64 protein-coding genes and 1 tRNA gene (2 of these 65 only partly in view) are annotated in these 54089 nt (G+C 58.5%); 8 read left to right on the top strand and 57 right to left on the bottom strand.

The features are described 5' to 3' along the window. Positions 1-660, top strand: the 3' portion of a protein-coding gene (locus DZG07_RS20915; RefSeq protein ID WP_119820448.1) for a hypothetical protein. Its footprint begins 45 nt before the window's first position; the window shows 660 of its 705 coding nt (coding positions 46-705); the start codon falls outside the window, past its left edge; the stop codon is at positions 658-660. A 36-nt stretch (positions 661-696) separates the two neighbouring features. Here the strand turns inward: DZG07_RS20915 and DZG07_RS20920 are convergent, their stop codons facing one another. The 10 genes from DZG07_RS20920 to DZG07_RS20965 are packed head-to-tail and all read right to left on the bottom strand — an operon-like array spanning position 697 to position 7345. Then, a complete protein-coding gene (locus tag DZG07_RS20920; protein ID WP_133304766.1) occupies positions 697-909 on the bottom strand; it encodes a hypothetical protein in 213 nt (70 codons plus the stop codon). Positions 910-914: 5 nt separating this feature from the next. Then, positions 915-1436, bottom strand: coding sequence for a host-nuclease inhibitor Gam family protein (locus tag DZG07_RS20925; protein ID WP_119820454.1), 522 nt, complete (start codon positions 1434-1436; stop codon positions 915-917). Further along, positions 1403-1744 (bottom strand): hypothetical protein, encoded by a 342-nt coding sequence (locus DZG07_RS20930; RefSeq protein WP_119820455.1) that lies wholly within the window; start codon positions 1742-1744, stop codon positions 1403-1405. The genes DZG07_RS20925 and DZG07_RS20930 overlap by 34 nt, the downstream gene beginning before the upstream one ends. After that, entirely contained in the window at positions 1741-2019 is a 279-nt protein-coding gene (locus tag DZG07_RS20935) for a hypothetical protein (protein ID WP_119820458.1), read from the bottom strand. The genes DZG07_RS20930 and DZG07_RS20935 overlap by 4 nt, the downstream gene beginning before the upstream one ends. Continuing rightward, on the bottom strand, positions 2016-2426 hold the full coding sequence (locus tag DZG07_RS20940; RefSeq protein WP_119820461.1) for a transcriptional regulator: 411 nt from the start codon (positions 2424-2426) through the stop codon (positions 2016-2018). The genes DZG07_RS20935 and DZG07_RS20940 overlap by 4 nt, the downstream gene beginning before the upstream one ends. Continuing rightward, positions 2423-3064, bottom strand: a complete 642-nt coding sequence (locus DZG07_RS20945; protein WP_119820463.1) for a hypothetical protein — start codon at positions 3062-3064, stop codon at positions 2423-2425. Before DZG07_RS20945 ends, DZG07_RS20940 begins: the two co-directional genes overlap by 4 nt. Next, the gene (locus DZG07_RS20950; RefSeq protein ID WP_119820466.1) at positions 3064-3822 is read right to left on the bottom strand and encodes an ATP-binding protein; all 759 of its coding nucleotides are present in this window, start codon (positions 3820-3822) and stop codon (positions 3064-3066) included. Before DZG07_RS20950 ends, DZG07_RS20945 begins: the two co-directional genes overlap by 1 nt. Positions 3823-3876: 54 nt before the next feature. Next, a complete protein-coding gene (locus DZG07_RS20955; RefSeq protein WP_119821950.1) occupies positions 3877-6045 on the bottom strand; it encodes a DDE-type integrase/transposase/recombinase in 2169 nt (722 codons plus the stop codon). Further along, complete coding sequence (locus DZG07_RS20960; protein WP_119820469.1) at positions 6042-6497, bottom strand: hypothetical protein; 456 nt, start codon at positions 6495-6497, stop codon at positions 6042-6044. The genes DZG07_RS20955 and DZG07_RS20960 overlap by 4 nt, the downstream gene beginning before the upstream one ends. Beyond that, positions 6497-7345: a ParB N-terminal domain-containing protein gene (locus DZG07_RS20965; RefSeq protein WP_119820472.1), complete on the bottom strand. Its 849-nt coding sequence runs from the start codon at positions 7343-7345 to the stop codon at positions 6497-6499. The genes DZG07_RS20960 and DZG07_RS20965 overlap by 1 nt, the downstream gene beginning before the upstream one ends. A 597-nt stretch (positions 7346-7942) precedes the next feature. Between DZG07_RS20965 and DZG07_RS20975 the strand changes: the two genes are divergently transcribed. Next, positions 7943-8644 carry a helix-turn-helix transcriptional regulator gene (locus DZG07_RS20975; protein ID WP_133304767.1) on the top strand — a complete coding sequence of 234 codons (702 nt, stop codon included), beginning with the start codon at positions 7943-7945 and terminating at the stop codon, positions 8642-8644. A 366-nt stretch (positions 8645-9010) separates the two neighbouring features. Continuing rightward, positions 9011-9481 carry a hypothetical protein gene (locus DZG07_RS23965; protein WP_133304768.1) on the top strand — a complete coding sequence of 157 codons (471 nt, stop codon included), beginning with the start codon at positions 9011-9013 and terminating at the stop codon, positions 9479-9481. Between the two features lies 1 nt (position 9482). On the opposite strand, the gene DZG07_RS20980 is transcribed toward DZG07_RS23965, so the two are convergent. Next, positions 9483-9740 carry a hypothetical protein gene (locus tag DZG07_RS20980; protein WP_119820481.1) on the bottom strand — a complete coding sequence of 86 codons (258 nt, stop codon included), beginning with the start codon at positions 9738-9740 and terminating at the stop codon, positions 9483-9485. A 683-nt stretch (positions 9741-10423) separates the two neighbouring features. Between DZG07_RS20980 and DZG07_RS20990 the strand changes: the two genes are divergently transcribed. Further along, positions 10424-10657, top strand: coding sequence for a hypothetical protein (locus DZG07_RS20990; RefSeq protein ID WP_119820487.1), 234 nt, complete (start codon positions 10424-10426; stop codon positions 10655-10657). 328 nt (positions 10658-10985) lie between these two features. Here DZG07_RS20990 and DZG07_RS21000 read toward each other — a convergent pair whose 3' ends face one another. The 10 genes from DZG07_RS21000 to DZG07_RS21050 form a co-directional block, all read right to left on the bottom strand. After that, complete coding sequence (locus DZG07_RS21000) at positions 10986-11606, bottom strand: deoxynucleotide monophosphate kinase (RefSeq protein ID WP_133304769.1); 621 nt, start codon at positions 11604-11606, stop codon at positions 10986-10988. A 177-nt stretch (positions 11607-11783) separates the two neighbouring features. Next, a complete protein-coding gene (locus DZG07_RS21005) occupies positions 11784-12164 on the bottom strand; it encodes a hypothetical protein (RefSeq protein WP_245429545.1) in 381 nt (126 codons plus the stop codon). Further along, positions 12161-12556, bottom strand: a complete 396-nt coding sequence (locus DZG07_RS21010) for a hypothetical protein (protein ID WP_119820496.1) — start codon at positions 12554-12556, stop codon at positions 12161-12163. The genes DZG07_RS21005 and DZG07_RS21010 overlap by 4 nt, the downstream gene beginning before the upstream one ends. Positions 12557-12874: 318 nt before the next feature. Next, the gene (locus DZG07_RS21015; RefSeq protein WP_245429546.1) at positions 12875-13600 is read right to left on the bottom strand and encodes a hypothetical protein; all 726 of its coding nucleotides are present in this window, start codon (positions 13598-13600) and stop codon (positions 12875-12877) included. Between the two features lie 699 nt (positions 13601-14299). Next, positions 14300-16192, bottom strand: a complete 1893-nt coding sequence (locus tag DZG07_RS21030) for a hypothetical protein (protein ID WP_133304770.1) — start codon at positions 16190-16192, stop codon at positions 14300-14302. Positions 16193-16228: 36 nt separating this feature from the next. Further along, a complete protein-coding gene (locus tag DZG07_RS21035; RefSeq protein ID WP_119920298.1) occupies positions 16229-16519 on the bottom strand; it encodes a hypothetical protein in 291 nt (96 codons plus the stop codon). Positions 16520-16687: 168 nt separating this feature from the next. After that, the gene (locus tag DZG07_RS21040; protein ID WP_119820509.1) at positions 16688-16975 is read right to left on the bottom strand and encodes a hypothetical protein; all 288 of its coding nucleotides are present in this window, start codon (positions 16973-16975) and stop codon (positions 16688-16690) included. Between the two features lie 76 nt (positions 16976-17051). After that, positions 17052-17189: a hypothetical protein gene (locus DZG07_RS23970; RefSeq protein ID WP_162931682.1), complete on the bottom strand. Its 138-nt coding sequence runs from the start codon at positions 17187-17189 to the stop codon at positions 17052-17054. Next, a complete protein-coding gene (locus tag DZG07_RS21045; protein ID WP_119820512.1) occupies positions 17173-17418 on the bottom strand; it encodes a hypothetical protein in 246 nt (81 codons plus the stop codon). The genes DZG07_RS23970 and DZG07_RS21045 overlap by 17 nt, the downstream gene beginning before the upstream one ends. Then, the gene (locus DZG07_RS21050) at positions 17418-18284 is read right to left on the bottom strand and encodes a chitinase (RefSeq protein ID WP_119820514.1); all 867 of its coding nucleotides are present in this window, start codon (positions 18282-18284) and stop codon (positions 17418-17420) included. The genes DZG07_RS21045 and DZG07_RS21050 overlap by 1 nt, the downstream gene beginning before the upstream one ends. A gap of 90 nt (positions 18285-18374) precedes the next feature. On the opposite strand from DZG07_RS21050, the gene DZG07_RS21055 reads away from it, so the two are divergent. Continuing rightward, positions 18375-19235, top strand: a complete 861-nt coding sequence (locus DZG07_RS21055; RefSeq protein WP_133304771.1) for an outer membrane beta-barrel protein — start codon at positions 18375-18377, stop codon at positions 19233-19235. 4 nt (positions 19236-19239) lie between these two features. On the opposite strand, the gene DZG07_RS23975 is transcribed toward DZG07_RS21055, so the two are convergent. From DZG07_RS23975 to DZG07_RS21095, 8 genes are all read right to left on the bottom strand, one after another. Further along, positions 19240-20664 (bottom strand): hypothetical protein, encoded by a 1425-nt coding sequence (locus tag DZG07_RS23975; RefSeq protein ID WP_119920299.1) that lies wholly within the window; start codon positions 20662-20664, stop codon positions 19240-19242. Then, a complete protein-coding gene (locus DZG07_RS21065; RefSeq protein WP_119820523.1) occupies positions 20665-20877 on the bottom strand; it encodes a hypothetical protein in 213 nt (70 codons plus the stop codon). A 60-nt stretch (positions 20878-20937) separates the two neighbouring features. After that, positions 20938-22470 carry a hypothetical protein gene (locus tag DZG07_RS23980; protein ID WP_133304772.1) on the bottom strand — a complete coding sequence of 511 codons (1533 nt, stop codon included), beginning with the start codon at positions 22468-22470 and terminating at the stop codon, positions 20938-20940. Continuing rightward, positions 22470-25109: a phage tail protein gene (locus DZG07_RS21075; protein ID WP_119820527.1), complete on the bottom strand. Its 2640-nt coding sequence runs from the start codon at positions 25107-25109 to the stop codon at positions 22470-22472. The genes DZG07_RS23980 and DZG07_RS21075 overlap by 1 nt, the downstream gene beginning before the upstream one ends. A gap of 24 nt (positions 25110-25133) precedes the next feature. Then, complete coding sequence (locus DZG07_RS21080) at positions 25134-25577, bottom strand: GNAT family N-acetyltransferase (protein ID WP_119820530.1); 444 nt, start codon at positions 25575-25577, stop codon at positions 25134-25136. Further along, positions 25574-26257, bottom strand: a complete 684-nt coding sequence (locus DZG07_RS21085; protein ID WP_119820533.1) for a hypothetical protein — start codon at positions 26255-26257, stop codon at positions 25574-25576. Before DZG07_RS21085 ends, DZG07_RS21080 begins: the two co-directional genes overlap by 4 nt. Positions 26258-26323: 66 nt before the next feature. Beyond that, a complete protein-coding gene (locus DZG07_RS21090; RefSeq protein WP_119820536.1) occupies positions 26324-26953 on the bottom strand; it encodes a hypothetical protein in 630 nt (209 codons plus the stop codon). Continuing rightward, the gene (locus DZG07_RS21095; protein ID WP_119820539.1) at positions 26953-29082 is read right to left on the bottom strand and encodes a tape measure protein; all 2130 of its coding nucleotides are present in this window, start codon (positions 29080-29082) and stop codon (positions 26953-26955) included. Before DZG07_RS21095 ends, DZG07_RS21090 begins: the two co-directional genes overlap by 1 nt. A gap of 31 nt (positions 29083-29113) precedes the next feature. Here DZG07_RS21095 and DZG07_RS21100 point away from each other — a divergent pair, with 31 nt between their 5' ends. Next, the gene (locus DZG07_RS21100; protein WP_133304773.1) at positions 29114-29386 is read left to right on the top strand and encodes a hypothetical protein; all 273 of its coding nucleotides are present in this window, start codon (positions 29114-29116) and stop codon (positions 29384-29386) included. A 14-nt stretch (positions 29387-29400) separates the two neighbouring features. On the opposite strand, the gene DZG07_RS23985 is transcribed toward DZG07_RS21100, so the two are convergent. From DZG07_RS23985 to DZG07_RS21200, 21 genes are all read right to left on the bottom strand, one after another. Next, positions 29401-29553, bottom strand: a complete 153-nt coding sequence (locus DZG07_RS23985) for a hypothetical protein (RefSeq protein WP_162931517.1) — start codon at positions 29551-29553, stop codon at positions 29401-29403. Positions 29554-29579: 26 nt separating this feature from the next. Further along, positions 29580-29963, bottom strand: coding sequence for a gene transfer agent family protein (locus DZG07_RS21105; RefSeq protein ID WP_119820545.1), 384 nt, complete (start codon positions 29961-29963; stop codon positions 29580-29582). Continuing rightward, positions 29963-30409, bottom strand: a complete 447-nt coding sequence (locus DZG07_RS21110) for a phage tail tube protein (protein ID WP_119820547.1) — start codon at positions 30407-30409, stop codon at positions 29963-29965. Before DZG07_RS21110 ends, DZG07_RS21105 begins: the two co-directional genes overlap by 1 nt. Before the next feature lie 73 nt (positions 30410-30482). Then, positions 30483-30899, bottom strand: a complete 417-nt coding sequence (locus DZG07_RS21115) for a DUF3168 domain-containing protein (protein WP_119820550.1) — start codon at positions 30897-30899, stop codon at positions 30483-30485. Then, a complete protein-coding gene (locus tag DZG07_RS21120) occupies positions 30900-31358 on the bottom strand; it encodes an HK97 gp10 family phage protein (RefSeq protein WP_119820553.1) in 459 nt (152 codons plus the stop codon). It abuts the gene before it with no gap. Continuing rightward, positions 31355-31708 carry a head-tail adaptor protein gene (locus DZG07_RS21125; RefSeq protein WP_245429547.1) on the bottom strand — a complete coding sequence of 118 codons (354 nt, stop codon included), beginning with the start codon at positions 31706-31708 and terminating at the stop codon, positions 31355-31357. Before DZG07_RS21125 ends, DZG07_RS21120 begins: the two co-directional genes overlap by 4 nt. Then, the gene (locus tag DZG07_RS21130) at positions 31695-31883 is read right to left on the bottom strand and encodes a hypothetical protein (RefSeq protein ID WP_119820558.1); all 189 of its coding nucleotides are present in this window, start codon (positions 31881-31883) and stop codon (positions 31695-31697) included. Before DZG07_RS21130 ends, DZG07_RS21125 begins: the two co-directional genes overlap by 14 nt. Next, positions 31883-32413, bottom strand: a complete 531-nt coding sequence (locus DZG07_RS21135) for a head-tail connector protein (RefSeq protein WP_119820560.1) — start codon at positions 32411-32413, stop codon at positions 31883-31885. The genes DZG07_RS21130 and DZG07_RS21135 overlap by 1 nt, the downstream gene beginning before the upstream one ends. Further along, positions 32337-32603 (bottom strand): hypothetical protein, encoded by a 267-nt coding sequence (locus DZG07_RS21140; protein WP_119820563.1) that lies wholly within the window; start codon positions 32601-32603, stop codon positions 32337-32339. The genes DZG07_RS21135 and DZG07_RS21140 overlap by 77 nt, the downstream gene beginning before the upstream one ends. A 44-nt stretch (positions 32604-32647) precedes the next feature. Next, positions 32648-33928, bottom strand: a complete 1281-nt coding sequence (locus tag DZG07_RS21145) for a phage major capsid protein (RefSeq protein WP_119820566.1) — start codon at positions 33926-33928, stop codon at positions 32648-32650. Positions 33929-34036: 108 nt separating this feature from the next. Further along, positions 34037-34669, bottom strand: a complete 633-nt coding sequence (locus tag DZG07_RS21150) for an HK97 family phage prohead protease (RefSeq protein ID WP_119820569.1) — start codon at positions 34667-34669, stop codon at positions 34037-34039. Continuing rightward, positions 34666-35928: a phage portal protein gene (locus tag DZG07_RS21155; protein ID WP_119820572.1), complete on the bottom strand. Its 1263-nt coding sequence runs from the start codon at positions 35926-35928 to the stop codon at positions 34666-34668. Before DZG07_RS21155 ends, DZG07_RS21150 begins: the two co-directional genes overlap by 4 nt. Beyond that, positions 35928-37829 carry a terminase large subunit gene (locus DZG07_RS21160; RefSeq protein ID WP_119820575.1) on the bottom strand — a complete coding sequence of 634 codons (1902 nt, stop codon included), beginning with the start codon at positions 37827-37829 and terminating at the stop codon, positions 35928-35930. Before DZG07_RS21160 ends, DZG07_RS21155 begins: the two co-directional genes overlap by 1 nt. Next, complete coding sequence (locus DZG07_RS21165) at positions 37795-38181, bottom strand: hypothetical protein (RefSeq protein WP_119820578.1); 387 nt, start codon at positions 38179-38181, stop codon at positions 37795-37797. The genes DZG07_RS21160 and DZG07_RS21165 overlap by 35 nt, the downstream gene beginning before the upstream one ends. A 723-nt stretch (positions 38182-38904) precedes the next feature. Continuing rightward, a complete protein-coding gene (locus tag DZG07_RS21175; RefSeq protein WP_119820583.1) occupies positions 38905-40251 on the bottom strand; it encodes an ISL3 family transposase in 1347 nt (448 codons plus the stop codon). 54 nt (positions 40252-40305) lie between these two features. After that, on the bottom strand, positions 40306-40572 hold the full coding sequence (locus tag DZG07_RS23990) for a hypothetical protein (protein ID WP_133304774.1): 267 nt from the start codon (positions 40570-40572) through the stop codon (positions 40306-40308). Between the two features lie 476 nt (positions 40573-41048). Beyond that, positions 41049-41123, bottom strand: a tRNA-OTHER gene (locus DZG07_RS23995). Positions 41124-42131: 1008 nt separating this feature from the next. Continuing rightward, on the bottom strand, positions 42132-43034 hold the full coding sequence (locus DZG07_RS21190) for a hypothetical protein (RefSeq protein ID WP_119820592.1): 903 nt from the start codon (positions 43032-43034) through the stop codon (positions 42132-42134). Next, positions 43031-43177, bottom strand: coding sequence for a hypothetical protein (locus DZG07_RS24000; RefSeq protein ID WP_162931683.1), 147 nt, complete (start codon positions 43175-43177; stop codon positions 43031-43033). The genes DZG07_RS21190 and DZG07_RS24000 overlap by 4 nt, the downstream gene beginning before the upstream one ends. A 57-nt stretch (positions 43178-43234) precedes the next feature. Then, complete coding sequence (locus tag DZG07_RS21195; RefSeq protein ID WP_119820595.1) at positions 43235-43807, bottom strand: VRR-NUC domain-containing protein; 573 nt, start codon at positions 43805-43807, stop codon at positions 43235-43237. A gap of 243 nt (positions 43808-44050) precedes the next feature. Further along, positions 44051-46402 carry a bifunctional DNA primase/polymerase gene (locus DZG07_RS21200; RefSeq protein WP_119820597.1) on the bottom strand — a complete coding sequence of 784 codons (2352 nt, stop codon included), beginning with the start codon at positions 46400-46402 and terminating at the stop codon, positions 44051-44053. Between the two features lie 98 nt (positions 46403-46500). Between DZG07_RS21200 and DZG07_RS21205 the strand changes: the two genes are divergently transcribed. Together DZG07_RS21205 and DZG07_RS21210 are read left to right on the top strand one after the other, a co-directional pair. Next, positions 46501-46689 carry a type II toxin-antitoxin system HicA family toxin gene (locus tag DZG07_RS21205; RefSeq protein ID WP_348626425.1) on the top strand — a complete coding sequence of 63 codons (189 nt, stop codon included), beginning with the start codon at positions 46501-46503 and terminating at the stop codon, positions 46687-46689. Between the two features lie 37 nt (positions 46690-46726). After that, entirely contained in the window at positions 46727-47254 is a 528-nt protein-coding gene (locus tag DZG07_RS21210) for a type II toxin-antitoxin system HicB family antitoxin (RefSeq protein WP_119820603.1), read from the top strand. A 329-nt stretch (positions 47255-47583) separates the two neighbouring features. Here the strand turns inward: DZG07_RS21210 and DZG07_RS21220 are convergent, their stop codons facing one another. The 7 genes from DZG07_RS21220 to DZG07_RS21250 form a co-directional block, all read right to left on the bottom strand. Continuing rightward, on the bottom strand, positions 47584-48789 hold the full coding sequence (locus tag DZG07_RS21220) for a site-specific DNA-methyltransferase (protein ID WP_119820610.1): 1206 nt from the start codon (positions 48787-48789) through the stop codon (positions 47584-47586). 84 nt (positions 48790-48873) lie between these two features. After that, positions 48874-49200: a hypothetical protein gene (locus tag DZG07_RS21225; protein ID WP_119820613.1), complete on the bottom strand. Its 327-nt coding sequence runs from the start codon at positions 49198-49200 to the stop codon at positions 48874-48876. 187 nt (positions 49201-49387) lie between these two features. Further along, on the bottom strand, positions 49388-49897 hold the full coding sequence (locus DZG07_RS21230; RefSeq protein WP_119820616.1) for a siphovirus Gp157 family protein: 510 nt from the start codon (positions 49895-49897) through the stop codon (positions 49388-49390). A 50-nt stretch (positions 49898-49947) separates the two neighbouring features. Next, positions 49948-51060 (bottom strand): RNA ligase, encoded by a 1113-nt coding sequence (locus DZG07_RS21235; RefSeq protein WP_119820619.1) that lies wholly within the window; start codon positions 51058-51060, stop codon positions 49948-49950. After that, positions 51057-51992 carry an AAA family ATPase gene (locus DZG07_RS21240; RefSeq protein WP_119820622.1) on the bottom strand — a complete coding sequence of 312 codons (936 nt, stop codon included), beginning with the start codon at positions 51990-51992 and terminating at the stop codon, positions 51057-51059. Before DZG07_RS21240 ends, DZG07_RS21235 begins: the two co-directional genes overlap by 4 nt. Positions 51993-52139: 147 nt before the next feature. After that, entirely contained in the window at positions 52140-53909 is a 1770-nt protein-coding gene (locus DZG07_RS21245; RefSeq protein WP_119820625.1) for a DEAD/DEAH box helicase family protein, read from the bottom strand. A gap of 22 nt (positions 53910-53931) precedes the next feature. Next, positions 53932-54089 carry the end of an oxidoreductase gene (locus DZG07_RS21250; protein WP_119820628.1) on the bottom strand. It continues 802 nt past the right edge of the window, so the window shows 158 of its 960 coding nt (coding positions 803-960); the start codon falls outside the window, past its right edge — the gene reads right to left on this strand; the stop codon is at positions 53932-53934.

Genomic DNA, 54089 nt, shown 5'->3' on the forward strand with positions numbered 1-54089 from the left:
ATTGCGATTGGAATTTTTCTCGGATTGGCCTTGGCAGACATCTCTGCGGGGGAGCGTGATTTGTGGGAGTGGCAAACGCTTATCGCCGGAATTCTGGCCGTGGCAGCTGCCGGCATAACAGTGTTCCAAATGCAGCGAATTGATGCGCGTCAGCACGAGCGGCATGGCGAGGTGATGGCGCTCAACCTTCGGGCTGATCGGCTCCGCATTCAACGTGCGACCGTTCCGGCTGCATCTGATTTTAGAAAATGGTCTCAGGAAATGACGGCGCGGCTCAAGCTGTACCAGGATGAGAAGAGCGATCCTGATGTTTTCAAGCCTTCCTTCGAGACGATGGGCAATCTTTCTGACAAGGCAGGTCAGATCAATACACTGCTGCTTGGGAAGGGATTGAAGGCTGCCGAGGACCTCTATGGCCCGGAGCTTACTCAGAGGCTTGCCGAAGCGCGCTCTGGATGGGTTAACCTGAATGAGCAACTCAACGCCGCGAAAAGCTACCTGAACGTTAGTGGGATTAGTTCGAGCGACGCCGAGCACGCCATGGACGGCTGCGTACTCTCCATTCGACCGTTGATCCCGCTGGCAGACATCATCGCTGGCGCGCTCGAAGCATTGGCAACCGAATATCGCCGAACGGTGGGCAACCCCTTTGCCGATTAGCTTCCGAAGATTCTCAATGTTGACCTTGGTCATGGCTCAACCCTCCCTCGGCTCGATCGGCACGGGACCGCTGCCGTGCGGATTGAAGCCGTGTTCCGCATCCGATAGCTCCCGCTCCAGCCGGTCGACTTCCGCCTGCCAAAGCCGCATCTGCGCTTCGCGCCGACCGAAATTGTCGATCATGTCGGCACAGACAAGCTGCTGGCGGGCATGCTGCAGGCGGCGTTCCAGGTCTTCGATCCGTTCCATCGCCATCACCCCACCGCCGTTTCGAGTTCGGCCGGTTCGATGACGAAATCCTCGCCTTCGGAAGAAATCGTAACGCCGGCGATCTGACGGGCCGTGTCGGCATCGGCAAGCATGGCGTCCCGATTGATTTCCTCCTTCACGCGAAGGAACCGGCTCAGGCCGAGCCGCTTGCAGCCCTCGATGACAGCTTCCATGCCACGAATGCCGACCTTCGGCGGGCGCAGGCGCCAACTGATGCGCCCGGTGCCGAAATCATGAAACTTGACCTTGCCTTCATTGGTCAGGGAAAGGCGATTGACCTCGCAATAGGCCTGCATGCCCTCTTCAAGCTGCGCGAGTTCCTGGGCGAGCGGAGCAAGTGCCGCCTCGACCATTTCGCCTACAGTTCTGATCTGCTCGTCAGCAGCGGCTTTCCTGGCAGCGATATCGCGCCGCAAGGTGCCGATGCGACCGACAGTCCAGACGGCATCTTCGCGCGACTGCGGTACGCGAATCAGTGCTTTTGCTTTAGCTTTGGCTTTCGCCATCGGGTCTTTTCCTCTTCGGTGGTTTCGCCGCGAACCGCGGCCAAGATTGTCCGGATGGCGATGCAATGGCCGACGCAAAGGTCGCGCAGCGCCGCGCGCTCCTCGCTGGTGGCATCGGCGAGCTGCTCGATCGCGTTGACCAGCGTTTCCGCCTCGATCGCGATCGACCAGAATGTCTCGACGGCAAAGGCGAGCGCCAGCTCCCCCGCCTGGCTGGCATTCGCGCGCCGCGGGCTGGCTATGATGCGGCCGGCAAGATCGAGCACATCGACCTGCGCTGCCTCCTGCAAAAGCTTCGGATCGCTCATCGCGCAAACCTCTTCAGAACCGTTTTCAGTGCCCGAGCCTGCTGTTCCAGTGATCGACGCGCGGCGATTTCGCCGCGCGTGTATTTGGCGTGGTCCAGCCGGCCGACCGCTTCCGCCACCCGCGTTGCCGCCGCGATCAAGTCGGGATCGGGCACATGGACAAGGCGAGGTCGCAATTCGCGGCGCGCCTCCTCCAGATGCTGTTCGATCAGCGGCGAGATGGTTTCGACCAGCCGTTTGACGTGTGTGGCGGCGTGATCGGCCGGCGCGCTCATGCCCGTTCCCTGTCCGGCTTGTGCGAGGAATGCGGGCAACCAGCCCGGCAAGCGCGATAGACGGCGGCGCGAACCGACGAGGTGGCGGCGAATGGCTTTTTCTGCCATGTCAGGCACTGGTCGCGCCCGACTTCCCCGAGCACCGGGCAAGACACGACATGCCCCATCAAGGCCCCGCGCACGGTCTCCTCGACGCGAGCCATGTCGCCGCGATAGCGGTTGTTGATGACGGTGGAGATGGCGCTCGCCGAGTAGCCGACGCGCTTTTCAACGCCCCTCAAGCCCTCGCGATCGGCGAGCGTGGCAAGTTCTGCCACCCAATCCGGCGGCATGCCCCAGGCATCGGCCGCTTTCTGCGCCATACTGCGCTCAACCCGAACCGTGCCGGGTGCCGGTCCGCGGTTCATGGCCGGTCCTCCTCGGCGATCGTCTCGCCCATCACCGCGTGGCGGTTCTGGTCGAAGACCAGCTTGGCGCGAAGGATCATGGGCGGTCGCGGCCCGGTATTGCGCGACGGTTTAAGCCGCCAGACCGCGAAACGAGCCGGACCGCCTTCAGCCACCTGGAGAAGGTAGCCGGCACGGGCGAGGTTCTGGATGTAGGTTTTTGCCGTGGCCAATGTGACCGCGATGTCGTCCGTGGAGCCGAAGGTCACGAGGTCTTGGGGCGTAAATCCGCGCCGCCCGGTCGGTCCCCGCATCACATTCCACATCTGTTGCTGTCCGGTGGTCGGACGGACGATCTGCCCGTCGCGAGATACGATCGGCGTCTCTTCGGGCCGTTTCAGCAGACGATAGACGCGTTCGTCTCGTCCGAGCAGGCTCGCTTGGCTCGATGTCACTTCCGCCACGCCAGACTGCACGAGGCGCTTTACGAAAGCGCGGATTGGCGCCGTTCCCGCATCGTCTGTGACCGAACGAATCTGGCTTACGGTGAATTCACGCCCATCGCCGGCGTCGAGCGCCCGCATGACGCGCCAATAATGGTCTTGTCCACGATAAAGCGGCTCGGTCTTCTTGAGTGTCAGCTTGAGGGTAACCGGCATCAGGCCACCCTCCGCGACTGGAAGCGTTTCGGGGTTTCGCCGGTGAAGATGCGACCCTGATAGGTGCCGACATCCAGTTCCGGCAGTCCCGCATTGGCGGCAAAGCTCGCTGCCGCGTTGAGCGTGGTCGCAATGCGCCGTGCCTTCCCGCCGGTCTGCTCCCGGATGGCGTCGAGCAGGCGGTCGGTTATGGTCAGCTTGGGATAGAGGAATGACGCCAATGCCCGCGCATCGTCGAGGTCGCAGGGCTGCGCAAGCACCCAATCCAGCACACGGTTATGGACCCGTTCGAACGGCTCCAGCTTTTGCGGCAACAACTCCTCGCCAACGAGCAGGACGGGAACCTGTGCCGCCTTGTTGATGTCGCGGACCAGTTCAATCATGCCCTTGTCGACCAGCTTGTCGGCCTCGTCGATGATGACAGGCCGGGCCGGATCGTCGCCCAGCCGCGCAATGATCTCGTCCATCATGTCGCCGATCGTGCCCCGCGGACGAGCCACCCCCAGCTCGGCGAGAAGCGCCTGACAGAATTTCTTGCGCGTCCAGAAGTCGAAGACCTCGACGAACAATGCGCCCGTCCGGTTCCAGCAATATTGCGCCGCCATCGTCTTGCCGTAGCCGGAAAAGCCGCTGAAAACCCCGATGTTGGGTAGATGCGCTGGGCGATGTATCAGCGCATCGACAAGCGCGAGACAGGAAGCCACGTTCTTGAGAGGAGCCACCGATCCGGGTTTAACAGTGTGGGTGTTGCCGTTCATGTTGCCGTCCTTATTTTCCGTGTTGCCTTACCCGGCCATCATTTTAGCAATCTCTTAAAGACGCATGGCCTCGGCGCCGAACTCGTCGAACATTGCGCGCATGGCGCGGTACTCGGACCCGGTCTGATACGCTCCGAGCCATAGAAGATCGTCGTCGCGAAGCCGCTCGCCACGGTTGCGGCGCTGCTCCAGATCGAGCGCGCGCCGAAACCGCTGCTCGCGTGTTTCCGGTAGGCGCGTCACCGCCGCGGTCGACATGTTCGACGATGAGGGGATCGGTTCCGCTGCCGTGGCCTCGTCGCGCATCTGCGCATGGATTTCGGCAGCACGGTCGGACAAGGCGTTCGGTTGCGCCGGGGCGGAAGCCGACGCCGCAGCGCCGAGGGCCGGCGTGGTGTGGATTTCGGCGCGCTGCGGGAAAGCCAGCAGATTGCCGGCGCGCTTTTCGGCCTGGTTGCGCATGGCATCCACGACCGCGCGTGGACCGATACGGCGCATTTCGCGCCGGATGTCCTTTATACGACCGTCGACATGCGCCTTTTGCGCAGCCTTGACCTTGGCGATGGTTTCCACCGGATCGAGGCCGCCAAGTTCGGGGCAAACCGCTTCGCCTAGATAGGTCTCGCCGTCCGCTTCGAACAAAAGCACGCGACCGAGGTCGGCGGGGTCCATGCGGCAGAACACGGTTTCGCCGGGCATGACCGAACCGGTCAGATAATGCGCGCCGTCGATGCGTATGCCGGTTTTCGTGACGGTGCGCAGCCCGTCCTTGCCGGGCACCGGCGCAAGCAGGATGTCGAGTGCGGCAACATTGTCGAGGCGACGGATCGAGCCAGCGAAGGATGCAGCGACTTCGAAGGGAGTCCGCCGGCCGAGTCCCTCATGCGGCGTCGAGGCGTAGATTTTGTCCGTCCAGTCGTCGCACCACGCCTGAAACGCTGCGAGGTCCATGTCGACGCCGAAGAGCTCGGAAGGATCGGCTCCGAGCCGCTGGGCGAATGCCTTGCGCCCCTCGATGATCTTGCGGTCCGCAACGCTGTGGCCGACGAAGCCCGGCAGTCCGGCAAGATCGCGCTGAAACGTCCCGATCGCGCGTTCCACCATGCCTTTCTGTTTCGGGCTGTAGGGCGCCGAGAACTCGACCTCGATGCCAAGGGCGGCAAACAGCCGTTGCGTCGCGGTGGCGGCGAAATCGCTGCCATTGTCGATCTTGATCTTTTCCGGCACGCCCCACGCGAGGATGGCTTTGCGGGTGAGCAGGCCGACGCCGGATGCACGCGGTGTTCGGGTTGCAAGCACCTTCGTCCGGCGCGTTAGCACGTCGATCGCCAGATAGATCGAGTGGCGTCCCTCTTTCAGCATCACGTCGGCGGGAGATGCGTCGATCTGCCAGCATTCGTTGATGCGCGAAGCCCTCGCCGCATTGACGAGCGCGAATTCGGTCTTGGAACGATAGCCGTCCGGGTCGGTGAGAAGCTGGAGTTCGTTGCAATACTCCTCTTTCCAGAGCGCAAGCTGGCGCTGGAATGTGCGGATTGGCGGTGCGCGGAATTCGTCGCCGAATTTGTCCGTGACAAGCTCCAGCGCCCGCTTTGTAGACAGGAAAGGCATCTTGGCGATCGCCGCCAGGGCGAAGGTGCGCACACGCCCGTCAAGCGCCCGGTCGAGCTGGCTCGTGCCCTTGCGTGCGGTTGCTGGATCGTGCCCGAGTGCGTTGGAGCCGGAGCCGTCCCTAGTCGACCGCCACCGGGCCAGCGACCGGGCGCTTGCCTGCCGTATCTGCTCCCGAACCCAAGCGGGAACGTCAATTGAACGGCTGTTGTAGACGCCGGCAAAGAGTGTATCGGCGGCAACGATCGAAAGATTCTGCTCACGGCGAAAGCGATCTGCAAGATTGAGCAGCACGAGTCGCGCGTCGCGCTCGGTGCGCGCCCTGGCCGTTAGCCTGTCATCCTCGCAGAGCGACGGGCGCAAATCGGCCGGCTCGACTCGGCAATGACGGCCGGCATAGGCAATGCGCGTCGAGAGCGGCAAGAGATCGATATGGAATTCGTCGCCGCCGCCGCCGGCCCGCCCGGCGCGCGGACGGCAAAGACCGGCATGGCTGGCCCAATTTTCGCGGGCGATAAGTGCGTTCATGCCGCGCTTCGTCGCCGGAAGTCCGGGCAATTCCCCGGTGGCTGCAAGATCGGCGAACTCGGCAGCGGTGAACCAAACCTTCATCGGCCCGCCTTCCATCGCGCTTCGACGGCTTGTTTCCGGCGCGAAACCTCGCGCTCATGCTCTTCGATGAGGTGCAACTCGATGAGCGAGCCATAGCGTTCCGGCACCACGACATGGCCGAACAAGGAGGCGACGAAACCGAGCAAGTCATGGCAGCCGGTCGCCGTCACCAAGGCGACGAACCGCTCCAGCGTAATCCGATGGCCTTCCTTGGCCTCGGAGGCGTAGGCGTCCAGCATGTCGGCACTGATCGAATAGCCGAGTTCCTCGCTCATTCTGGCGGCGACCTCGGCGCGGGGCTTGCCGCATTCGCGCAAGGCCAGAGCCACGGCCCGGCTGATCTTGGAGCCGAGCCGGTTGCCGGCAAGTTGGTCGGGTTCGAAACCGAGCGCGACCTTCGGTGGTTCCCAATCGAAAAGGTCCGGTGTGAGGCGATCCCGGCTCCTGCTCATCAGAACCAGCCCCGGCTCTTGGCATGATCGCGGATCGCCACTTCATGGGCATCGAGGAAGTCGGCGCGCTGCCTGCCGGACAGGCGGGACCAGTTGCCGACCGTGGAGGCGAAGAGCTTTTCTGCTGGCGACAGGAGCCGCCGGCCTTCGATCAGTGTGAGCGCGTCGGCAACGCTTCCGGCCGCCGGCGGGCTGGCAAACAGCATGTCGCAAATACGGGCCTGGACATCATGAGGCTGTTCGGACAGGAGCTTCAATCCGGCCTGATGGTCCTCCAGCCATGTGTTCCGCAGCCGGGCCTTGGTCCCATCGGCAAGGCCGCGCATGATCGCGACGGCCACTTCGATCGCGCGCCGCGAAAGGCCGGTCATTTCGGCGGCTTCGGAACTAAACGCAAAAATTTCGCTTTGATCAGCGCGAGCGGCCTTCGCCTTGGCGCTTCGCCTGTCGCCGCCCTTGCGGCTTGCAGGATAGAGCAGTTCATGAACCCGCTTCAGCTCGACGAGGTTCTCCGCGCGTTCGAGCTTCGTCAGTTCCTCGCGGTTGAGATTTTCGGTGATCTCCAGCAGACGGCGGCTTTCCGGCGTCAGCAGAGAGGCCGGTATGGCGCGCACGTCAATTTCTGCCGCGCCGCCCAGATCGAGAGCGGCAAGACGAGTCGCTCCAGAAATGAGCGTGAAGCGGCCGGTCTCCTCTGCCGCAACGTTGATTGGATGCTGCGGCTGCCCGCCGTCGCCTATTTCGGCTCGTAGGGTTTCGACACGCCAAGCCTTGACCTGCCGCAGCCGGTCTGCCGGCACGTCGATCAGATCGATCGGGACTCGCTTGAACTGAACTTGAAGCTTCATGCCGGCTCTCCTGGAATACGATGCGCGCCCGCCGCTGGGCGGGGGGATGCGGCGGGCGCGCTTTCCGTGGCTACGGGGGGACAGGCCACGGAACGGGTGAAGAGCGTGATGCCGATCGCGCCCATCAACAGGATGGACAGGATCAAGGTCGTAGAGACGAGGATCGCGATCGGCGGGAATGGCCGATCAGCGCGGACGGGCTGGAACGGATTTCTGTCGGGATCGAGCCGTTTCACGGACGAAAGGCTACTCATAGCGTCCCCTCGCGGTCCGCGTGGCGACCATCCTTTTGACTCGCTTGAATGTGCGGGCTTCTGCTAGGAGTCGTCCGTCGTCTGCCATTGGGCCAGTACCGGTCCGGCCAAAGCGCCGGCAAGGAAACGCCGAGGGCAAGCGAGATCGCTTTTTCGGCTTTCGGATAGGGAGACCCGAGGGCCGCGGATATTTCTGACGCAGAGACCGGGGTCGTGGCGGCAAACTTCTTCAGCGAGCCATGCCGCCGCTTGATCTCTGCGAGGATCGCATGGCGATCCCAAATGGTCGTGTGCTGTTGCACCGGCTGTTCCTTGAATTGACCGAGCAGGCCCGCCGGCCTGTTTGGTCGCAAATCAGTTCTGGTTTTCCAGAACACCATATCTGGTGATTCGGATCAACCAGATTTGGTGGTTTAATTGGGTGCTGTGGATGAACATGTCGGACGAAGAGGATTCGCGACTCCTGCTGGTCCGTGAACGCTTGCGCGCCACGATGGAGGGGAACGGCGGTCAGAAGGCCGTTTCGAAGTTGACGGGCATCCCGGTCAACACGCTGGGCAACTATGTTCGCGGCATCGTAGCGGAACCCCCTGCATCGAATCTGGTCAAGATCGCGAAGGCCTGCGGCGTTTCGGCGTCCTGGCTGATGGGACTGGAAAAGAGCGGGTCGAGCCCGATCGGCATCAGCGCCGGCGACGTTGAGGCTTATGAAGGTCAGCCGATCGTTTTCGGAAGCAAGGCGGCAAAATCTCACTGCCGCTGGAGGGTGGCGAGCCGGGCCTTGGAACTGGCAGGCTATCTTCCGGGCGACCTGCTCGAATTCGACCTGGGCGGAAGGCCGAGCAGGGGTGAGCCCGTCGTGGCCGAAGTCCGCAACGAGACGGGCGAGGTCAGTTCGGTACTGCGCCTGTTCCAGCCACCCGTCCTGACGGCGCACACGGCCGACCCGACGATAGATGCCCGCCCGATCCAGCTCGATCCGGCTGAAGCCCGGGTGAAAGTGCTAGGCGCATTTATCCGGATGGTCCGCGAGCGCTCAACGTAACCTTTCCTGCACCCAAACGGTGCGCCCGCAACGCCGGCAGAGACTTCCAGAAGATGAGTTTCGCCCGGCTAGGCCGCGAAAAGGCCTTCAACGGCCGTTCCACATTTCCCACCTCGTGAGAACGACAATTTGCCGGCCAGGGTGCATTCCGTTGGAATCCCGGCTTTTCGCCCTGGTGGGAACTATGCTGCCGCAGGAACGCCTCTTTTCCCACCATCGAAACTGAAAGGTCGTATTTCCGGGGAGATTCAGCCCGCCGGAATTGCGGTGGTCGCGGGACAGGTTGTTGATGTGCAACTTCAGTTGGCATGCTCGGGCCTCAAACGCCGGCCGCAGTGATTGCGCCGTTTCTCGCCGAAACCCTTTATGTCGCCGCGCTTTTTCGGCTCTTACCGGCTATTCCCACTAATTCCCGGCAAACGCCGCCAACTGCCAAGTGAAGTTGCGCGTTACACCACGGCAATCAAATGCTTGAAGATTATCAATGATTTGGGAATGGTGCTGCGAGAGAGGATTGAACTCTCGACCTCTCCCTTACCAAGGGTATTACTTAAAGTATACAATCCTTATATTGTAAAGGATTGCGGCCCATCTTTTCAAGACTGCACGGATTTTGTGCGTGTTGGATTTGGCTTGCCACCCGTTGCCCGCCACCCTGCCACACTCTATTTTCCCCGAATGAAGCCACCAATCTACACCCTGTACATGGTCCAGGTTTTCAAGTCGCCGCATTGGGTGCATGTCCTGTCGACATACGACAAGACGCTGGCGAAGCAGACTTTGAAAGAGATAGGCAAGTCCGGCCGAATCGAGGAAGTCAAGGTGCGGCGGAAGTAGGCTATCGCCCCTTCGCAGACGCGTACGGATTTTTCACGGTCTTAGGCATGCGGGTCATTCCGAAATTCTTACCGTGGCACTTGCTGCAATAAAAGTGACGCTTGATTTCGTCGAAGAGCATGCCCTGGTTTGGCCCGGTCTTTGCCTTCAGGCGCTCCAGATCCATCTCGCCGTGATGCTCGCAGGCCGCGTTATAGCACCACAGCATGATCGTCGTGCCGTCGTCGATGAAGTCTTGGACGCAGTTTTTGTAGACCATCCGGCTAGACCTTACTGTCAGCACCCGGCTTATCCCGCCACCTCTGGCCATAGGCGCGGCAGATCGCGTTCGCCTTGAACGTACACGGCACGCAGGCGTCTTTGCACCGCGAGTCGCATATCATTTCTATGACATCTTTATGAGTTGGCTTCGCGTCGGCCGTAAGTAATTTGAGGCCAACAAGATGAGCGGTGTCTGGTCCCAGAACTGCAGACTTTCTTTCGCGCCCACGCACGAGCAAAAGCTCGGCCAACTCAGTCAATGTCTCCCATTTCTTCATCAGAACAAAATAGGAACATACACCTAATGAGTCAACGCCCTGCTGTGGTCGTTAACCATGAATAGGAAGATTTGTGGACGCCCCTATTACCGGTTGCGAGATGTTTCAATTTGTAACAGATTGGCATTCGGGCGTGATAACCCGGATTGGAATAGGCGCGAGTGCGCCAAACGGTGCGGTTCGCTTGGCGGCGACGCACGAACCTGGCTTCGGCCGGGGGCGGTGCGTCATGTCCAGGCGAAAGCTAAAAGCCGCCGGCTGGTCTTCCAACCAGTTATCAACCCCCGGCTCTGCGCCACACGTAGCAGCAGAGCGAACAAAAAGCATTCATTCTACCTAAACTTTGTTTGGGCGCGGTGCCCATTGGCAACACGTATTCAGATTCAAGGAAGGCGATAAAAGAATGGAAGATATCCTCGCGGCGGGGGCCGCTACCGAACGCATCCAGTGCCCGGCAGAATGCAGAAAATGGCGATTCTCGCCTGGCAGCAAAGTCAATCACATCGGCGGTGATATGCCTGCCGTGGTCATGGGCCGCACTCTTACCGGGAATGGTCGGGAGCTCTACCAGATATTCGTGCTTTCCACAGAAAGCGCGCCGGTAAAATTCTTCCTCGGAGATTATTTGAAGGGATAGCCGGCGGAAGTTGGCGGCGTTGGGTATCCGGTTATACCCGAAAAGCGAATCCGGTGATAACAGAAAACCCGCCGAACTTGCGACCGGCGGGTTGACTATTGCGCATGTGAGATACGGGAAAGTTAGCGCGTGATGCCCAGCGATTCTCGCCGCATCGTTACGGCAAGATGTCGGAGACCTGCCGCGCTGGCGGCATGATGACTTGCGGCGTAGCTAGCCTTCTCCCTGATGTCCGCTCCGAGTCGAGGCTCATCCCGGCTTACCGTCTTGCACATTGCCGACTGCTTGTCGTGCCATTGCGCCGCCAGTTCGTAGGCCTCGGCTTTATTCATGCCCAACGCCCCAGTGCCTCATCAAGCTTGTCGTGCAGTTCCTCACGGCTGCCGTCATTCGTGACTATCAGATCGGCAATGAAGTTCGCGCGCTCGGACTCGTGGCTGCCCGATATCCCGCCTCGCCCGTCGAGCCGGTAGATGTCACCGCCAAGCCGCCGGATTGTGGCCGCCTCATTCGGAAAGCGGCAATCATCGACGATCACACGTCCGCCGACTTCAATGATGGCCTCGACGCGCTGGCGCCAGATACCCACCCAGAAGTCCTCGCCCATGCAGTTTCTGCCCCATTCGGTGCCCAAGGTCTGCATGGCATGGCGCGGTGTCTTGCCCGCCAGGCGCACCGACGGCGCTTCCTTCAGATCGCCCTCGATCTCGGCTTCGGTAAGGCCGACCGCGCGGAGCATATCTTTCAGGGGTGCCGCGAACTTCACAAGGGCGTATCCCTTGGACTGGAGGTAAGCCGCCGCGGTCGACTTCCCGCTCCCCGCAGCGCCACATAGGCCGACGATCTGGGGAAGATTGTCGTTGTCGGCCTTGCCGTGAGCGCGACATGGTGGTGTACGTTGGTCGGGTACTTCTTGGTGGCCCCAAGGGCTGTATGCAAGGGCGTTCATTTTTCCTCCGAAAGTGCACGGCGATACATGCGGTGCGCGGTGTAGTATGGGCACGACGCTGATTGGCCTATGGTGTGTGCTGCCGGGCGCCAGCCCAAGTGACTGTCGGTTAAGCACTGGTCGCCTGATGAATAATCTCGCCCTCGGTCAGCATCCGATATCGGTTATCCCAAGCCATCAAGCCCCCTCCTTCTCTCGTTCCTTCACGCCCTGCCCGTCGTCAGGTACGTCGCGCACAGGCCCTTCCGGTCCCGTCACCTTGAAATCCGGATCGGCCGCAATCTGTCTGAAAACGGCAATCGGATCCTTCACGAGCGGCCGAAAGCGGCGGGCAGCGAAGGGCGGGTCATCATACCCATAGGTCGGGTCGACACCGCGATCGAGGCCGACCAGCCGAACACCGATGAACGGCGGGTCGATGTAATTGTTGAACTCGCCTATCCACCTGATTGTATAAATTTGGCCTTCCACGAGCTCGCAGGGAATCGAGACGTTCTGAATCGGAGCGTATTTGGCGTCGATGCAAACGACTTCCTGGCCGACGTAGAATTGGTTCATTTGCCTTCCCCGTCAATATTAAGAACCTCTCGGCGCGGCGCAGACTCCAAGTCCAAAATCACTTGCGCGCGCTCCTCTCCGGTCAGCTTGTGAGCATCTGGTCCCCATGAAAAATGAACTCGCGTGACGCGCTTCGCGTCCCACATATCTGCGACTGCTCGGCCCTTTTCGCCCAGCATGTTGCGATACGCATGCATGAGATATTCAGCATTTGTCGCACGATGAACCTGCTTTTTGACCTCGGCTGCGTTCGCCTCCGCACACCGCTTGCGTTCGGCAAGAATGGCGCGGGCGACAATTTCCTGTTTGCCGGGCCAAACGTTGGCGGCCGAAGACAATTCACGGATTACGGCGCCGGCCACCATGCGGATGTCTCTTGGGATTTCGGTCATGCCGCCACCCCATCAGGGGATTGGCGACGCGGCCAATCGTCGAACCCAACTGCATGGGGATTGCGGTATGTCGATCGTGCCTGTTGCCGAGCGACGGGCACGATATCGTTCGCCGGGGTATCCTTGGCGGACTTCTTAAGTTCTCGCTCACGCCTCATCTGCAACCCTAGGCGGATGCCTTCACGGTTGGAGCCCATTTGGGCTTCCGCCTCTTTTCGGGCGGAAGTAATTGCGTCATATGTCATTCGATCTCTCCTCTTGTGCGGTGGCCGTCAAAAGCCACGGTGTGGAGCGTGTACCGCGATCACAGAACCTCCATCACGCCGCCACCCTCATGTTTTCGCGTTCCGCCATCAGCATTCGGAAAGTGTGCAGGAAGTACAATTCCGCAGTCTCTGGGGGCCAGTATTGAAGTTCGATGCCCAAGGGATCATCGTGCTTTGTATGCCAAGGCATGGGCGCCATATTGGCCAGCTCATCAGCGATAATCCGTGTATCGGCCTCATGCACCTCGGCGGGCATCACTGGTGGCAGGTCGAATGTTTCACAGACGGCAGCCATTACGTTCATCTCTGCGGCCTTGTAGTCACGTAGATGCCGCTTCAGAGGGCGCGGCACGTCGACCAGGTATGCTTCGCTGGCGTCATGCAACAGAGCCCACAGAGCCGCCTTGTTGCCGTAGTGCTCGACAATCCAGCGAGTCATCAGTACCGAGTGTTCCGCCACGCTGTAAAACTTATGGCAGTGGCCCGCATATCGGCATTGCAAGCTCAGGCTGTGCGCAATATCCTCGATGCAGATTTCATCAGCGCGTGGATCTAGCGGCCAGAACTTCTTGCCGGTGTACGTCTGCATGAAGTCGCCGTGGCGACTATCGTTGGCTGGCGGTCCGGCAAGCGGGTTGTTGCAGTCCGGGATCCAATACACCGTATGGTCACCTTCCGGCGAGCCAAGGTCAATACCAACAGTAAGCGGCCCAAACGTCTCCATCGGCGTCAGATCATGCTCGACGTATCGGCGGGCGACGCTGTCCCAGTGTTTCATCGATTCCGCTCCTCTAGTCCGCAGGCGCGCATTGCCCGAAACAACAGATCGTAAACACCGCGTCGTGTTCGATGGTGCCCTTCGGCAAGCGCGACTACCATTTCTTCGTCTTCACCGGACGTGGCGCCATTGACAGCATTGTCGCCAAACGTGAGGGAACCCTTACGCCATGCGGCACGAAGGGCGCCGGCGAAAGGTGGTGTCTTTTTCATAGCAACGGCATAATCCGCCGTGCCGTCAGGCCTCGTGAGAACGTTGGCTATTTCCATTATGCCTATAGTTCTCGCGCGGTCTTCACTCCCGCCTGGAAGCAGGTCGAAGGTCACTCGTATCATTGAAATCTCTCCTCGGTGGTGGTTCGCCTGCTTGGTAGGCGGGCGAAGTTTGGTGGTTGGTTGACTTAGCCGGGATACGTTTCGGCGTAGGTGTACCCTGGCCAGCAGATCACTCCGCCCGCATGCAAATTCACACGATGTGGCGCACCGTCGATACCGAACGCGTACCGAAGCCATGCCACGATCAGTCGCCAATTGGACGGTGTTCCTTCTAGATGTTTCGTTTTCTGTCTGATGCGCCACACGAACCGCGCCGAATTGATTACGTGCTTCAGGAAGAGCAACCCAAGAGCCGCGAAAAGCAACGCAACAACTAACAACACCGCCCACCCGACAACGAGAGCAACTGAGGTCATCGACGACATCACGCCACTGCCCTCCTTGGTTCGTTGTCATTCGCGGCTTGCACGCGGAGAACGGGGCGTGCGGCTCGCCACTTGCCATTCTGCAGCGTGATCAAAGTGCGCTTGCCGTTGGGATACTGGACGATGTGCGCAACAGCCCACGAACTCGGCCCTTTGTTGTAGCCATGGCGCAGGTTCATCGCTCCAGCGCAGTACACGCCGTCCATGATTTCAGGCGAATGCTTGTCGCCGATCGACATCTTCCGGCCGATACGCGCGAAGCCAGAGATTGTGCCCTTCGAACCGTTCGCGCCTCTAAACCCATGGTTTCCGCATTCCACGCCGTCGACAACGAAGCTCGCGCCGTCATGAACCCACTTCACGCCATCCAGTCCATCGTCGGACAGCATGCGCACGGCGGCCTCTAGCAGGCTGAATGTCGGCACGGGCTCGCCCGCGTCGAGAGCCTTCGCCTGTGCCTCCCGTGCGGCCAGGTAGGCGTCATCAAGCTTCAGGCCGTATCGGACGTTGATGCCGTCATTCCTGTACCGACCTTCCCGAATGTATCGTTCCAGACCTAGGTCGTGATTGCTCTCGACCACCACAGGAGTGATGCCGGCGCGCCGAAGACGCGTGAGGAACCTAGCCACGGCCGCAACTTCATCCATAACGCTATCTCGACCACGCACAGCCATTTCATAGAAATGGGCGTTGTCGTTGGCGTGGTGATGGCTTCGCGTTTCGTTGTCGAAGACGTCGTGCGCCATCACGACGTCTGGCTGCAGCGTGTCGATCACATTGTCCCGGTACGTGGTGGTGGTGTCCGTGCCAAAACCGAATGTGGCGAGGGCGTTTTGATGGTCAAGCTTGCGCTCATGGACGTCACCGCACACTACGGCCCGAACTTTGTGACCAGTCGATACCTTCCCGTTGGAGACGAAGATATCTAGGTCGTAGAATGACCCATCATCCGCCGCGCTGATTTGGCGTGGGAAGATATCGCCGACGGCGTCAAACTCGACGATCGTGGCGCCAATGATGTGATGAAAGATGCTCTTAATTCCAGCCTTGCGCGGTATGACCTTCGGCTGCGTAACCGCCCCCGTTGTCATAACCTGATGCGCCTGCACGGCGGGATCGGTCGACGGAACCGACTTCAGCTGAAGCTTGGCATGTGGGAATACGGCCCATCTGCCGCGGCTGTACGTGACAAGATCAGAGATTGGTCGCGCCGCGGTGGGTAGTGTGTTCATCTCGCCAGCGAAAATGAAGTTTCCGCCGACTTCCATCTGGCCGAATGCGATGAAATCCTGAATGAGCGGCGAATACTGCCGAGAGGTCGGGGAGTTTTCGTTGAACCAAGAGGTTTCGTAGGTCCAGGGGCCGACCACTATTTCCGCGCCGATGTGGGCTGCGAACGCGCGAAGGTTTGTCCAGAACTGCTCATGGACTGGAGCGTCGTTCTGCGCCCCGGTAAACAGGTATTTCCGATTTCGGCAGTCGGCCACAGGGGCGACGCGAAGGGTGTCAGATACCCACGTTTTTGGCGCTCGTTCCGACTCGACGTAGTCTTCCTCGTTCCGGTCATACCTAAGACCGGTTTGCGCCTCGACATGCACTGCCTCTGGATTGATGAGAGGGTAACGAGTCCCGGTCATCATTTCCACGAGCCACTCCCGCATAGTCTCGGCTCGTGCCGAGGCGTGCTGCCCGGCTGACTTCTTTGTCGTGGTGGCTACAGGTAAGACAGGGTCGGCCAGCAACCCCTGTGCCGTTGCCCGCTTGATGCTGTCCTGTAGCGCGCCGCGTGACAAGCCCAAAGCCAAGGCTGTTTTGGACTGGTTGCGATCGTTGGCCAGATACGCAGAAACGCGCGCAGCCAGAACTTCGTCTGGAATCGGTGGTGTTGGCAAAAGTGTTAGTCCTTGTTGGGGAATGGTGCGGCGGCGTTAGGACGGCTGCCCAGCAGGCTTGTCGGTCCAGTATTTGCCCGACTGAAGCAGGCAGGCCATGCCGTCAGTGCCAACCGCCACCGCGGACCATGTTTCGCCGCCGGGAGATACGAAGATGACCAGGGCGACTTTATCGGTGGCAACTCCGTAGCTTGCGGGAGTTTCGTTGAACTCCGACTTCAGAACCGAAGCCATCGCCGAAGTTGGGGCGCAGTTCGGGTCATCGGCAAAGGCGGGAAATGCACTGAGGGATAGAGCGGCAATTGCCGCCGCAAAAATCTTCCACATGGTAGCTCCTCGATGTGGTGATCTACGGTTGGTAGCCGTAGGTGGTGGTGTAGTCAGTGGTGTAGGTTTTGGTGATTCCAACATTGGATTATTTTGTTACATTTGTCAATGTTGTTGTAGCCTAAGCAATAAAAAAGCCCCGCCACCTTGCGGCAACGGGGCTTATGGTTAGCTCGAGCGACGTGGCGGCTGCCGTTCAAACGCGCGATCGATGCGCTCACTGATAGAGTCTATCCGGTTACCGATGCCCTCGATCGCGCGCAGCAGCTGTGCCGTTTGCTCCTGCATGCCTTGCTTGGTCGCGAACACCTCAGCGGCGTGAACCTTATGCGCGGCCAGATCGCGCTGAGCCTTTTCTCCCTTCTCGCCGGCCTTCTGGATCATGTCGTACATTTTCCAGAACACACCGGACAGCGCGGCGAAGATCGCTAGGGCGATACCTACTTCGACTGTCATCCTACCAGACCTCGCACGCCTACCGCGAAAGACAGCACGGCAAGCCAGGCCCAGCAATATGCAGATTTTGCATACATCATGGCTTCACCCCGCACAGTTTGGCCAGCTTTTCGTTCTCGGCCAGGATTTGCCGCGCCGTGCCAGCGGTAAGCTGGTCTTCGACAGACGGGCGCACCGCCTTGGCCACGTCGCAATAATTACCGCTTGCCGTCACGCATCCACCTATCAAGGCCGATACGGACATCAGCGTCGCCAAGGCGATCCACTTCATCTTCGATTTTCCGTGCTTTGTTGATTGATTCGAGACGCTGTTGCGCCTGCTTTGCGGCCGCATCGGTCTTGCCGCGGCTATACGCGGCGGCAAGGATTGCCAGGGCTACACCCGCTGCGGCGATCCAGCCTGCGAACCGCGACCAGAGCGCGGACCATAGGGTGGCCAGCATCACAGCGCTTCCTTGATGCGCTTGATCTCAACCCGGCCAGACATGACGAGCCACAGACCGATACCGCCGACGGCGAGCAACAGAGCCAAAGCCGCGAAGCCCCACGGCCCGCCAGTGAACGCGGCAAGACCACCACTGGTTACAAGGCCGGAGCCGATCGCCATGAGCGACTTGCTCTCGCCTGCCGGAACGTCGTCGGGCTTAGCGGCCTCAGCCACGACGTCTTTGGTCTTGACGTCTCGAGCCGCAACGATGCTATCGAGGAAGTTCTTGTAGTACCCGGCAATCAGAGTGGCCTTGTCAGTGCCGTTGACAATGGCGCGTGCACCAACGGGGTCCTCCTTGCCGGCGCCGAAATACTGGTCTAGGCGGGCGGTGGTGAACATACCCTTCGTCATGCCGTCGAAGAGAATGTGAACCGCAGTTGCAAGCTCGAGCGCCTTTTCGGGATTGGCTTCAATACCGAATTTCCGGTAATTGTCGCGGAACGTGATCTGTGGCAGGCCACGACCCCGAAAACGGTAGCCGTCCTCCTTCGTGTCGTTGCCTTGCCGACCGCCGTAAACCTTATTGGCAAGAGCGCGAGGATTGCGGGCGTATGGCTTTGCGGCGGCAACAGAAGCAAACCGAGTAGGCCAAACCTGCCTAATGCGCGCCGCCGAATAGTTGAGGTTTTCTTCGACAGGCTGCATCTTGCCGCCAGTCTCGTGGAATGCCGTCGCGAGCATGTAGGCCAAATGCTGGTCTGGCGTGCCGCGCTTGTAGGCTTCGGCAAGAATTGCCTCCATGCCGGCCACCTGGCTCGTCGAAAGACGGCCGCCAAAAGGCGCGCGCCTCGCATACGCGAAGAACGTTGTGTTGTTCATTATATCCTCTGGAATAGGAAAAAGCCGCCCAAAGCGACTGGACTTCAGACCGGAAACGAGTTTGTATTTCCGTGGCTTATGGGGGTGGGGATGAAAATCAGGATTTTACTGACGGCTGCTGCCGCACTTCTGTCCAATTCGGCTTTCGCCGAGGACGCTTCCACTTTCGCTGGTTACTACGGTGGCGCTACTCTTCACCTAGGAAAAACCAAGGACGTCGCTTATGATGCCTGGTACGACCTCGGCGAAGGTTGGATCGACCGAAACTTTCAAATGGAAAAGCCAGCAGTCGGTCTATTCGGTGGATATAACCATGAAGTAAGCGGCTTTCTGGTTGGCATCGAAGCTTCGCTCCGGGCGGACACCAGTTCACAGGACACAGCGGCAACCGAATCCTACAAGACGAACTACGTGTGGCCTGACATCGGAGACGAGGTGAACGAACTCGTAACCAGCGGTGAAACTGGCGTGGCCAAAATAGACATAGGGCCGTACCGAGCAGGAACCACCACCAAATCGTGGACAGATTACAGAGAAACCGCTTCACCCATGATCTCAGCGCGCGTCGGAGCAGCTTTTGGTGACGTCATGATTTATGGAAGGGGTGGTCTTGGTGCGTCAGTGCTTTCCGTCCGCAGGCACACAACATCAACGGACACCAATTGCCTCGCCGGAATTACTGAGGTGGAATATTCACCACTCCATGCCTCATGGGGGCAGCCAACCTGCGTGGCCACCTCTTTGTCAGAAAGCGCGACGGCAACAAGCAAAACGTCTCGAGTGGCACCGAGCGTGTCAGCTGCAATTGGCGCGGAGTACAACTACGGAAAATACTTTGCTCGGGCCGAGGCCGAAGTCAGCCACATCTACTGGGGCAGCGACTTATTCCCAAATGGTGACTCTGGCGCCACCAAGTATCAGCTAGGTCTAGGAGTGGGCATCCGCTTCTAGCCGATCAACCCTCCAGCGCGGCGATGCGCGCCTCAAGTTCATCAATCTTGTCGAGAAGCCAGCTAGTCGCCGCCCAAAGGTAGGGCGTGCGCTTGCCCTGATCGACGCCCCATGTCTGATAAGCCGCTTCGATCTTCACTGCGCCCTCGGCGCCTTCGACCGTTGGGTTGCCGTTCGGATCGATCCAGCGAACGCCGCCCTCTACCCAATCCTCTCCGGTAACCGGGTCTTGCCATCCGCCTTTGCTGGCCAGGTCAGGGGATAGGGCGTAGGATGTCTGCGCACCCCAACCAACCGCATATTCGCCGGTCTTTTTCCACGTAAAGTCGCGGACCGGGTCCGCACGGATTATCGCAATGGCATCTGCCGCGTCATACTGTCCGATGAAGTCCTTCAAAGTTTCATCCGAAGACGTGACGAATTGTGTCGCCGTACCGCTACTGGTTATGCCGCCAACTTGGCCGTTGGGGTTATAAACCATGTGATGGTAACCCGTTCCAACGAATTCCAACGATGTTTGCACCATACGGCCACCCAGACCAACGCCACGACTAGCGCCGGTTAGAGAAAGCGTGCCGACTACAAAGCTGGAATCTATCGGTGAGTACGGCACAAGATAGGCACCTTCATCAGGCGCAACTCCTGAAACACTTGCCGAAGCCTTAAAGCTTATTCTTCCGGTCGGTAAGACTTCTATCGCTGCCGCAGCGGTAGAACCGCCGATGCCAAGGCTTGTCCACCCGGCAGACGAGTTTCGATACCCGTTCGAATACATCCCCAAAGCATTCGCGCCGTTGCTCCCGAGATACCCTATAGTTGTCGCCAGATGAGAAAATCCAGGCGACCAGAAATTAGACCATTCATCAACTCCAACTGATACCCCGCGATTAAAGCGCTGGTTCGATGCCCAGTTGCTTTGTGCTCCATTAAGCACGGGTACCGTTGCTCCAGATGTGCCGGAGTCGAGCACTGCCGCGGTGCCAAGACCGAGTGTAGTGCGCATGGCCGCCGCATTGGCATCGTCCAACAGACCTCGCGCCGCAGGCGTGAAGTCTGTCAATGCCGCGACGCCTGCGCCAGTGTAATACGGCAGTTTGTTCGCCGCGCTAGTGAGATTTGCCAGCGCTGCAAGATTGCCGTTGGTCAGAAGTTCAAGCAGCTGCCGCGTCGTCTCCTGCATACGTGCTGTGTCAGGCGTTATGCCGATCTCGTAGGCCGCCGTCGTCTGCGCGCCGCCCAGCCATGCATAAGCAAGGGTGAGCGAGGTGTTGCTGTCGACCGAGGCAATGCGGACGCCAGAGCCCTTGTGCGTGCCGAATAGGTCGCCGGGGCGGATGGAGTTTAGCCATGCGGTACCCTGCCCGGTAACGGCGGTACCGCTAGCCGCAACCGTGGCAGTGCCTGTGTTGTAGAAGCTGGGAGTTGGCACTTACGCCTCCTTCTCGCCGCTGGAGAGTTCCGCAAAATGATCGACTTTGGCCTTCAGCTTTTCGATATCGGCGGACTGCGCCTCGACCGTGCCGGCCAGTTCGAAGGCCTGCTGAGCCAAGAGCAGATTGCGGTTGCGGTAGAACTCGATGAGCGCCTGCGCCTCGACATAGGCGGCCTGCGGCGCGATCTGCACCTTCTGGGTGTCGGACATGAAAACTCCATGGCTGGAAACCGCCGTGAAAGGGCGGTGTCGAGGCAAATGAATGTTGGCTTAGAGCGAGGTCGGAATGCCGAAGATGTAGTAGCGGATACCGAGAGGGTCATCGCCTGCGTCGCGTATGCCGCTGTTCGGGTTTGCTGGATCAATCCACGTGTTCCCGCCAGTGCACATGTGAAACTTCACCGACGTGTTGCTGATGAGCGCCACGGTGCCTTCATTGCCCTGCGTCCAGTTCAGACCGGACGAGCCGTAAAAGACGAGCATTCGGGAGCGTGGCTCCCGATATTGAAGGCCCGCAGTGCTGGTATTCTGCTTCACGATCATCTTCACAAATGGAATGAAGCCGGTATTCGTGAAACTGATCGTCTTGGCTTTGTTGCCAAAGCGCGTGCTGGTCGCGCTCTCGGTGCAATCGCTTGGGGCCAGCCATCCTTCCGCGATGATCGGGATGTAGGAAAACCTCGTGTCGAGCAGGATGTCGCGAAGCTTTGTCGATGTGTCAGACGAGCCCGGCCTCTTGATCTGCACAAAGTCTTGAATGCCGTCGTTTCCGCTGAAGAGGATTTTTGATCCACCCGTCGAAGGCGTCGAATCCTCATTGTCAGCACAGAGCATGTAGCGAACCGTGATCGAGGCGCTTCCGGTGTTGTAGACCGTAACCGTCGACCCCGAGATGGAATATTCTAGCCCGTTCTCGGTGTTTGCCGCAACCTGACCGGTTGTCGCCGGAGGCCAGATAACCGACCCGCCAGTGAAATACCAATTCCAGTCCAGATATGCTGTCGCCGGTATAGGGACGGGTGACACGACTGCCGTGTTCCCGCCGGCCGCGATGGTGATCTCACCAGCCTTCAGAACCTTGGCGTAAACCCGATCGCTGTCGAGGATAAGCTGCCGGCCAGTTGCCGAGCCAACATCAAAGCCCGGCCGAGCGACCTTTACCGTCGTCGGGTCGATGCGAACATTGCACTGACCCGAAACTGGCGTTGCAGTGGGACTGCCAATCGCTACGTTGTCGCATGGCAATTCCCACACGGTCGATACGTATGTTCCACCGCTATCTCCGACGGGCGCGGTGAAATAATACACCCATCCTCCAGGCGTCCATCCGTTAGGCGCCGCCGTTTCGCCGCCCCTAGCAACATACCCTGGCGCAGACACGTGCACGCCGCTATTGCTACCAGTATTGTAAGTGGTGTACCGGCTCGCCCCTGCCGAATAGCGCCCGTTCGACTGGCGCGTCCGCACTTCAATCATTGGATTGAAAGTGTAGGGAGGTGTCCCGAAAATGCGGTTGACGCTGAACCACCCTTGGCGAAGGCCTAAATAATACGTGTAGTAAAGCGCATTGCCGGAGGTAGACCCCGCCGGCCCATATACTGGCGTAGAACCGGAAGATTGAAACGCAGAAAACGGTACGGACCAAAGCCCCGTAATGTAGCCGATATCCTGCATTTCAGAGTTGAAGAGGAACTTGCCGTAATCCGTATTTGGCGTCGTATTCGGATCGTCGGCATTGTCCTTCATGACCTTGACGGCGCCACCGCCGCCAGAGGTCTTTCTGCCAAGGAATAGACGGACCATCAGGTGAATATCTCAATGGAGGCATTGCTGCCGTCTCCACGGATGTCGAGCTTGCCGTTGAAGCTGCGCTGGCGTCGGAAAAGGACATCTCCGATACGGGCATTTTCCATGTAGGCTACTCCGCCGGTGAAGACGAAAGGCGCGGCGTTGTTTGTCCCATCGGTGACGACAAACTGGTCAGCAACGAACGCCACCCGCGTTGGTGAAAGGGCAGAAGCCGGCACATCGATGAACATTGCAGCCGATCGGTACGCCCCTGCCCCACCAGTTCGGGCCTCGATGCCATAGCGGGCGGCGTATCCAGCGGGACCAGCAGACGCCGACATGCGGACATTGACCGCGGCAGAGCTTCCCCCCATCGCGACGAAGAGCGCAGTTATGGAATCGGCTTGGGCAGAAACTTGTCCGCCTATCGACGATACCTGGGCACTCAGAAGCGTTACGGCCGACGCCGTTGCCAGCGTTGGAATTGTCGCCTCAATCGTCGTCAGGCGCTGGCCAATGGCCGAGTTCGGCCCCGTTGCTACAGTGATCGCATCGGTGTAGGCGGCGGTAATCTCGCCGGCCTTTGAAACGAGTTCGATCTTAAGCTGTTGCTTGTCTGTATAGTTGGCGGCGTCCTGATCTGCTGTCCGAAGAGCGAACTGCTCGGCCATCCAAATCAGTTCACGAGAGCCGTCACGAAGCCACTCCGTGGCGTCGCCGACAAACTCCTCGATGTCCTCGATCATGCCGGGCAGATAGACGTCTTGATCGCCTAGACGGATGTCCAGAGTCGTGACGGACAGCCATCCAGACCACTCCCATGGGCGATCTGATCCAGGCACGTAACGGCCACGCACTTGATAGGCGGTCAGCGGGAGCAACGACTGCGAAATCAGAATGGAGGCAACAGCCACGTTATCGGTGCGGCCGCGGTAAACTACCGTTCCGCTAGTTGCCAGTCGGACCTCGAACGCTACAGCGGCGACGTCAACTTGGTCGCCGTCCCACGCCAATAGGATGGCTGGGCGCCGTCCCGAACCGGTGTTGTCAGGGATAGTTGATGCTTCTGCATACCAATCAACGATCGGCTGCGGGCTTGGCCGATTAGGTCCAAGCGGGCCAAATACCGGCGGCTTGTAATCGGTCGATGGGTTCCAGTCATAGTCCGCGGGATCGACCTCGGTGAGGTCAAGCATCACATCGAGATTTGCCCGATCCGCGACACCGTCGACGCGAAACAGCTTGGCTTCGTAGCCATTCCGATTCGACGTCCAAGAAACGATGTCACCCGGCTCAAGAATCCATGCAGCGGGCGAAAGCACCAGCGTGTGCCGCCTTGCTCGCCTGCCTTCGGCAAGCGCTGACTTCATCAAGCGCTGGACCTGCGTCGAGCGATAGACCATGTCCAACTGGACATCGGCCATCAGGCGGCGATTGCCGTCCTCGGCTTCGAATGTCGTGTTGAAGAGAGCCGGAGCAGATTTAGTATTCCAAGCTTCGGCCGGCTCCGGATACGAGGCGTTGATACCGTTGATGGTATCGGCCAGACCAAAGAACGGCGTGAATTCTTGCGATTCCGTCGACAGAATGTCGTCATCCGAAAAGGCAAAAACTGGCGCGTCCGGCTCGCCGACGTATATCTTGTAGATGCCGCCGCTTTCCGAAAGCCTGCCTTGGCAGCCCGTCAGGATGGCGTCGACCGCGTCCGCGATCTGAGCGCCGACGTGGATTTCTCCGCCCGTCAGATACTGCTTTTCAGTGCCTGTCGTAGTGGCAACAAGCGCACGGCACTTGTTGATCTGCGCAATCCAGTCTGCACTCGGAAGACGGACGCTAGGCAGATTCTGCAGGCCATAAAGCCAAGCCCCACCATAGGTGATGCCGAGTAGGAGGTTGTAAATCTGGACTGCCGGAAGGTCGTCGCCGTCTCCGCCCCATGTTGCGGGATCGGAGCGGCGGTGCGCACCAGAGCCGCCAGCCGTCGAGTCCTTCGTGATGTCATAGAGCTTGGCGCCCTGCACCTCGAATTTGAACTGCGGAAATCCGGTGAATAGTTCTTCTTCAACCTGCGAAGTGATGACTGCATAAGCAACACCGCGACCGACGCGTGTTGACGACCAAGGGCGTGTGCCGCTGGAAACGGTACCGGCAAGAAAGGGGTCCGCGACGGTCTGCGTACCGTCGTAGAACTTGACCCACATGTGGTTGTTGCTGCCCTTGGCATACTCAACAACCGGAAAACCCCAATCCCCGTAAGACGCATCGCCTGTGTCGATAGTGACGGGCTCGCCGTTCACCCAAAGCTGGCTGATGCCAGTGATCGGAACGTCGGAAAGCGCGATAACCTGAGTGAAGTAGGCGTTCGGCGTCTTGCCTGCCTTGCCCCACGTATTGGCGTAAACCAGAGAGCCAGCCGTAACGGTGCGGCCGAAGACGAACGAGCGCGGCACGTCGCCGCCTGCCTGAAGTGTGCCTTGCACACTGAATTGCGGTTCGTCGGGCTGTCCGGCGATTGCTTTGGCGAGGAGATTGAGACCGATGCCGACGGCAGTCTTGAGGAGGAAAGTCCCGATCGCACCAAGGCCGCCGATAAAGCTTGAAATGGACGCAAACGCACCGCCTATCGCCGCGGCGATACCGGAAAAAAAGGCCATCGATGTATCCTGAAAAGGCGCCTGTCAGCGGGCGGCGAGCGGCTTCATGAAATGGCGCTCAGCCGCCGCGTATCCGCAGCGCTCGTAAAGCTTGGTCGTAATGGGATCGGCACCCAAGCCAACAAGGTTGGCGAACGAGCATCCCCGCTCTCGAGCCCAGGCCTCGTAGGCGGCAATCATGTGCAATGCTGCACGACCGCGGTGGGCTGGTTCAATCCACCACATGATTTCTGTGGCTACTTTGAACGGGCCGAAAGGATGCGCGCCGGCCTGCGCCGCCAATACGCCTTGGGCCGTGCCGTCGACGTCGTAGACGAGGCAAACACGGTCGACATCTGTCAGGCAGGCGTCGAACACGAGCGAAGCATGCGCAGCATGTAATGCGAACGGCAGTCCCGCCGCGACGTGAAACGACCGCGCCATCATGAGAACACGCATCTTGTCCGCGACCACGGCGCGCCGGATCAATGGGGAACTCCGGACAGCACAACGCCAGTCATCTTGCGCGTTGGCGCACTGACAGAAATCTTACCCTTCTGGCGACCCCAGAAATGCTCTTGTTCGCCCACAACCGTAACATCGGCAAAGAAGTTGTCGGTCGCACTTCGAATCTTCTGGCTATCGTTGGAACGTGTATCCGGGTTGCCGCGCGTCATCTCTTGAGTGTGCGAGGCACACGTCAGGACGATCGAACCAACGTCGTTTTCTTTAGGGGTGGTGATTTCAACCGTATCGACAAAGCCAACGAAGCGGCAGAAAGCCGGCGCCACTATCTGGCGCGTTTCGAGGCTTAGTAGGCCGCGATAGATTTCCACGCCGGCCTGCTTCAAGTCGTAGCCGCGAACGATGTTCTCAACCGCAGGATCCAGTTGCGACATTTGGATTGTCACATTCTGGATCGTCAAATTGGAAACAAGCGGAATATCGCTGATCTGAATCAGCGTGCCGGAACCTTCGAAGTTCCGCGTCACCGAAAGGCCGGTGTTCGGATTCAAGACAGGCGCCGAAACGTCGCCAACGTCAGACCAGAAACCGTACGGGAACGTCGCGCCGGTATCTCTGTCGCGTGCCGTAATCCAGAGGAAGTCGCGGGCAACCAAGGCGCGCGCCTGCAATGCCGCCAGGTTGGCAGCCGAAATGTTGCGCATGTTGTCTCGCTGGGAATGAAAAGGCCCGCTCGAGGCGGGCCACTAGGTAGGGCTTCAGGCGCGGGCCTAACGGCTCTCGACTGCCTGGAACGTTATCGTTCCGCGCCCTGTCTGTAGTTCTGCAGTGGTCGACAAAGAGCCGGGAACCTGCGTCATGAGGCAGGACGGCTTTACAACTGTAACAGCGTCGTTCACCGCCGATAGAGGCCACAGGTGCGGCCGCACCTCAAACGTGCCTGTAACCCCACTCCCGTTGGCCGTGGCGGCCTCCAGAACTTGATGCAGGTTGGACGTTCCAATCTGAATGTAATCGCCGATGCGAACCGTGTATCCGACGGGCAGGCCCTTCAGTGAAATCGTCTTACGATTGGCCGCAATACTGTTGACTTGAGCGCCGCTGACTGTGCCCATACCGACACCGTTGGGATAGGCGATCGGATAGCAGCGGCTAGTTGGCCAGGCGCGTAACTCTTGGGTGCCACCCTCTAGGGCCTTCATCCGAGCCCGCCACTCGTCAAGCTCGTTCGGCCGCATCGACCGTGACTGGAATGTGGCCGTCCACAGCGGGGAGCCGAGATCCTTTACGATCGTTCGACCGCCCGCCGTGCGGCTTTGCTCTTGTCTATACAAGACGTCGAATTCCACTGACCAACCGGGGAAGATGTCGAGGAAATTGTATGGGTAGGTGATGGCCATTACAAATTCCTAGTCTTCTGGGCTCGCCGAACGGTGTTGACCACTCGCGCTTCAAACTCTTGCTGCTGTTTGGCAACCACCCGCTCAAGCCGGTCGACGGCCGCAACGTCTGCTCCGCGCGCGTCGATGACGGGTGCGAATGTCATGTTGGGACCGTTGTTCTGATTGGCCGGCGCATGAATGCGCGGCATGCGCGGGGCGCCTACCAGGCCACCGTTGGCGTAGCTGCCGAAAAGTGACTCGATATTGCGGAGGCCAACTTTGTCGACAGTGTTTTTAGGAACGACATACTCGCCCTTGTGGACGATGCCTGCGGGCTGATACTTGCCGCCAGACCCGGTGTATCCTCCTGATGCAAAGCCGAACAACTTGCCGATAAAGCCGAAGCCTTTTTCGCTTCCGCCGCCAAACGCGCTATCAAACGCCATATCGAGAAGCTTGTTTCCGATTTTCGTAAGCGCATCCGCAAAGATGTCTGCGGCTTTCTTTCCTTCGATGAAGCCATCAACAATGCCGCGCGTGAGATCCTTCTGGAAATCGCGCATATCTTCAGCGCGCTCCCGGATCCTGTCCTGGCTCTCACCAAGTTTGGCAGCTTCAACCGTGGCAAGCGCATATTGGTCGGCTAGCGCCGCAATCTCAGCCCGCAATTCTGGCGTGACCTTTTTGCCCGCCTCTTTTGCTGCGTTCAGCAGTTCTTGTTCCGCGCGGGCCTTCTCGACGGCATAGCCATAGTCATCAATCAGCGGATTGAGTTGGCGCTGCGCTTCAGTCTCAGCGATTGTCGCCGCGGTGCTGTCCGTTATACGCTTCGCAAGCCGCTCATATTCGTCGGCTCGTTCCTTTGCGCCTTTGCGACCGTTGCCTTTGCCTTTTTTGGAAGGGGCATCATAGTCGGACATCGAGATGGGGTTTACCCCACCGCTCTTAGCCGGCAGTCGCCCAGTCTTCGAGACACTGTCAACCGACCGATCAATAACCGACCCGTAGACCCGATTAACATAGGCATCAACGGCCGCCTTCGACGCACCCGAAACTTCCCCGGCGCCATCACCGCCGAACCGCTCACTCATAGTGCGGTTAGACTGCATACCGATAGCTTGACCGAAGCGCGTGCTCGCGGCCCACTCGCCAACTTTGTCGGCTCCAACAGCGGAGCCCGCTGCGGCTGCCATATTGTTCAGCGCATTCGAAAAGCTATTTAGGAACTCAGCGCCAGACTGCAGCCATCCTATAAGTTTTCGAACCTCTTCGCCGAAGGACTCGAAATTGATGCTGTTGATATGGTTGGCCATCTTTTGGAAAGCGTCGGCCAAGTCCGTTGCTGCAAGGCTTCCTTTGGCGAATTCCCGCGTACCATCAATCATCGCAGTCTTGACGTTTTCCAACGCCTGCGACGTGGTCAGAACCGCGTTCTTGACCTTATCCTCAAGGATGACACTGCCAGCCTCGAATGCTCTAAAGAAAACTTCCGAGGATATGGCCCCGTCGACAACAAGTTGCCGGAGTTTCGCCACCGATCCGCCAGCCTCTTTCAAGCCAGCAGCGGCGGCCTGTGCTATAGGAAGAGCGCCTTCCAGAACGGAATTGAATTCTTCCGCCCGCACAACGCCAGAGCCAAGCGCCTGACTCAGCTGCAGGAGAGCTCCGGAGGCCGACTGCGCGTCTGTGCCAGCAACGCGAAGCGCGAGCGCAACTTTGTCGGTAAAGCCGAGCAATTCCTCCTGCGAAACGCCGAGTTCTTTCTGAACAAGCGCCGCTCGGCCGTACAATGTAACAAGCGTCTCGAGCGGTGCAGCATTGGCCACAGCGCTGTCACGCAAGCGTCCATAGACGCGCTCAAGCTCTGCGCCGGATAGGCCAGCAACCTTTAGCGCGTTGTCAATGCGTGTCGCCGAATCCAGAAGCGACTGTATTCCCCTAACGCCCCCAGCGACCGCAAACGCTTTAGCAATCCCGGTCCCCATCGAATTAAACTGGCTCGAAATATTGCGGTTCATCTGCTGAAAACGACGCTCAATTCTTCGCGTGCCGTTATTGGCAACGCCCTGAGCCTTGTTCATCGCATTCTGAAACTGCTTGAAATCTGCCGATAGTTGCACTACCAGTCGTTCAATATCAGTCGCCATTAAAGTCACCGGGGGAGTTATGAGAAAATTCTTGATGCTGACCCTGGCGGGGATGCTGGTCGGCGGGTATCTCTTGAAGGGACCGCAAGAAGCGGAGAGCGCATCTGCACCAGTCAATGCCCGGCCGGTTGCGCAAGAAACCTATCGTTTGGTGCACGCAATCGGCAATGCGGAGAAGGTATCGGCAAAACGCCTCTCGAAGGGCGAATGCGAAGGCCGCAAGAAAGATATGGCGATCGTCGCGGTGGCCTTGCGTTCTGGCGGATCTGTGACATGTCTACCAGACAGCCTATTCAGCGACTGACAGGCACGCGCTCACTAACCCTTGCTTTGCATCCACTCCCAAAGCTCGTCAGCTTCCTTGCCTCCAAGCTTGCCGTCGTCCGGTGAATTCGCCTTAACGAAGCCTTCCAGCGCGGCCATAAACTGCCACACGCTCATCTCGTTGATTTGCTGTGGTGAAAAGCCCATGGCTGCGCCGTTACCATAAATGGCCGCTATTCGAAGTTTTCCGTTGGGGAGGTCGTCGAGTCGTTCTCCGCCTCCCCCTCGGCTTCCCCCAGTTTTTCCTCCGGCGCTCCTATTAGCCCCGCAGCCAAAACTGCCTGCGCGACCGGAACATTCTCCATCGGAGGTCGGGCTTCGACGTAGGTGCGAACCTTTTTCAAGGAGTCAGCCGGTGCCATGCCTCCGCCTATCAGACCGAGGCGAATGACGTTGGACACGTCTTCCACGCGCCACTGGCCAGAATGCAGGCGATTGAGCACGACGTATGGCCCGGCATCCGTCTTTTCCTGAAGCTCGCCAAGTTGGCCCCATCCTAGGCGGAAAGCATACGTGCCGTCCGCCCAGTCCAGCTCAATGCGTGCGTCGCGGCTCATTACGGCGTTGCCGTCCAGAGCTTCGTAACCTGTCCATCGGACTGCATAGAGACAGAAAGCTGCACTCGCCCACCCTGCTCTGCCGACGGATTGAAGCTGTCGATGTGGAACGGGCCGGTGAACGACAGAACGCCAGTCGCGAACTCAATCTCGACCTTGGCGTTGACAGGATCGGTACTGTACGCCGCGTCCGTCCAATCCTGAATGGATTCCGCCGCTACTAGCCCTTCGCCAGTAATGGAGGCCGAAAGGCTTTCCGTGTCGCGCGCAATCCAGAATGGGGCGTCGGGATCGTCGCAATCCGGGATCGTTATTTCGGTGAGGTTCTTGGAAAGCGTGAAGGCTTTCGACGTAAAGCCGCATGGTGCGGTGAATACCTCCGGAGAGGCACCGTCGCCAAGAAGAATGCGGAACTTTCCAAATTTGGAAGTAGTCGGCTGCGCCATAAAAAGCGACCTTTCAGATATGAAAAAGGCCGCTCTTGGCGGCCGATGTGGTGGGAGTTTTTGGTGCTGAGAGCTATGGCTGCTCAATGATCGCTGTGAAGCGAACCGAGGCCTGTTTCAGCGTGCCGTTGGCGATGTAGTCGGTGCGCCAATGTTCGAACGTAGCTAAGGCGTTCTGCGCCAGCGTAATGTCGGAGCCGCGGAATGCCTTTCGGATGGCGTCGGCAATGTTCCGCACTTGCGGGTGGCCAGGCTCGATCGACCATGCGTCGATCTGGATCATCACCTCGCCGCCATCGATACAATCGGCATCTTCCGACTGAAAATTGGACGGGCCGATGCTGATGTATGGATAAGTCGTAGCCTGCACGTTGCCGTTTTGGTCAAGCGGCGGCTGGTCATAGGATTTCTGGCCGACCAGTGCAGTAACAGCAGCAAAAGACCGAAGGCGCTGAATGATAACGCCTTGCAGTTCAAGAACCGGGTCCATCTAGCCTCCTGCCGCTATCGCCTTCGCAGACTTTGTAATGGCGCGTGTGATGCGCGACTTGGTGCGACGCCGGAGCGCGCGGTAGCTGACAAAGAAGAAAGGTTGCGCCGACGTGCCGGGGTGCTGAGTGCCTGCATAGAGGCCGCCATTTTCGTGGGCCTTGGTGGCGAATTCGACTAGGTGGGCGTAGCGCACCTTCGAATTGCCGGCATAGATCGTCAGTGTAAGCTTGCCGCTTGCGGACTTCACCGAAGCAATGCGCTGGCTATATTTTGGCGCGTCACCCCAGGTCCAACCGATGCTGTCGCGGAGTTCACCGCTATCGACAGCAACCAAAGATTTCATCATTGCGACGATTTCGTTGGCACCTTGCTCCATCGCTGTTTTGATTGCCGCTTCAGCAGCGGCCGGCAACTTCTTGAGCTTGCGGTTCAGCCGACTAAGGCCGAGTACCGTCACGATGGCTCACCCTCAACAACCAGCATCTCAAGATAAGCGTTCCGCTCATCCGGATTTACGATCGCCTTGATATTGTAAGTCCTGCCGGTTCTCGCGTTCACAGCCCGCCAGGCAGGAGTGATTTCTCGCGTGCGGGCGGAACTGCGAACGGTCAAGAGAAACGGCTGTACGCCCGTTAGGCGGGCCGCTATGACGGGCTCGCTGCCAAGCCGTGGAGCCAGGCGAGCCGGCTCGGTGAACTGGTCGGCAAATGGACCCGTGACATCGTTTCCATACCCATCCGGCACAACGCCGCGAACCTGAAAGGTAATGCGCTCCGACAGTGAGCCGGCGCCGTTACGTTTTCTCATCGGCAGCCTCCGGCCTCTCGCCTTTACGTGGTGTCTTCAGGCGCACGGCCTTGCCCGCCGCAACGGCGGCATCCGCCGCCGCGCGCGTGACATTGCCCGTCCAGCCGGCCTTATAGGCGATCGTGCTTCCGGGAAGGCGGAAGTCGTGGTCGGCCGTAAAGTGGAGCCAGGGCATCAGGTGTAAAACCTGTAGTTCGAGAGAAGGCTATCGAAAGCCGACCAGTCAGCATCATCGACACTGCCGCGGTTCTCGTAGAGATCCTCGATGCGTAAAAGCATTGCGTGTTTCACGGCGGGTGGGCAATTGGTGAATCCAGCAACGGCCGTAAGGGTAATGAGCGAACCGGGCTGTGTAGCCGGCCAAGACTGGCCGTACTTCAGAACGAGGCCGTCGCCACGTAACTCGAAAACCGTGTCTGCGAGGACCACAGTAGCGCCGCCCGTATCGACATACTCGATATCAGCATCGGTGACTGGCGTCACCGGCAGTCTTGCCAAATCCGCCCAGCACGTCGCCTGCGCCTCAACCACCTGCGATGCAAAGCGCGCGCCGCAGTACTTCTCAACATGATCTCGAGCGACAGAAATCAAACTACCGATCAGCGCATCATCGTCGTCGTGAAAGACGTTAAGATGCCTCTTCGCCTCCACCAGCGAGATCGGCTCCGCCGACGGCGCTGTCGTCACCTTCGGTGGATACCACATCAGGTTTGCCCTTCTTCCGCTTCTCGATGACGGGCGACGCAACAGCGCGTTCAATTCGCACTTCGACTGCAGGAACCGCATAACCAGCGTCGATTAGCCGGACAGCTTCTTCCTGCGGAAAATCGCGCTCATCGCCCGGCGCGAGCGAATATTCGTTACCCGCTAGGCCGATCAACATCTTGATATTCATAATCTCTCCTTGGAAGGAGGCGGGCCGAAGCCCGCCATCCAAGATTAGGCAGCAGCCATTACGAGGTGCTTGACCGCAGCGGTATCACCGAGTTCGCCGTCAAAACGGATCAGGCCTGCGATGCCGAGATCCGGCCAGAACCGCTCACGAAGCACGCCGATAACTGGCGAGCCAACCTTGCGGACGAAGTACTTCGAGAAATCGCCGAAGATGACCGGCTTCGCAGACGCTGCGATAAGCGGAACGTCGTCGTTGATCTCGTAGCGGAAGCCGAGCAGGGTGCCGGGCTCACCCTTCTGGATGTCGCCCGCCGACCAGATGTAGCGACCTTCGGCGTCCTTCAGTTTGCGGATGGCCGCGAGCGTCAGATCGGCAAACTGCCAGCGGGTCTTCGGCGAACGGCGGTAGGCCGCGTTGACCGAATGCAGCAGGTCGATGAGTTCGTCCGTGGTCAGTGCTGCGGCTGCGGCGGCAGTCTTGCCGAGCGAGGATGCGGTCACAACGCCATTCGGGTCGCCAGTGCCATCACCGATCGTCAACTCGCGGTTCGCGATACGGCCAAGACGTTCGCCGAGCAGGCTGCCGAGAAGCGACTCCATATTGAAGATAGAGTCAGCAGCCAGCTCCATCGAGAACTTCACGAACTCGGTATCGTAGACGTAGGCGGCCAGTTCCTTGTTACCGAAGACAGCGTCCTGCGAACCGTCATCCGCAATCGCCGCGCCTTCAGTATGCTTGGTACCGGTCTTGGACGTGTCGTCGATGGTCGGGATGTTGATGACATTACCGCCCGAGGTCGTAATCACCGTGGCAATGTCTTCATTGTACATCGGACCCCAGTCCTTCATCGAACGGATGATGAAGTCTGCGAGTTCGACAGGCACGGTATAGCCGCCAGCAGAGGCAGTTCCGGTGTTCTGGGCGCGGAATTCCTTGGCAGACTGCACGCCGGCCTTCAGAATCGTACGCTCTTCAGCGTCGAGTTCGTCAAGCGAGGCGCCACCAGCGAGGAACTTGTAGAATACCTCGCGGTACTCCTTCTTTTCGCCTTCATCTTGGCCGCGGACATCGGTGTCGGCGCCCGTCGGACGCTGGCGCTTGCGCTCTTCGTCAGCGCGATCGGCGAGGCGCTTTTCGGCGTCTGCAAGGCGCTGCTCGCGCTCGATCAGCTTCTCGATGCGGTCGAACTCGACCATGATCGTGTCGTGGCGAGCGTCGAGTTCCGCAGCGCGGGCTTCATCGGTGTTGGTCTTGATTTCATCAAGCGCTGCACGCGCCTGCGCGACAAGCGAGCCGCGCTTTTCGTTCAGGTCCTTAAGGGACATGGTATCTCCAGATATGAAAAAGGCCGCTCTTGGCGGCCATAGGGGTGTGATGGCAGGACTAGGTCCGGCCCTCCGGCCGTGCCGGGTGACTTCAGCCGTTGAGGCTGGCTACGTGGCGTCCTGCCGGATGCCCCGAATTCGCTGTTCCATCGCAGCGCGTTTTTCGGCCACCCGCCTTGCGGCAGCGGCAGCGTCAGATGCGCGCTTTTCTGCGGCATCCCTAGCGGCGCCGCCTTCGGCCCTTGCCGCTTCAAGCGAGCGAAGGCCAATCGTCGTGTCTTCGTAGGCAGGCCAAGCAACTGCCGACACTTCATGAAGCTCAAGTTTGTGAATGGTACGAATCGGCGTATCGCCGGTTTCGTCCCAAGTTTCCTTGGTCACCCGAAAGCCAAAGCTCATTCCGCTAATGTCGCCGCGCTCGACCAAGACCCACAGGTCGTTGCCGTCGCTAGTGTCGGGCACGTCGATTTCAACGCGAAGCCCGGTTCCGTCTTCGGCTAGCCGAAGCGTGCCGGACTTAGTCCGGCCAATCACGCGGCCAGGGTCATGATCGACCAAAGCGCGGATATCGCCGTTGATTACGTCTGCGAATGCACCGGAAGCTATCTTCTCCTGAAAATAACCTCCGATGTCGGCCAGCCTGTCAAACTTGGCGGCGTAGCCAACAAGTGTTCGCTTGTCGCTTTCGGCGCGCACCTCAACCCCAAGGCCAGATGCGCGCTTCTCAATGTTGGTCGTCATGCGGCGTCAGCCTCATTGTCGTCGTCAGGGGTGTTGTCGTTTGCAGGCGGATCTGGTGGCTGTGTTCCAAGCACCACCGTCGCGCCCTGCATGAACAGTTCTTCGGCAGCAGCATTCTTGTGCTTACCGCGGTTCTCCAGCGCGCGTCCCTCATTCGGGGTGAGGAAGCCGGCCTGGATGCCGCGTGCGATGCCATCGATTCGGCTCTTGAAGTCGCCCCGCATGAGACCGTCTAGATTGTGCTCGATGTAGCGGGATGATCCGCCACGCCCGAAGAACTTCAGGTTCAATTCATCTTCCAGCGCCTTGGCCCACTGGCCGATAAGGTGCTTCACGAGATGAAGATCTTGCTGCTCGGCGTTACTAAACGTGGCCCGCGACAAGTCCTGCAGAAACACAGGTGGCAACTGATAGGCACGAGAGATTTCCTCGACCTGAAAGCGCCGCGCCTCAATCATCTGGCCTTTGGCAGGATCGAAGCCGACGGGCTTCAACTCGTATCCGCCAGGAATCGGCGTGATGGGCTTGCCGGTAGCTTTAGCGTTATCGATTGCCGCGGTAACGTCCGCCAGCGCGCGCTTCATTGCCTCCGCGCCAGCAGGTAGAGGACCAACAAGCGCTAGTGGCGGAACGCCTCCGCCAGCAAAGAAGTTGCTGCCGTAATCATTCATAGCTATGGCAAGTTGAATTGCCTTTGCCGCCATATTGATTGGGCCGTAGTGGCTCAATCCGTCCGATTTCAGCATAAACGGCACGTCGATCACGTCAGCAGCCTGATAGGTCTTACCTTCAGACTGATATGTGACGCGACCCGCCGTGCGTTTGACCGTAGTCTTCTTCGGATCAAGCGCCCAAAGGGCTTCGACGCCCTGCGGAGTCCGCTCTATCCAGGCAAGGCCGCGGCCGCCAGTGAACACCTGTTGCCAGAAATGCTGCCAGAACTTGAACGACCCGGCTGCATCATTAGGAGCAACATTGACAACAGTTTCTAACTTGCCCCCCGCCCTCTTCGCACCTTCCTTCGTGTCTCGGTAGGCATGGCGTGGAATTGCCGCCAGTGTTCGAGACATGAAAGCGACAGCCGCCCACACGGCTGGAACCGTCAGAGCACTGTCGATGGTTACATTCGCGAGGGTTGCACCGTTTAAACCGAAGAAAGATAGAAAATTCTCGGAACTCACCGGAATCGTCGGATTTTCAATGGTTTCAGCGCGAGTTTCCACGCTTTCTTCCGGTTTAGCCCGGCTAAATGGCCACATTATTGGGCTCCAATTTTCGTCAGGCTAAATTCAGGGTCGTTCCAAGGGGAAGACTGTGCTGTTACAGTCGGCTTGTCAGCCGCGGCGCCAACCGCCATTGCCAAAGCAACGGCCGCGTCGATGCGTACCGACGCCCTTGTCTTGACGAACCATCGATTGCCATGCGGGTCTGGCGGATGATTGAAAGTCGATCCCATGAGGGCCGTCATCAACACCGGATTTGAGCGAAGCCGAATACGACCGTCGACAATCAAATCCTCGAGCGCTGTCACCGACCCCGGCATCCAAAGCCCCAACGGAGGCTTTTCGCCGGCAGCTTTCGCCGCTTCAATCTTCTCTTCAGAAGGTCGCGCCCTCACCTTACCGCCTTGCGGGTGTGGAAGCTGTTCGGCCGTCACTTCGAAGATATCGAGTTCATCTTTGAATGCTGCGTAGGCATAGTTATCGTAGGCGATCGACTGGATGTCGTAGAGCCTATCCAACTCGGCAACACGCGCCGCAACGATGTCGAACCGAATACGCTTCCCTTCGGGGGCGTTTAGGTACTTGTCCCGTACCCACACGTCGTATGGTTGCTTGTCGGCCGTAACTCGGGCTGCAAGCGTATCGCCAGGCGTCCACGCCTCGATCCATGCGTCGTATGTCGGCAGGTCAGCGGTTTCACCGTCCTCGCGCGTGACTGTAATGAAGCCAGTCGGCTGGACGCACGCTACAACAGTCATGTCCTTCGTGCCGGAAAGGTCGACGCCGAGATAGAGCGGGCCGCCTTCCGGCAAGGCCCATTCCGACATGACCTGCTCAACTGTCGCGCGAGGCATCCATGCCTTGTCGGCGTCAGTCCACACGCAGAAGTGCAGGCGCAGAACGTTGTTTAGCTTGCCGGGAACATCGCGCGCTTCCGCCACAACGCCCGCCAAGTAATCATGCGTCAGGATCGTGCCGAGGAGCGGGTTTGCCTTGGCCCAGCACGACGGATCCGTCATCGGATCGTCGCCCTTGTCTAGGGCGCAGACATAAGCAAAGACACTGTCGCTGCCTTCCCAGGTCTCGCCAACGAAAGTGAACTCTTCGTCTGGAGTCTGAGTGCCAGCCAAAACCTTGACCGCTCGCTCCCGCTCTTCCCAGCAAACGCTGTTTCGATCCGAACCGGAGTTCGTAATCATCAAGAGCAGGGGATTCTGGCGGAATTTGAAGCCGCGCTGCAGCATCTCCATGATGCTGCGGTCGGGGTGCTCGTGCACCTCGTCGCAAAGTGCAAAATGCGGTCTCGGGCCGGAGCCGGTCTTGCCGGCTTCCTTGGATATCGGCCGAAAGAACGATCCCGACTTGTGGTGGGCAATGTTGAACTCTTTGCCCAATCCACCGCTGAACTTTACGCGTGACTCGATCGCCGGAGCCTGTCGAACCATCTTGCACGCATCCTGAAACAGGATTTGCGCCTGGTCTTTCTTGGCCGCGGCGGCATAAATCTGCGCGCCAGATTCCTTATCGGCGGTTAGACCGTAGAGCCCTACACCACCTGCGAACGGTGACTTCCCGTTCCCTTTGCCTTCCTCGATGTAGACCGTGCGAAAACGGCGTGTACCGTCCGCCTTCTTCCATCCGAAGATCGAACCCAGCTTGAACGCCTGAGACGGGTGCAGCTTGAACGGCTTGCCATCGAACTGACCCTCGCTAAGACGAAGACGCTCCTCAAAGAACCGAAAAACCCGGTTCGCGGCGTCGTCATCCCAGTATAGCCCTCGCTCGTGCCCGCGCTCCAAATCGGCGAAGTGCCGTCGGCAAGCGTTGCGCACGTGTGGGCCGGCAATCTCATTTCCGTCTAATACCGCTTGCGCATAAGCATTGACGCGCCGCAGCGCCACCTCAGTCGAGGAGGTCGTCTTTGTCGTCCTCGTCATCAGGCACCGTGATTTTGCTGGCGTCGGACGGAGTTGCACCCATCTGGCCGAGGACTTGTCGGAGAAAGTTCATTCTCTGAACGCCAACCTCTTGGCCTGCCATAATCGCGCCCTGCACATGTGAGGCCATACCGACCAGCATCCGGTGCGATTGCGTCAGCCAGGGAATTTCTTTCTGGAAAAGCAGCCAGGCAGACTTCGCCTTGCTGGCGTCGGTGTCGACAAGCCACTTAGGCGGGGCGCCGAGAGGGCCGTTTGCCTTGGGCTCCACGCGCTTTTTGAAGCGCCCGGCGTTCATCTTGTCGCGACCCTCGACTTTTGCCTTGCCGAGGGGATTTCTCGGCCTAGCCATGGAATGAAATCCTATTCAGGGGTCATAATTTGAATTGCAGATGCGTGCGCGATGCTCCCACGCCGGTCCCGCGTTTCGGGGTGTTGCGACTTTGCAACACCCCCCTACCTGTTGCCAAAATGCAACACGAAACAATATTGCGTGAAACATTCGTGAAACATTGTGCGGTGCGCAGGGGTTTTATTCCTACAACGGCCAGCCGTCCGCACCGAACCTCACCACGGCCTTGCCGTGGTCCTCTAGCTGGCCGCGCGAGGCATGGCATGGCTTGCACGTCGACACGAAAGGACCGCTCCAGAACTTATCTAGATCGCCCTTATGCGCCTCTGCGTGGTGCACCTCAGTGGCCGCAGTCACGTCTTCTCGCTCAAGGCACCACTCACACAGTGGATCCTGTGCGAGCTTGGCCTCGCGTGTGCGCTGCCATCGTGCGGTCTTATATAGCTTTCGGTATTCGGCCGCCTCGGCAGAGCGATAGTCAGGCCGGACAGCCATGCGGCTCGCGCATATGCCAACCACCGAACCACTGCCGGACCTTGTCCATAAGGCGGTCGATCATCCTGCCACATCCTCCATCAGCCTGCCTGCATCCTTTGCGATGCGACGAGCTTTCGTCTCCGTATAGCTCTCACGGCGATCGACAAGGTCACCACCTAGGGTAACAATGTCTGCAGCCATAGATACGGGAAGCGTGGCAACATTGGCCGCCGTGCGAATAGTAGGCTATTCGGATTTCGGTGTGGAATTGACATCATGAAGAAGTCTCCTCGCCGTGTGGAATCTAGCGTGGCAGTTTGCGCAAACACGCATCACCGAACCCGTCGTGGGATCGGTATGGCGGGACAGCGGAAACCAGTCTGGGAACACTCCCAAGCAACTTTCGCACAGCACCAGCGGCTTGCTCGTAATGGGCTTTTGAAGCAGGGCCTTGGCTCGGATGCGATCAAAACTGTAACCGCGTCCTGCTCGGTTGAAGTCCTTCACGAGCCTGTTTCGTGCTTCGGTGTATGCGTTGGTGAAGCGGTGATCGAAGTAGTTGAATACCTCGGTTCGCCAGTTCTCGACCGTGGCCGCCAGCGCGTCAAACTCCAACCGAACCGTGTCGGGGATCGACGCCTTCCACTCGTCAAACCGTCGTTCTGCGTCGGCTCGGTCCGTTGCCTCCCAGATGGAATAGAACCCTTCCTTGGCCGTCCATCCGTCCTTGAGCAACGGGTTGTTGTCGAGCATGCCGTCAAGCATCAGTCGCCTCATCGGAGACAGCTTCGACGGGCGGATGTGCATCAGCAATCGGCCGCGGTGCGGGTTCTTCCGCATCTTTCCCTTCGCGCCCTTGCGGAACCTGCTTCGGACGAGGTCGAGCTTCTCATTCGCCTTGCTGACGACGTGCCACTTGTCGGTGACGACGATGGCGTTCGGCAGCAGCTCTCTGGCGACTTCGGCGTACGGTCCCCACATGTCGATGGTCACGATCCGAACACGCTCGCGACCAGGCATCCACGACAGCCAGTGGTTGACGGCAGGCTTCGCCATGGAGTCGATCATGTCCAGCAGACGGCGGTTGGCAACGTCCACGAACACAGTCCGCTTCCGCTTCCGAATGGTCAGCTCGTCGATGCCCAGGATGATGACGGGCTCCCGAAGGTTTGCGCCGACGGCCATCTGAACATGCTCGTCGCAGATGTTCCGAACCGTCTTCTCGTCCACATCAACATGCCGGGCAACAGCGCTGTAGGTCTGCATGATGCCCTGTTCGACGATGTAGTCCGTGAGCCGCTTCGTCATGCGGCGGTTGCTGTCCATCGCTGGCAGCTCCTGCATGGAAGTCTCCCCGCACTCCCGGCATTTGTACCGCGCGACTTCGGCGCGGATGATCAGCGGCTGGCCGAAAGTCGGGATGTCCCGGTAGTTCACGAGCTTCTTGCCGTGCTTGTACAATCGGTCGACCGATCCGCATTTCGGGCAGTCCCGAGCGTCGGTGTCGTAGGTCGCCTCAGCGACGGTTTCGTTCTGTTGGCGGTCAAGGACGTGCACGGTCCAGCCCTCCAACCACAGCGCGTTGTTTGCCATGCTTGCCCCTCAATCGAGGCGAGTCATACCGGAAACGGAATATCGTGTGGAGTCTCATGGGCGCTCCATAATCAAAAGGCCGCCCTTGGTCAGTCCACAACGCCGCCATCCAGCGGCCACAAAGCAGAAGCCCGGATTGCGGCTCCTGACTGCTTTCGAATTGACGTAGGTGTAGTGCCTTTCACCAGGCCAGCAGTGATCAGCGATTGCGTCAGCCTGTCGGATAAGGTCGGACGCGAGGTTCGGACTCTCGTTCCTGAAGACGGCGCAGTTGATCCCTTGCTCTCCGCTGGCATCGATGAACTTGCGCCAGACGAACATAGCGTCTCCATCTCCGGTTCGAAGAACGATCTTCTCCCCAGGTCCAGCGAACAGCACGCGCTTGCGGCCGTCTCGGTATCGATAGCACGAGTAATGGCGTTCATAGAGGTCCAAACAGGTCCGGTCGCCATCCTTGGTGAGGTACCACAGAGGCTCCGTCACAAGCATCCCTTTCCACACTATAATCCGAAACGGAGCATAGCATGTCATGGCCTACTTTCCACACGAAAATCCGAATACCCGAATAGTACGGGAAAGAAAACCGATCATCGGAAGATGCTCCCCAAGGACGGGGACACCTTGTCCCGCACCGACTGCCAATACAGTCGGGCATGGCCAGTTACAGCATCACATGCGAGCACAGCATCGCACTGACGCAATAGTGAAAGCTTTGCATTCATGCCTTGTCTCCTCAAACAAAATGGCCAACGCACTCGGCGCCTATGTCAGACGTTGCTACGTTGGCGGGTCGTAATTGGTCAGGATGGCCGGACTCGAACCGGCGTTCCGAGCTTCCAAAGCTCAGCGATTAGCCACCATCTTCCACCCTGTTAGCGCGTGCGCTGTATGGGTGGGTCGCGGTCGATCTTCCATATCTCGATCTCCGGGATAAAAATGCCCAGCGTACCGACTATTGAGAGGGCAGAGGCTGGGCGAGACGCGGATGTCTGCACTTGGCAGAGCAGAGCCGCTGACGGGGAATTGGTGCCCTAGCGAGGAATCGAACCCCGGACATCAATTGCAAAACATGAATAAAGGGAGCGGCTCAATCGTCTTTACGATTGGCGCGGCAAATGTGCCATCACTCCATTGCCGATGCGTTCTGCGTCGATGGCAGTTGGCGCAACGAACATCACATTTACCTATTTCCGCGATAACTCGTTGAAGGGACATTCCAAGCGTATTGGCTTCACCAATAGAGAAATCCTTTTCGCTAACGTCCCTATGGTCAAACTCCAAGACGACAGGATCTGGTTCGCCACAATCAACGCACGGATGACGGCCAAGATGCTCTGCGACGTATGACCGTACCCGGTCACGCTCTCTTGCAGAGTGCTTCTTGGCTCTAGCCTTGTAGATGTGCTTGTTAGCCTCGTAATGTCGTCTTGCGGCAGCCTTCTGGTCAAGTGGATTTGCGTAGGCCATAAATTCCTTGCTACCTGACTTCTCTACCGGCGCAGAATAACGAAGACCGGGCGACATAAGCCGCATCGTGACGCTACGAACGTGTGCAAAGCAGTGACGCCGGCCATGACAACGTATGCCCATTCGGGCAAACCTATAGCGGCAGCCTCAACCCACTTTCGCAGGGAGGCCGCCGCAGAAAGCCCAATGCAGCCGGAGGAGACAGCGCAGTGGGCGATGGAAAGCAAGGGACGGACGGGAATCCCCATCCTTCTCAGTCGTGCTGCCTTGCTTGTTTGGGTAGTTACCCGACGCTCAGAGACGGCACCTAACTGCCGCATGGCTTCGGGTCCGCGTGACGCGGAATAGTGCGGGGAGGCAATATAGTCTCCATCCCCTTCACTATACTGTGAGCTTAAGTGCGGAATCCCTACCTATGCGGCCGATTTTTTTAGCTCGATGGTGAGATTGTCGTTTGCCGCCATGAGTCTCTTGCGTCCACCGCCTCTTTTATCGGCGTACAGCCGGGACTGGCCGGCCGCTACACCAATCTCGGCAAAGCTACCTGCAACCATTGCCTTATCTAGTGTTTCTCGGTCTTCTTTCTTCAGCGCCGTAAGCGTTTCGTCCCATATCTCGCGATTAACGATTGATGTGCACATATCCTGCCACATCATCGCGCCGGTCTCGCCCTTCTTGCCCTTCTGCATTCCAACGAAACTATCGGCTACGCGAGATGAACCACATGGCAGGCCAGGCTTCAGTTTTTTTACCTTTGGCATTACCGGGGTATTTGCGATGGCTTCTGCCAAAATCGACCGGCTCTGGCTTGCTGTTAAAGACGGCCCGTTCTTACGCTTTTTCCGAGGGACGTATCTTGGCTCAATTGTCTTAAGCACCCTTGAAAAGTACAGGTTGCTCTGCTCAAGTTCGGCGTTCGTGTAATCCTTCCCGCCGGCTTGCTGTTTTGCCTTCTCCACAGTGCCGAGCATGGCACCAATGGGCATTCTGAAGTCCGCCTGTATCACTTTGTCGTCGGGGCCGAGAGCGTATCCCTTCTCTCTCTGGGCTCCATCGCTAAACGAGAGCCGGCCAATTCGGACAATCTGTCCGGCTTCATTCCTCTCGACCGGGAACGTTGCCTGCCGCAGTATCTCCTGAACTGACGGCGTGACTAGAAGATTTCTCTCAAAGCTGAAGTCCGCCGTTTCTTCTGGGTCGGCGTTGTCGTTTGCAGCCACTACACACCAATTAGTCTGAATTGGCTCGATCGGACCTTCTGGCCTATCACGGTACGCAAGCAGCGCGCTTCCAAAGTCCTTGTATGCGGAGGTCATGCCGCCTCCCTGATGAAATCTTCTTCGAAGAGTTCGTCCTCGAATTTCTCCTCATCGTAATAGTCGTGGTCGAACTCGCCATCTTGATTGATGCGATAGACTTCCGGGTCTTTACGATTGTCATTAATTGCCTTGGGTGGCATTTCTTGTCTCCTCATGTGGTGGTTGGCTTGGTGGGCCAGACTCGCGATTGGTAATCGCTAGATAAGGTTGGATAGTTTTGTTGGTGTTGTCAATGTTGTTGCGCTGTTTGTAGCCTCGACTTCCCGGTCATTTGCGGCTATCCACGATCGCACCAAGGCAACTGCCTGCTCCGCTGCGTCTTCCTTCGTCACAGCCCGGACTACCGTGATGTCGTGGCCGATCTTGGCTAGGGCTGGATGACGTTCCTTCTGGCTATCCGTAAGGTTTGCGCGGCCAACCTTGTTTTCGAACATCTTGATCCGCCCGTCGAGGAGATAAATTCTGACGTCGGCTTCGCCTGGCGTCAGGCCAGCCGCGATGGCCTCGACCTGCGCACGTGGGCCACGCTTGGCGGAATTCATGTCGCCGGCCAAAAGGAACTGCTTGCCGTATTCAGGCATGCGGCGGAGGGCGAGAACCTGGGCAGCCTGCAGTTCCCATTCGAGAGGCAAAGCCTTGGAGGTGGTGACACGACCATTGCGGGTTGTGATTTTGGTTCGGACGCCGTTTATGCGGACGGTCTGGGTCGTGGTGCGGGCCGTGGGCTTACGGGTGGTTTTGGGGGTGGTGGCTGATGTGGCTTTTGCCATTTGTCCATTCCTCTCTTATATATTACACAGACAGAGAACATTATAAGAACATAGACTATATACATAACGTTATGGATTATTGGATTTTATTATATATATAGAGTATAAGTACCTTGTTTTCATTGAGCTTTTCGTCCTGACTTTTGTCCAAACGGGGCGTGGATTTATCCGGGACGAAAGTTGGACCTTTGCATTTCGTCCATGGATGAAACTACGGCTTGGATGGAAGAAAGGCGGGGTGGCTCACGCCACCCAAACCAGCCGCTTTGACGGCCTGCCCAACTTGTTGTCATTCGACGCCAGAACCACGCTGCCTGCCTTCGTAAGATCCTCAAGAATCTCCTTTCGCTGCCATCCATCTATAGCCTTGCACCGGTCGAATAAGCGGCCTTCCGCAATGCCCTTGTTCCCTGCCTTTCTAATCAAGCCGGCAATCTTCTTATAGTTGGCCTCGCGCTGGTTATCGGCCAGCCGTTCGCCCACCTCGGCAAGCATGGCTGCGGCACATGTCCACGCCACGGCTGCGGCCCATTCGAACGTCGCTTCCGTGATTACCGGTTCTTTGGGGTCTATACCCACGGCAACAATCATGGCGAGCTTGATAGCGTTTTCCACTATGCGCCGCATGAACGGCCTGGCCTCTGGCGCGGCAGCAGCTTCGTTGGCGTCAATAGTCTCCTTGACCGCTCGGAAGATTCCTTTAGCGTCGTCAGTCCATTCCACGATATGCGGCTTATTCTCCTTCCAATCGGCGACCACCTTCATACCTGGCTTCGTCAAATTTCCCCGCTTAGCTGCAACGTTTATGCCAGCCACGTCAGCCATTCGCTCCATAAGCAACGTTGGCACGTCGCGCACGTCCCTGGACGGCTTCACTACCGCTGGCTTTGCCCCGGTGACGTGAAATAGTATCAGGCGGGGCAGAAGCCCGTCCTCGGCACTCGCTGATGACAGGGCGGACCAGAATTGATCTGGCGTTGACGTGCCGTGAATGCAAAGGTTCGGGTTGTAGATTCGCTTGGGTGGAGTCCCGCGATAGGCCGCGCCTTCGAAGAACGTCGAGCTGGCGCTGTAGTAATCGCGCAAGTCGGTCGAGATTGCCCGTTGGTGGCTGCCCGCCTTTCGATCGGTGATGTCCCTCACGAAGCCGCCGAACTCGTCTATCTGGCAATTGACGGACGAGTGGCTTTCCAAAACCTCACGTAGTGCCGACGCCGACATGATGCGTGCGGGGCCGCTGTATGCATCAAATACGCCGTGATCCGACATGAGGATGCGCTTGATCTGGCTTCGGGCGTGCTCCTTGCCGAAACCGGATTCCGCCAGAGCCACGGTGTAGATGTTGGGGCGCGTGTCCCTGCTTCCCGTACTGTAGCGAGATCCTGCCAGCGACGCGACAAGAGGCAGCACGGCGGCCAAAGCCAAGGCTCGTGAAGGCTGTTCGGCCGACGATGTAATCCAGTTGATAAGGTCTTCAACCAAACCGCTGGGGTACGTAAGGCTTTCAATGTCGGCGACAGCCTCGAGCTTGTATTCCGGGATGTCGTCTTCTTCTGGGTGGGTATCGGTGGATGCGTCTTCCGTTGTGGCAATCACGGTAGCCTGTTGTGCCTTCTTACGCATGCTGTTCTCAATAAGGGCGCGTGTATCCATAGCGCCCCATCCGGCCATGTTGTCTTCTCGCTCTGGAATGACGCGCGGTTTTTTGATGCCGGCATCCAGGCCGCGCCTGATCTTGGCTCGAATTTCCTTCTCCCCATCCTTGGCGACAACACCGTTGGCATATGCCGCGTCGAGCAAGCCTATTTCGGCCTCACTTCGGCTAAGCGCGCCCGCGCCGATAAGTGTTCCAAGTGAGAACGCGGACTTGTTCACTTGCTCGCCGCGCTCACCCTGCCCTGTCGTGGCAAGCAAGTTTAGCTCCGCCTCAACGGCACGCTCAACGTACACGTCATTGTCACCGAACGAATAGGTGTAGTCAGATGGGGCTTGCTGTACGTGTGCAGGCGGGCAAACGAGTGCCAACAACCATGAAGGAGCGTCGGCAAGTGGCGGCAGACCTTCGCCGTCGTAGTCTAACCATACATACTCCTTGCCCTCTGCCGTGACGCTTCCGGGCATGATGACATACCCACCACTTCCTCGCACGTCGAGACCTGGGCCAAGACCACCTCGGTTGCGAACACCTGGCGCGTACTTAAAATACCGATGCTCCCCGCCACCAGCAGTTTTTGCCGTGGCTGTTTCTGGCAGTGTGCCGTACTTTTCCTCCAATGCAGAAAGCGATTCATAACCGTTGATGATGTTGCCATCATCGTCTTTGTGCACATCCACATCGAGCACCCAAGCACCCATTTGCTCCCCGGTTGGGGCGCCAATCATCGCGCCGGGGTTGCGTTCCCATAGAATGGTGACATTGCGCGTGTTTTTGGTCGCACCCTTAAATCCATTCGAGACAAGCGGCGTCTTGGCTTTCAAAACCACGATCTCGCCAGTCTCGCGGTCGTGTTCTTCGGTAATCTCGTCAGCTGCCCTGCACGGGAAAACAGGTATTCCGGCTGCCACATAGGATAGTGCTAGTTGTGCGTCGTTCATTTTGACTCCAGAATTATTCGCTTTACACAACAGTGTGTATTGTGTATAAGTGTGTATATCAACTAAGGACTTCGAAAATGGCCCCGAAACGCAACCCCATGAAGCCCCGCGAAATCGTCAAGATGCTCCGCGCGGACGGATGGGAGATTAAGCGTAAGGGTCCGGGGGATCATGTGCAGTACGCGCACCCCACTAAGCCCGGTAAGGTCACGGTGGACATGGGCGTCACGGAATTTCCGACTAAGACGCTTAAGTCGATCTTCACACAGGCGGGATGGGACTGGTAAGTCCCATCTTCCCGTCGGCTAACCAAGGAGACAGAGAATGCCATTGGCTTATGCTCTCATTCACGAGGAAGGTGGCAGTTTTGGAATCTCGTTTCCGGATTTTCCTGGCTGCATCTCTGGCGGGTCTACGGCCGAAGAGGCAATCAGGCGCGGGAGCGAGGCGCTAAGTTTCCATGCGGCTGGAATGGTCGAGGACGGCGATGCGCTTCCAATGCTGCGGTCTCTTAGCGAACTTCAAAGCGATGCTGCATTTTCGGAAATGGCGCGTGACGGTGTCCTTGCTATGGTACCGTTCGAAATTCCCGGCAAGTCGGTTCGAATCAACATCTCCATGGACGAACATCTAATCGAGATGATCGACCGAGCCGCGGCGGCATCCGGAAAGAGCCGATCAGGGTTTCTTGCCCATGCCGCCAGATCGACCCTCACGCTTGGTGATGTAAGCAATGAGGTGATCAAGTCGGGCGGATCGTCTCGCACAACTATAGTTCGCGATGCAACAAGTGGAAAATTCGAGACCATCAGCCCTCGGTCAAAACGCGTTGCGGAAAAAAAGAAGGCTTAGCTGCTGTCAGAAAGGCGCCTGGTCATCTCGAATAAGCGATCGCATCCGATCGGCGCAGCCCTGCCAGACTGTGCCGACGAATATGAGCACTTGTTCCTCGCTCCATGCTGACAAGTCCGGCCCATACTCTTCAACGAGTGGGCCGGCCGCTTCCACGCCGCCCTCTCGAGCTTTGAGCTCGTATGGCGTCCTCCTGCGGACGTTCTTGATGTACTCCATGATTGGTAGGCACTCCGCACATAGGTATTGTGGATCGCGAGTTGGGTTGCCGATTCCGACACCGATGGCGTGCCGTGTGCACCAGTAGCAATCGGCCGGGTCGTGGGCGCTCATGCTGCGACTCCGAAGAGCGGAAGGTTGTCATTGGTTGCCTGCTTCACTTGCGGGGCGACGCGCCACTCGGTTTCGATCCGACGGCGTGCCATGGCGGCATATTCAGGATTGAGTTCGATCAAAGAGGCGCGCCGCCCGTGACGCAGGGCGACGAGTGCCGTGGTCCCTGCTCCACCGAATGGATCGAGCACGAGGCCACCCTTCGGACATCCGGCGAGAATGCAGCGCTCGGCGAGTTCTGGCGGGAAGGTCGCGAAATGGGCATCGGAGAACGGTTGGGTTGCGATATTCCAGACGCTTGCCGGTGCCGGCTCGTAATTGCGAAGGTTGCGACCAAAGCCGCGAAGTGTGGCCTCGATGCCTGTGTGGTTGATCTGCCCGGCATGGCGTGGACTGGCGACATCCGACGCTCTGATCTTTTCCTTGGCATCCCACCGATCGTTGAAGCCAGCCATACGCCGGCCTGACGATGCGCCGACGGCTGCGGCACTGGCAGCAGTCTGCGCTTGTTTTTGACGAGGGCCGCCAACTGCCTTCATGGTGCCATTGATTTTCGCTCCACCGTTTGCTCGGTGCGAACCTTCCTGGCTCTCGACATCCTGCGACCAGCGACTGATGCTGGCCTCTGCTGATGGCTGCCGGACCGCCTCGGCGTCATAAAAGTACCGCGCTGATTTCGAGAGCATGAATATCTTCTCATGCGAGGTCGCCGGCCGGTCGCGGATGCTCTCCGGCATCGGGTTCGGCTTAGCCCAGACGATCTCGCTGCGGATCCACCAGCCGGCCTCTTGCAGCGCTATCGCGAGCCGGTTCGGCACCATGCAAAGGTCTTTAGCCTTGAGGACGCCGCCGATGGTCGAGAACGGCTTGTCACGAAATGTTCGGTCGTCGTTGCCCGTTGCCTTTGTGTCCGCCGCAGAGCGACCGTTCGGGCTTGTGGCGTAGCAGTCGCCGTAGTTGATCCACAGCGTACCAGTCGGCTTGAGAACCCGCTTCACAGCCTCGAATACGCGAACCATGACGTCGAGGTGTTCGCCGAGCGTCGGCTCAAGGCCTATCTGTCCGTCGACGCCATAGTCCCGCAGCCCCCAATATGGTGGGCTCGTTACGACACAGTCGACGGAATCAGGAGACATCTCTCCGAGCATTGTAAATACGTCACCAATCAGCAACTCAACCTTGCCGTCCAAAAATACGGGCATTCAAAATCTCCTCTATGCCGATGTTTTTCGGCGTGGTGCCGCGCAGTTGGTGTCTGGGCGGGTGGTGTGTGGCCGCCGATGGCGCTACGCGGCAAGCGGGCGGATGTAGCGGTAAGCGGTTACGATGCCCAAAAAGCAGTCACGCTTCACTTCGGTGGTGAAACCTTCTGGAGCGGGCGGAGGGTCTGTGTAGCCGATGCTAACCCAGTCTTCTTGTTGCTCGGCAACAAGAACAGGAAACCAGTCGTCGTAAGTTCCAACCCTCGCTTTCCCGTCTGCGCCGTATTCCCAACCGCACTCACACTGGTAGTTGCCGGCAATGTAGAGACCAACGCCTACGTCAACGGAGTCGGATTCTGCTTGCTTGCCGCATTCGGCGCACGGCATGAATTGGTCGCCGTGGTTGCTCATGCGGCCAAATCCGGCACTCGGATGCACACGAGATCGGCGCGTCGATTGTTCGCCTCATCAAACGTGTAGAAGACTCCGGAGCAGACACGCGTGCGCGGCCCTTCGCTGGTGTCATATGTTTCGATCAGCCTGTACGGTCGAGTTGTTTCAGGAAACTCCTGTTTTACGATCGCTATGTTAGAGGCCATCAAGCCACCCTCACGGTAAGCGTTTCGCCGCCCGTCTTCAGTTCGGCACCGCGGACTTTCTTTCCGGCATCGAACGCCGCCTTGATTGCGGTCTTGTCGGGTGACGTTGTAACTTTCACGAACTTCTTAGGCAGTGCGGTCTCGTCGGTAACCTCGACGCTGTCCCTGCCCTTCGATACCGACACTGTGGCCTCGACAAGCGGCGCCTTCTTGATTCCTGCCGCCTTCATAATGCGAAGCATCAACGTTCGCATCGCATCCTTGCGCTTGTCCGCTCGCGCTTTCCGAGCTTGCAATTCTGCCACTCGGCCGGCAACGGCTTTGGCCATACTGTCGGCGTCCCGCTCTATCGACACAAGGCGCGTTAAGACATCGAATGCCGCCGTGGACCCTTCCAGCATATCGGCGCGCAACTGCTCGTCCTCAGCCAATTCGGGGAAGGCTTCGAACAGGCCGTGAATTTCGGCTTCGAGGTTAGCCACGTCTACGGCCAGGAAGTTGTCGTTCATGTCTTCTCCTCAGTGGTGACCCGCTTGGTAGACGGGTTGTGGTGTGGTGGTTAGGCTACCCAACGTGCGCCGTGCAATGCGCGGCTTTCGTCGACCTTCGTCTGGCTGGTGGTGTTTGCAGCGATGCGAGCGCGGATGACTTCGCGCGCCTCTTGGCCTGCGCGGACCATGAAGGCAGGTGACCGTAGATCAACAGGCAAGCGTGGGATGGCCTGAAGCGCAAAGTCTTTCTGTGGGAGATTACTGTTCGCTGCCACGAAGTCGGCAAGGTCGTCGGCTCGACGCTTCACACCAGCCTCAACCGATGCCGCATATTCTCGCGCCGCATCGGCGTCAGCTTCATCAAGCAGCGGCAAGACGTCATCCAGGCCACCTGACAGAACAAGCGCTAGGATGTTCTTTTCCTGCAATATACTGTCTTTGGCGCGGTGTTTCAGAACATAGTCTTCGCCCTTTGCCTTAACCATCGTGCCGTCCTCGAATCGGACAACAAATCCCTCGGCGCCCTGTATTGCTCTGGCGTAGGCGAGGAATTCTGTGGCTGTGGTGTGTTGGGGCGTGTGGTGCTCGACCAAATCAATGCACGATTCACGAGAGAATGCCCATTGGAGTGAAGTTGGCAGATACTCGCCAGACGCGTTCTTTCGGATGGCAAGAAGAGTAAGGTCACTACGATCGTAGCGAACCACAATGCGGTTATCCGGAGCCGTCCACTCAAAGATTGGTGTCGCGCCGGCCTCCAACATGGCGTGACAGGCGTTTCGAAGCTTGGAAGTGATATGCCGCTCCGCCCTAACCGCATGATCGGTTCGCCCCATGCGCGTCATGAAGACCACTTCGCCATTGACGATCGCAGGATGGATCATCGAGCCGTCAAGCTTCTCCATGATTGTGTGCGGCCGACTGAAATCCAGAACATGAGGCTGCGTTTCTGGCCGCTCTCCGACGTTGAAGAATTTGTGAAACGGGCGAGCCAAAATTCTGCCATCGGGCGCAAACTTGATGCCGCGGCATTCTAACCGAGCCGGGTGGTCGAAGCTGTCAGGCAACGCGTAAACGTAGTCGATGACAGTGTAATCGCCCTTGTCGGCGACTACGAACTCCTGCCTGCCGTCGAGGTGCGGAAGAACATCGTCAATGTGGTTGATGCGGAAGTGGGTCATGCAGCCTCTCTCCACTCGCCAACGCGCATATCCACGACCGAAACATTCGGCAGGCCATCACCCGCAAGAATGTCACGCAAGGCGGACTGCATGCGCTCGTGGTGCACTTCGACCAGCGTCTTATCGCCGATCAACACTTCGTTGCGCCAGCCAGCCGTCGCCTTCTTGTCGGCAAGCGGTCGATCGACAACAACATAGGAAATGGCAGAACCGACTGGCGCCAGCGACACGCACGCCAAACGGTCCCGCCTGCGAAGGTTGGTGGCGTCGATGCATACCGAAAGCCCGCTATCGAGCCGAGCCTTTGCGATTCGATGCAGGGCAGTGAAAACGTCTTCGTTTCGCGACTGGTCTTGAAAATTGCCAGTATATTCGGCACGGAGATCGTCGCTCGAAATGTATCCTGGCAAGCCCTTAGCGTATTTGGTCTTGCCCGCTCCGCTCGGACCCACCATCAAGGTCAAGAGCGAGCCGTCATGAACAGGCGGAATTATCCGCCCTTCGTCCTCCCAGTTGGCGACAACCTGAAAGCAGGGAATCCCTTCTGCCCGCCACATATCGACCACGCGCTGCCGATCGTCGTAAACGAGGTCAGGCCGCCCGTGTTCCTGCGACAACCAGTAGCGCTTCAGAACAGCGTCTGGCGTGCTGTCTCCTGCTGCCCGCATGTGCTGCAGGTAGCAAGGGTCAATGCCCATATCGGAAAGCCAGTTTTCGGTTTCGGCTCGAACGACGTCGCTGCGGGCCGACCAAATGCGAACTTTGTGGCCAGCGCGGAGGTGTGCGTGAAACGTCTCGATGACGTGAGAAACGCCACGATCAAAGACGCATTCACGGAAGAACGCCGCCCAATCTTTCTTGCCGCCGCGGACGTGGTGCACGCGATGGCCGATATCGGCAATAGTGCCGTCTAAGTCAAAAATGACGAACACGCTAAATCTCCTCAGGTGGTGAATCCGGATTGGTAGTCCGAATTTGTTAGATTTGTTATCTTTGTTGGATTCGTAGCGTCAAGTCAAGCGCTGGCCTGCCTTTTGCCGAGAAAAGAATAGGGACACACCGTTTGTTACAACAGCAGGCTAGAACGGGATGGAATCGTCCATCATTTCCGACATGCCAGGCGAGTAGTTGTCGTTGTCCGCTTCCGGCTCGTTGTCGTTGGCCGGACCGGTATGATGCGCCGCAATGTTCGGATACTTGGCGTTCTTGCTATAATCTAGCTGGATTTCCGTGGTGGCTAACAGCTCATTCTGCCGATCGAGCCAGTCCATTACGGTGCGAGGAAATGGTCTTTTCCCTCCATGTTGTGACCACCACCGATCGGCCTTAGAAACGGGAAACTGCCTGCTCTTCGGCTCAGGATGTTCTAAGTGTTGAGGGCAAAGCCACTCGTTGAATATCTTGAGACCGACCATATAGGCCACCTTCACCGACGGCGGATTTACCGCAACCTTCGGCTCATGGAAGTAGAAGCTCCGCGAACGCACGGTGTGCCAAGGCTTCTCAGTAGACAGAACAGGGGCAACGTCTGCTGTCGCCGTGATTTTTTCCTCCTCGCTAGGCGGAAAGACATAGCCGCAGCAATGACAGGTCATAATCGAGATCGGGATGACTTCGCCACAACCCCAGTTGCCGTTCTCGTCCTGCTTCGCGTTCGGCGTTTCCTCCGACGGGCAGACTTTTTTTGGCTGCTCGCCATCCCCCGAGCCAGGTGGCTTCGGTCTGATCTGGTCAATGGGTCCATGATAGGCAAGGTTCTTGCCGTGGTCAGCGATCAGGCAATCGTCCTTGCCATCGCAGTTTCGCGTGCCGCGGCCAAGGATTTGCACGAGCTTGCCCGGCGATTTCGTTGACAGAATTAGACTGATGAAGTCGACGAACGGGAAGTTCGTCCCAGTCGTGAGCATGCCTACAGACACGATCGACCACAGTTTGCCGGCCTTGAAGTCCTCGAAAATGCGATCAGTTTCATGAGCGTTGTCGCTGGTAAGGGATTCGCAAGTCCGACCATGACTGCGTATTTCGTCTCGGATGCGTACCGCATTCTCTTTGCTGGTCGCATAAAATAGCGCGGCCCGCCGGCCCTCCGAAAGCACCATATCTTCTGCGACCGCATCGACGATGATGCGTTCCGCTGCCTCTGAAAGCTGGCCGGGTATATACTCCCCACCTCGCGTGCCGACGCCCTTGAGGTCAATTTTGGCGGTGGTCTTCTGGCTCGTGAGCCGTGTCAGATAACCCTTCTCGATGAGCTCAGTAAGGCCGATTTCGTACACGACGTCGTCGAACATCTTCATGCGCAGCGGGTTGCCATCATCGTCAACCTCGCCGTCGCTATCCAGGTCGTCAGTCAGTCGGCCAGAATCCATGCGATAATCGGTGGCTGTCGTGCCAGCAATGCGACTGTCAGGGTTGGCCGCCTTCACGGCACGAAAGAATTTTCCGTACTGCGTATTGGCATTGCGCGAGATGCCGTGAGCCTCGTCGATCAAGATTAGGTCTATGTCGCCAAGCTGGTCGACTTTGTTCCAGATGGACTGGATTCCGCCAAACAGCACCTGCGCGCGTGCGTCACGCCTGTTCAAGCCAGCCGAGTAAATGCCAGCCGGTGCGAACGGAGAGATCCCGATGAACTCTTTAAAGTTTTGAGCCACTAGCCGCGAGTCGTGCGTGACATTGACGATGCGCATATCCGGATAGTCGGCCAGCAATTCCTCGATGATCTTGGCAATAACCAAGGCCTTGCCGGATCCGGTCGGGAGCACGATAAGGCCGTTTCCGCCGCCCTCGCGCCAGTAAGTGTAGAGCGCATCTATGGCGTCCCGCTGATAATAGCGCAGGTCAAGCATTCACTTCTCCTCAGTGGTGGTATTAGGCGGCTTTGGTGGAGCCGCCTTGGGTATTGTCATTCGCCGCGCCGTCGGTCCAAATGGTGCCGTTGCGCATGCGGTAGGTGATCACCTCGTTTTCCTCATCGACGTCGATCTGCTCACCGTCGACAAGACCGGGTAGGAACAGATGTGCAGGGC

Source organism: Mesorhizobium sp. DCY119 (assembly GCF_003590645.1).
In the GTDB taxonomy this organism is placed as follows: Bacteria; Pseudomonadota; Alphaproteobacteria; order Rhizobiales; family Rhizobiaceae; genus Mesorhizobium_M.

Excerpts from the sequence above, each read along its gene's own strand:
- DZG07_RS20980 (WP_119820481.1), bottom strand. The coding sequence starts at position 9,740 with ATGGTCTACAAAAACTGCGTCCAAGACTTCATCGACGACGGCACGACG.
- DZG07_RS21010 (WP_119820496.1), bottom strand. The coding sequence starts at position 12,556 with ATGACCGAAATCCCAAGAGACATCCGCATGGTGGCCGGCGCCGTAATC.
- DZG07_RS23985 (WP_162931517.1), bottom strand. The coding sequence starts at position 29,553 with ATGGGCTTTTCACCACAGCAAATCAACGAGATGAGCGTGTGGCAGTTT.
- DZG07_RS20945 (WP_119820463.1), bottom strand. The coding sequence starts at position 3,064 with ATGCCGGTTACCCTCAAGCTGACACTCAAGAAGACCGAGCCGCTTTAT.
- DZG07_RS20965 (WP_119820472.1), bottom strand. The coding sequence starts at position 7,345 with ATGAAGCTTCAAGTTCAGTTCAAGCGAGTCCCGATCGATCTGATCGAC.
- DZG07_RS21085 (WP_119820533.1), bottom strand. The coding sequence starts at position 26,257 with ATGCGCAACATTTCGGCTGCCAACCTGGCGGCATTGCAGGCGCGCGCC.
- DZG07_RS21145 (WP_119820566.1), bottom strand. The coding sequence starts at position 33,928 with ATGTCCCTTAAGGACCTGAACGAAAAGCGCGGCTCGCTTGTCGCGCAG.
- DZG07_RS23980 (WP_133304772.1), bottom strand. The coding sequence starts at position 22,470 with ATGGTCCGTCTATTCCTTGGCAGAAAGACCTCTGGCGGCGGTGGCGCC.
- DZG07_RS21125 (WP_245429547.1), bottom strand. The coding sequence starts at position 31,708 with ATGAGAAAACGTAACGGCGCCGGCTCACTGTCGGAGCGCATTACCTTT.
- DZG07_RS21035 (WP_119920298.1), bottom strand. The coding sequence starts at position 16,519 with ATGTGGAAGATTTTTGCGGCGGCAATTGCCGCTCTATCCCTCAGTGCA.
- DZG07_RS21015 (WP_245429546.1), bottom strand. The coding sequence starts at position 13,600 with ATGAAACACTGGGACAGCGTCGCCCGCCGATACGTCGAGCATGATCTG.
- DZG07_RS21075 (WP_119820527.1), bottom strand. The coding sequence starts at position 25,109 with ATGGCCTTTTTTTCCGGTATCGCCGCGGCGATAGGCGGTGCGTTTGCG.
- DZG07_RS21095 (WP_119820539.1), bottom strand. The coding sequence starts at position 29,082 with ATGGCGACTGATATTGAACGACTGGTAGTGCAACTATCGGCAGATTTC.
- DZG07_RS20990 (WP_119820487.1), top strand. The coding sequence starts at position 10,424 with ATGGAAGATATCCTCGCGGCGGGGGCCGCTACCGAACGCATCCAGTGC.
- DZG07_RS21230 (WP_119820616.1), bottom strand. The coding sequence starts at position 49,897 with ATGAACGACAACTTCCTGGCCGTAGACGTGGCTAACCTCGAAGCCGAA.
- DZG07_RS21055 (WP_133304771.1), top strand. The coding sequence starts at position 18,375 with ATGAAAATCAGGATTTTACTGACGGCTGCTGCCGCACTTCTGTCCAAT.
- DZG07_RS20940 (WP_119820461.1), bottom strand. The coding sequence starts at position 2,426 with ATGAACCGCGGACCGGCACCCGGCACGGTTCGGGTTGAGCGCAGTATG.
- DZG07_RS21105 (WP_119820545.1), bottom strand. The coding sequence starts at position 29,963 with ATGAGCCGCGACGCACGCATTGAGCTGGACTGGGCGGACGGCACGTAT.
- DZG07_RS21200 (WP_119820597.1), bottom strand. The coding sequence starts at position 46,402 with ATGAACGACGCACAACTAGCACTATCCTATGTGGCAGCCGGAATACCT.
- DZG07_RS20925 (WP_119820454.1), bottom strand. The coding sequence starts at position 1,436 with ATGGCGAAAGCCAAAGCTAAAGCAAAAGCACTGATTCGCGTACCGCAG.
- DZG07_RS21005 (WP_245429545.1), bottom strand. The coding sequence starts at position 12,164 with ATGAACCAATTCTACGTCGGCCAGGAAGTCGTTTGCATCGACGCCAAA.
- DZG07_RS21245 (WP_119820625.1), bottom strand. The coding sequence starts at position 53,909 with ATGCTTGACCTGCGCTATTATCAGCGGGACGCCATAGATGCGCTCTAC.
- DZG07_RS21190 (WP_119820592.1), bottom strand. The coding sequence starts at position 43,034 with ATGACCTCCGCATACAAGGACTTTGGAAGCGCGCTGCTTGCGTACCGT.
- DZG07_RS21000 (WP_133304769.1), bottom strand. The coding sequence starts at position 11,606 with ATGAACGCCCTTGCATACAGCCCTTGGGGCCACCAAGAAGTACCCGAC.
- DZG07_RS21050 (WP_119820514.1), bottom strand. The coding sequence starts at position 18,284 with ATGAACAACACAACGTTCTTCGCGTATGCGAGGCGCGCGCCTTTTGGC.
- DZG07_RS21045 (WP_119820512.1), bottom strand. The coding sequence starts at position 17,418 with ATGCTGGCCACCCTATGGTCCGCGCTCTGGTCGCGGTTCGCAGGCTGG.
- DZG07_RS21130 (WP_119820558.1), bottom strand. The coding sequence starts at position 31,883 with ATGCCCTGGCTCCACTTTACGGCCGACCACGACTTCCGCCTTCCCGGA.
- DZG07_RS21155 (WP_119820572.1), bottom strand. The coding sequence starts at position 35,928 with ATGTGGCCATTTAGCCGGGCTAAACCGGAAGAAAGCGTGGAAACTCGC.
- DZG07_RS23965 (WP_133304768.1), top strand. The coding sequence starts at position 9,011 with ATGTCGCCGCGCTTTTTCGGCTCTTACCGGCTATTCCCACTAATTCCC.
- DZG07_RS21115 (WP_119820550.1), bottom strand. The coding sequence starts at position 30,899 with ATGGACCCGGTTCTTGAACTGCAAGGCGTTATCATTCAGCGCCTTCGG.
- DZG07_RS20935 (WP_119820458.1), bottom strand. The coding sequence starts at position 2,019 with ATGAGCGCGCCGGCCGATCACGCCGCCACACACGTCAAACGGCTGGTC.
- DZG07_RS23990 (WP_133304774.1), bottom strand. The coding sequence starts at position 40,572 with ATGTTCGTCTGGCGCAAGTTCATCGATGCCAGCGGAGAGCAAGGGATC.
- DZG07_RS20930 (WP_119820455.1), bottom strand. The coding sequence starts at position 1,744 with ATGAGCGATCCGAAGCTTTTGCAGGAGGCAGCGCAGGTCGATGTGCTC.
- DZG07_RS21205 (WP_348626425.1), top strand. The coding sequence starts at position 46,501 with ATGAAGCCCCGCGAAATCGTCAAGATGCTCCGCGCGGACGGATGGGAG.
- DZG07_RS21090 (WP_119820536.1), bottom strand. The coding sequence starts at position 26,953 with ATGGCCATCACCTACCCATACAATTTCCTCGACATCTTCCCCGGTTGG.
- DZG07_RS21220 (WP_119820610.1), bottom strand. The coding sequence starts at position 48,789 with ATGCCCGTATTTTTGGACGGCAAGGTTGAGTTGCTGATTGGTGACGTA.
- DZG07_RS21175 (WP_119820583.1), bottom strand. The coding sequence starts at position 40,251 with ATGGCAAACAACGCGCTGTGGTTGGAGGGCTGGACCGTGCACGTCCTT.
- DZG07_RS20950 (WP_119820466.1), bottom strand. The coding sequence starts at position 3,822 with ATGAACGGCAACACCCACACTGTTAAACCCGGATCGGTGGCTCCTCTC.
- DZG07_RS21150 (WP_119820569.1), bottom strand. The coding sequence starts at position 34,669 with ATGACGACCAACATTGAGAAGCGCGCATCTGGCCTTGGGGTTGAGGTG.
- DZG07_RS21195 (WP_119820595.1), bottom strand. The coding sequence starts at position 43,807 with ATGGCAAAAGCCACATCAGCCACCACCCCCAAAACCACCCGTAAGCCC.
- DZG07_RS20960 (WP_119820469.1), bottom strand. The coding sequence starts at position 6,497 with ATGAGCAGGAGCCGGGATCGCCTCACACCGGACCTTTTCGATTGGGAA.
- DZG07_RS21040 (WP_119820509.1), bottom strand. The coding sequence starts at position 16,975 with ATGACAGTCGAAGTAGGTATCGCCCTAGCGATCTTCGCCGCGCTGTCC.
- DZG07_RS21140 (WP_119820563.1), bottom strand. The coding sequence starts at position 32,603 with ATGAATATCAAGATGTTGATCGGCCTAGCGGGTAACGAATATTCGCTC.
- DZG07_RS21225 (WP_119820613.1), bottom strand. The coding sequence starts at position 49,200 with ATGAGCAACCACGGCGACCAATTCATGCCGTGCGCCGAATGCGGCAAG.
- DZG07_RS21235 (WP_119820619.1), bottom strand. The coding sequence starts at position 51,060 with ATGACCCACTTCCGCATCAACCACATTGACGATGTTCTTCCGCACCTC.
- DZG07_RS21135 (WP_119820560.1), bottom strand. The coding sequence starts at position 32,413 with ATGTGGTATCCACCGAAGGTGACGACAGCGCCGTCGGCGGAGCCGATC.
- DZG07_RS21160 (WP_119820575.1), bottom strand. The coding sequence starts at position 37,829 with ATGACGAGGACGACAAAGACGACCTCCTCGACTGAGGTGGCGCTGCGG.
- DZG07_RS20920 (WP_133304766.1), bottom strand. The coding sequence starts at position 909 with ATGGAACGGATCGAAGACCTGGAACGCCGCCTGCAGCATGCCCGCCAG.
- DZG07_RS21110 (WP_119820547.1), bottom strand. The coding sequence starts at position 30,409 with ATGGCGCAGCCGACTACTTCCAAATTTGGAAAGTTCCGCATTCTTCTT.
- DZG07_RS21165 (WP_119820578.1), bottom strand. The coding sequence starts at position 38,181 with ATGGCTAGGCCGAGAAATCCCCTCGGCAAGGCAAAAGTCGAGGGTCGC.
- DZG07_RS20955 (WP_119821950.1), bottom strand. The coding sequence starts at position 6,045 with ATGAAGGTTTGGTTCACCGCTGCCGAGTTCGCCGATCTTGCAGCCACC.
- DZG07_RS21210 (WP_119820603.1), top strand. The coding sequence starts at position 46,727 with ATGCCATTGGCTTATGCTCTCATTCACGAGGAAGGTGGCAGTTTTGGA.
- DZG07_RS21065 (WP_119820523.1), bottom strand. The coding sequence starts at position 20,877 with ATGTCCGACACCCAGAAGGTGCAGATCGCGCCGCAGGCCGCCTATGTC.
- DZG07_RS24000 (WP_162931683.1), bottom strand. The coding sequence starts at position 43,177 with ATGCCACCCAAGGCAATTAATGACAATCGTAAAGACCCGGAAGTCTAT.